51 protein-coding genes (2 of these 51 cut by a window edge) are annotated in these 55,026 nt (G+C 72.3%); 27 read left to right on the top strand and 24 right to left on the bottom strand.

Annotated elements, in window-relative coordinates; genetic code table 11:
• Positions 1 to 1,053: the 5' portion of a hypothetical protein gene (locus tag Sri02f_RS21355; protein ID WP_109002917.1), read on the bottom strand. Its footprint begins 66 nt before the window's first position; only the first 1,053 of its 1,119 coding nucleotides appear in the window; its start codon is at positions 1,051 to 1,053; its stop codon lies beyond the left edge, outside the window.
• A 141-nt stretch (positions 1,054 to 1,194) separates the two neighbouring features.
• Between Sri02f_RS21355 and Sri02f_RS21350 the strand changes: the two genes are divergently transcribed.
• On the top strand, positions 1,195 to 2,349 hold the full coding sequence (locus Sri02f_RS21350) for a cystathionine gamma-synthase (protein WP_109002916.1): 1,155 nt from the start codon (positions 1,195 to 1,197) through the stop codon (positions 2,347 to 2,349).
• 56 nt (positions 2,350 to 2,405) lie between these two features.
• On the opposite strand, the gene Sri02f_RS21345 is transcribed toward Sri02f_RS21350, so the two are convergent.
• The 3 genes from Sri02f_RS21345 to Sri02f_RS21335 all read right to left on the bottom strand — a co-directional run bounded on the left by Sri02f_RS21345 (position 2,406) and on the right by Sri02f_RS21335 (position 3,889).
• Positions 2,406 to 2,654: a hypothetical protein gene (locus Sri02f_RS21345; protein WP_109002915.1), complete on the bottom strand. Its 249-nt coding sequence runs from the start codon at positions 2,652 to 2,654 to the stop codon at positions 2,406 to 2,408.
• Positions 2,651 to 3,247 (bottom strand): sigma factor-like helix-turn-helix DNA-binding protein, encoded by a 597-nt coding sequence (locus tag Sri02f_RS21340; RefSeq protein ID WP_109002914.1) that lies wholly within the window; start codon positions 3,245 to 3,247, stop codon positions 2,651 to 2,653. The genes Sri02f_RS21345 and Sri02f_RS21340 overlap by 4 nt, the downstream gene beginning before the upstream one ends.
• A 132-nt stretch (positions 3,248 to 3,379) precedes the next feature.
• Positions 3,380 to 3,889 carry a MarR family winged helix-turn-helix transcriptional regulator gene (locus Sri02f_RS21335; protein WP_174855679.1) on the bottom strand — a complete coding sequence of 170 codons (510 nt, stop codon included), beginning with the start codon at positions 3,887 to 3,889 and terminating at the stop codon, positions 3,380 to 3,382.
• A 163-nt stretch (positions 3,890 to 4,052) separates the two neighbouring features.
• Here Sri02f_RS21335 and ilvA point away from each other — a divergent pair, with 163 nt between their 5' ends.
• The 3 genes from ilvA to Sri02f_RS21320 all read left to right on the top strand — a co-directional run bounded on the left by ilvA (position 4,053) and on the right by Sri02f_RS21320 (position 7,373).
• Positions 4,053 to 5,282 (top strand): threonine ammonia-lyase, encoded by a 1,230-nt coding sequence (ilvA, locus tag Sri02f_RS21330; protein WP_109002913.1) that lies wholly within the window; start codon positions 4,053 to 4,055, stop codon positions 5,280 to 5,282.
• 229 nt (positions 5,283 to 5,511) lie between these two features.
• Entirely contained in the window at positions 5,512 to 6,513 is a 1,002-nt protein-coding gene (locus Sri02f_RS21325) for an ATP-binding cassette domain-containing protein (protein WP_109002912.1), read from the top strand.
• On the top strand, positions 6,510 to 7,373 hold the full coding sequence (locus Sri02f_RS21320; protein WP_109002911.1) for an ABC transporter permease: 864 nt from the start codon (positions 6,510 to 6,512) through the stop codon (positions 7,371 to 7,373). Before Sri02f_RS21325 ends, Sri02f_RS21320 begins: the two co-directional genes overlap by 4 nt.
• 106 nt (positions 7,374 to 7,479) lie before the next feature.
• Here Sri02f_RS21320 and greA read toward each other — a convergent pair whose 3' ends face one another.
• Both greA and Sri02f_RS21310 read right to left on the bottom strand, forming a co-directional pair.
• Positions 7,480 to 7,980, bottom strand: coding sequence for a transcription elongation factor GreA (greA, locus tag Sri02f_RS21315; protein ID WP_109002910.1), 501 nt, complete (start codon positions 7,978 to 7,980; stop codon positions 7,480 to 7,482).
• A gap of 191 nt (positions 7,981 to 8,171) precedes the next feature.
• On the bottom strand, positions 8,172 to 8,573 hold the full coding sequence (locus Sri02f_RS21310; protein ID WP_069770918.1) for a DUF4307 domain-containing protein: 402 nt from the start codon (positions 8,571 to 8,573) through the stop codon (positions 8,172 to 8,174).
• A gap of 125 nt (positions 8,574 to 8,698) precedes the next feature.
• Here Sri02f_RS21310 and mca point away from each other — a divergent pair, with 125 nt between their 5' ends.
• On the top strand, positions 8,699 to 9,559 hold the full coding sequence (gene mca, locus Sri02f_RS21305) for a mycothiol conjugate amidase Mca (RefSeq protein WP_167467598.1): 861 nt from the start codon (positions 8,699 to 8,701) through the stop codon (positions 9,557 to 9,559).
• Positions 9,552 to 9,851: a hypothetical protein gene (locus Sri02f_RS21300; protein ID WP_109002908.1), complete on the top strand. Its 300-nt coding sequence runs from the start codon at positions 9,552 to 9,554 to the stop codon at positions 9,849 to 9,851. Before mca ends, Sri02f_RS21300 begins: the two co-directional genes overlap by 8 nt.
• 311 nt (positions 9,852 to 10,162) lie before the next feature.
• Here Sri02f_RS21300 and Sri02f_RS21295 read toward each other — a convergent pair whose 3' ends face one another.
• On the bottom strand, positions 10,163 to 13,399 hold the full coding sequence (locus Sri02f_RS21295) for a tetratricopeptide repeat protein (protein WP_109003195.1): 3,237 nt from the start codon (positions 13,397 to 13,399) through the stop codon (positions 10,163 to 10,165).
• 371 nt (positions 13,400 to 13,770) lie between these two features.
• Positions 13,771 to 14,337 (bottom strand): Uma2 family endonuclease, encoded by a 567-nt coding sequence (locus Sri02f_RS21290; protein WP_109002907.1) that lies wholly within the window; start codon positions 14,335 to 14,337, stop codon positions 13,771 to 13,773.
• A gap of 185 nt (positions 14,338 to 14,522) precedes the next feature.
• Between Sri02f_RS21290 and Sri02f_RS21285 the strand changes: the two genes are divergently transcribed.
• A complete protein-coding gene (locus Sri02f_RS21285; RefSeq protein ID WP_109002906.1) occupies positions 14,523 to 16,553 on the top strand; it encodes a thioredoxin domain-containing protein in 2,031 nt (676 codons plus the stop codon).
• On the opposite strand, the gene Sri02f_RS21280 is transcribed toward Sri02f_RS21285, so the two are convergent.
• The 4 genes from Sri02f_RS21280 to trhA all read right to left on the bottom strand — a co-directional run bounded on the left by Sri02f_RS21280 (position 16,543) and on the right by trhA (position 20,380).
• Positions 16,543 to 17,295, bottom strand: a complete 753-nt coding sequence (locus Sri02f_RS21280; protein ID WP_109002905.1) for a Mut7-C RNAse domain-containing protein — start codon at positions 17,293 to 17,295, stop codon at positions 16,543 to 16,545. The two genes, Sri02f_RS21285 and Sri02f_RS21280, sit on opposite strands and share 11 nt — an antisense overlap.
• A 33-nt stretch (positions 17,296 to 17,328) precedes the next feature.
• Positions 17,329 to 17,958 carry a TetR/AcrR family transcriptional regulator gene (locus Sri02f_RS21275; protein ID WP_445009690.1) on the bottom strand — a complete coding sequence of 210 codons (630 nt, stop codon included), beginning with the start codon at positions 17,956 to 17,958 and terminating at the stop codon, positions 17,329 to 17,331.
• A gap of 5 nt (positions 17,959 to 17,963) precedes the next feature.
• Positions 17,964 to 19,550 (bottom strand): MFS transporter, encoded by a 1,587-nt coding sequence (locus Sri02f_RS21270; RefSeq protein WP_109002903.1) that lies wholly within the window; start codon positions 19,548 to 19,550, stop codon positions 17,964 to 17,966.
• 116 nt (positions 19,551 to 19,666) lie between these two features.
• The gene (trhA, locus tag Sri02f_RS21265) at positions 19,667 to 20,380 is read right to left on the bottom strand and encodes a PAQR family membrane homeostasis protein TrhA (RefSeq protein ID WP_109002902.1); all 714 of its coding nucleotides are present in this window, start codon (positions 20,378 to 20,380) and stop codon (positions 19,667 to 19,669) included.
• Positions 20,381 to 20,697: 317 nt separating this feature from the next.
• Between trhA and Sri02f_RS21260 the strand changes: the two genes are divergently transcribed.
• Positions 20,698 to 22,521 (top strand): phosphoenolpyruvate carboxykinase (GTP), encoded by a 1,824-nt coding sequence (locus tag Sri02f_RS21260; RefSeq protein WP_109002901.1) that lies wholly within the window; start codon positions 20,698 to 20,700, stop codon positions 22,519 to 22,521.
• A 204-nt stretch (positions 22,522 to 22,725) separates the two neighbouring features.
• Here the strand turns inward: Sri02f_RS21260 and Sri02f_RS21255 are convergent, their stop codons facing one another.
• The 6 genes from Sri02f_RS21255 to Sri02f_RS21230 all read right to left on the bottom strand — a co-directional run bounded on the left by Sri02f_RS21255 (position 22,726) and on the right by Sri02f_RS21230 (position 29,206).
• Positions 22,726 to 23,328, bottom strand: coding sequence for a hypothetical protein (locus tag Sri02f_RS21255; RefSeq protein ID WP_109002900.1), 603 nt, complete (start codon positions 23,326 to 23,328; stop codon positions 22,726 to 22,728).
• Positions 23,315 to 24,868, bottom strand: a complete 1,554-nt coding sequence (locus Sri02f_RS21250; protein ID WP_109002899.1) for a vWA domain-containing protein — start codon at positions 24,866 to 24,868, stop codon at positions 23,315 to 23,317. The genes Sri02f_RS21255 and Sri02f_RS21250 overlap by 14 nt, the downstream gene beginning before the upstream one ends.
• Positions 24,865 to 26,046 carry a toxic anion resistance protein gene (locus Sri02f_RS21245; RefSeq protein ID WP_109002898.1) on the bottom strand — a complete coding sequence of 394 codons (1,182 nt, stop codon included), beginning with the start codon at positions 26,044 to 26,046 and terminating at the stop codon, positions 24,865 to 24,867. Before Sri02f_RS21245 ends, Sri02f_RS21250 begins: the two co-directional genes overlap by 4 nt.
• Positions 26,047 to 26,060: 14 nt before the next feature.
• Positions 26,061 to 27,125 (bottom strand): SAM-dependent methyltransferase, encoded by a 1,065-nt coding sequence (locus Sri02f_RS21240; protein WP_109002897.1) that lies wholly within the window; start codon positions 27,123 to 27,125, stop codon positions 26,061 to 26,063.
• Between the two features lie 338 nt (positions 27,126 to 27,463).
• A complete protein-coding gene (locus Sri02f_RS21235) occupies positions 27,464 to 27,904 on the bottom strand; it encodes an SCO4983 family protein (protein ID WP_109002896.1) in 441 nt (146 codons plus the stop codon).
• A gap of 90 nt (positions 27,905 to 27,994) precedes the next feature.
• Positions 27,995 to 29,206, bottom strand: a complete 1,212-nt coding sequence (locus Sri02f_RS21230) for a pyridoxal phosphate-dependent aminotransferase (protein ID WP_109002895.1) — start codon at positions 29,204 to 29,206, stop codon at positions 27,995 to 27,997.
• 136 nt (positions 29,207 to 29,342) lie between these two features.
• On the opposite strand from Sri02f_RS21230, the gene Sri02f_RS41300 reads away from it, so the two are divergent.
• A complete protein-coding gene (locus tag Sri02f_RS41300) occupies positions 29,343 to 30,014 on the top strand; it encodes a hypothetical protein (RefSeq protein WP_159106758.1) in 672 nt (223 codons plus the stop codon).
• Positions 30,015 to 30,175: 161 nt separating this feature from the next.
• A complete protein-coding gene (locus Sri02f_RS21220) occupies positions 30,176 to 31,078 on the top strand; it encodes a S1 family peptidase (RefSeq protein ID WP_109002893.1) in 903 nt (300 codons plus the stop codon).
• Between the two features lie 22 nt (positions 31,079 to 31,100).
• Here the strand turns inward: Sri02f_RS21220 and Sri02f_RS21215 are convergent, their stop codons facing one another.
• Positions 31,101 to 32,726: an N-acyl-D-amino-acid deacylase family protein gene (locus tag Sri02f_RS21215; protein ID WP_109002892.1), complete on the bottom strand. Its 1,626-nt coding sequence runs from the start codon at positions 32,724 to 32,726 to the stop codon at positions 31,101 to 31,103.
• Between the two features lie 22 nt (positions 32,727 to 32,748).
• Positions 32,749 to 34,023, bottom strand: coding sequence for an amino acid deaminase (locus Sri02f_RS21210; protein ID WP_109002891.1), 1,275 nt, complete (start codon positions 34,021 to 34,023; stop codon positions 32,749 to 32,751).
• A gap of 178 nt (positions 34,024 to 34,201) precedes the next feature.
• On the opposite strand from Sri02f_RS21210, the gene Sri02f_RS21205 reads away from it, so the two are divergent.
• The 5 genes from Sri02f_RS21205 (at position 34,202) to Sri02f_RS21185 (ending at position 38,816) form a co-directional block, all read left to right on the top strand.
• Entirely contained in the window at positions 34,202 to 35,242 is a 1,041-nt protein-coding gene (locus Sri02f_RS21205; RefSeq protein ID WP_167467588.1) for a sugar kinase, read from the top strand.
• Positions 35,239 to 36,006 (top strand): IclR family transcriptional regulator, encoded by a 768-nt coding sequence (locus tag Sri02f_RS21200; RefSeq protein WP_109002889.1) that lies wholly within the window; start codon positions 35,239 to 35,241, stop codon positions 36,004 to 36,006. Before Sri02f_RS21205 ends, Sri02f_RS21200 begins: the two co-directional genes overlap by 4 nt.
• A 7-nt stretch (positions 36,007 to 36,013) precedes the next feature.
• A complete protein-coding gene (locus Sri02f_RS21195; RefSeq protein ID WP_109002888.1) occupies positions 36,014 to 36,424 on the top strand; it encodes a RidA family protein in 411 nt (136 codons plus the stop codon).
• Positions 36,425 to 36,588: 164 nt separating this feature from the next.
• Entirely contained in the window at positions 36,589 to 38,067 is a 1,479-nt protein-coding gene (locus tag Sri02f_RS21190; RefSeq protein ID WP_109002887.1) for a GntP family permease, read from the top strand.
• An 86-nt stretch (positions 38,068 to 38,153) separates the two neighbouring features.
• A complete protein-coding gene (locus Sri02f_RS21185) occupies positions 38,154 to 38,816 on the top strand; it encodes a hypothetical protein (protein ID WP_109002886.1) in 663 nt (220 codons plus the stop codon).
• Here Sri02f_RS21185 and Sri02f_RS21180 read toward each other — a convergent pair whose 3' ends face one another.
• The 3 genes from Sri02f_RS21180 to Sri02f_RS21170 all read right to left on the bottom strand — a co-directional run bounded on the left by Sri02f_RS21180 (position 38,817) and on the right by Sri02f_RS21170 (position 42,378).
• On the bottom strand, positions 38,817 to 40,187 hold the full coding sequence (locus Sri02f_RS21180; RefSeq protein WP_109002885.1) for a M14 family metallopeptidase: 1,371 nt from the start codon (positions 40,185 to 40,187) through the stop codon (positions 38,817 to 38,819).
• A 330-nt stretch (positions 40,188 to 40,517) separates the two neighbouring features.
• Positions 40,518 to 41,798 (bottom strand): hypothetical protein, encoded by a 1,281-nt coding sequence (locus tag Sri02f_RS21175; protein ID WP_109002884.1) that lies wholly within the window; start codon positions 41,796 to 41,798, stop codon positions 40,518 to 40,520.
• A gap of 67 nt (positions 41,799 to 41,865) precedes the next feature.
• Positions 41,866 to 42,378: a SigE family RNA polymerase sigma factor gene (locus tag Sri02f_RS21170; protein ID WP_109002883.1), complete on the bottom strand. Its 513-nt coding sequence runs from the start codon at positions 42,376 to 42,378 to the stop codon at positions 41,866 to 41,868.
• 137 nt (positions 42,379 to 42,515) lie between these two features.
• Between Sri02f_RS21170 and Sri02f_RS21165 the strand changes: the two genes are divergently transcribed.
• Positions 42,516 to 42,935 (top strand): hypothetical protein, encoded by a 420-nt coding sequence (locus Sri02f_RS21165; RefSeq protein ID WP_109002882.1) that lies wholly within the window; start codon positions 42,516 to 42,518, stop codon positions 42,933 to 42,935.
• A gap of 748 nt (positions 42,936 to 43,683) precedes the next feature.
• Here Sri02f_RS21165 and Sri02f_RS21155 read toward each other — a convergent pair.
• Positions 43,684 to 45,387 carry a chitinase gene (locus Sri02f_RS21155; protein WP_109002881.1) on the bottom strand — a complete coding sequence of 568 codons (1,704 nt, stop codon included), beginning with the start codon at positions 45,385 to 45,387 and terminating at the stop codon, positions 43,684 to 43,686.
• A gap of 250 nt (positions 45,388 to 45,637) precedes the next feature.
• Here Sri02f_RS21155 and Sri02f_RS21150 point away from each other — a divergent pair, with 250 nt between their 5' ends.
• From Sri02f_RS21150 to Sri02f_RS21100, 11 genes are all read left to right on the top strand, one after another.
• A complete protein-coding gene (locus Sri02f_RS21150) occupies positions 45,638 to 46,525 on the top strand; it encodes a hypothetical protein (RefSeq protein WP_245970711.1) in 888 nt (295 codons plus the stop codon).
• Between the two features lie 65 nt (positions 46,526 to 46,590).
• Entirely contained in the window at positions 46,591 to 47,298 is a 708-nt protein-coding gene (gene cpaB, locus Sri02f_RS21145) for a Flp pilus assembly protein CpaB (RefSeq protein ID WP_109002879.1), read from the top strand.
• 13 nt (positions 47,299 to 47,311) lie between these two features.
• Complete coding sequence (locus Sri02f_RS21140) at positions 47,312 to 48,568, top strand: CpaE/TadZ family protein (protein ID WP_109002878.1); 1,257 nt, start codon at positions 47,312 to 47,314, stop codon at positions 48,566 to 48,568.
• A 106-nt stretch (positions 48,569 to 48,674) separates the two neighbouring features.
• Positions 48,675 to 49,004 carry a pilus assembly protein gene (locus Sri02f_RS21135; RefSeq protein ID WP_245970738.1) on the top strand — a complete coding sequence of 110 codons (330 nt, stop codon included), beginning with the start codon at positions 48,675 to 48,677 and terminating at the stop codon, positions 49,002 to 49,004.
• Position 49,005: 1 nt separating this feature from the next.
• Entirely contained in the window at positions 49,006 to 49,404 is a 399-nt protein-coding gene (locus tag Sri02f_RS21130; protein ID WP_109002876.1) for a TadE/TadG family type IV pilus assembly protein, read from the top strand.
• A gap of 16 nt (positions 49,405 to 49,420) precedes the next feature.
• Positions 49,421 to 50,755 carry a TadA family conjugal transfer-associated ATPase gene (locus tag Sri02f_RS21125; RefSeq protein WP_109002875.1) on the top strand — a complete coding sequence of 445 codons (1,335 nt, stop codon included), beginning with the start codon at positions 49,421 to 49,423 and terminating at the stop codon, positions 50,753 to 50,755.
• Positions 50,756 to 50,760: 5 nt separating this feature from the next.
• Positions 50,761 to 51,705, top strand: a complete 945-nt coding sequence (locus tag Sri02f_RS21120) for a type II secretion system F family protein (protein WP_109002874.1) — start codon at positions 50,761 to 50,763, stop codon at positions 51,703 to 51,705.
• A gap of 24 nt (positions 51,706 to 51,729) precedes the next feature.
• Positions 51,730 to 52,617, top strand: coding sequence for a DUF5936 domain-containing protein (locus tag Sri02f_RS21115; protein WP_109002873.1), 888 nt, complete (start codon positions 51,730 to 51,732; stop codon positions 52,615 to 52,617).
• A 19-nt stretch (positions 52,618 to 52,636) separates the two neighbouring features.
• Positions 52,637 to 53,953 (top strand): sensor histidine kinase, encoded by a 1,317-nt coding sequence (locus tag Sri02f_RS21110; protein WP_373865111.1) that lies wholly within the window; start codon positions 52,637 to 52,639, stop codon positions 53,951 to 53,953.
• A gap of 32 nt (positions 53,954 to 53,985) precedes the next feature.
• A complete protein-coding gene (locus Sri02f_RS21105) occupies positions 53,986 to 54,792 on the top strand; it encodes a response regulator (protein ID WP_109002872.1) in 807 nt (268 codons plus the stop codon).
• 144 nt (positions 54,793 to 54,936) lie between these two features.
• On the top strand, positions 54,937 to 55,026 hold the start of the coding sequence (locus tag Sri02f_RS21100) for a Flp family type IVb pilin (protein ID WP_109002871.1). It continues 114 nt past the right edge of the window; the window shows 90 of its 204 coding nt (coding positions 1–90); its start codon is at positions 54,937 to 54,939; its stop codon lies beyond the right edge, outside the window.

The raw sequence follows: 55,026 nt of genomic DNA, 5'->3' as shown, positions 1-55,026 counted from the left end.
GACCGCGAACTCGCCGGCCGGGTCGGGGGAGAGGGTCCAGGGGAGGGCGCCGACGTGGCCGTCCACGTGGACGAGCTGGCTCATCGCCTCCGACCAGCGTTCGGAGCGCACCAGGAAGAGCACGAGCAGATGGCGGACGTGCGCCAGCATCGGGTCGTCGTGCCGGGCCGCCTGCACCGCGAACAGCGCGCCGTGCACCGCCTTGGTCACGACCTCGCTCTGGTAGAAGCTGCGGACCAGGTTCACCTCCGGGAGGTGCTCGAAGACCGCGAAGAGGGGCATCGCCGCGAGGAGGGAGCCCCGCGGGGCCCGCGCCGCCGCGGACTCCGCGAAGCCGTACGCCAGCTCGCGCGAGCCGTGCCACTTCTCGCACCAGTAGTGCAGCGCCGCCAGATGCGCCCCCATGTGCGCCGGGTCGCGGTCCAGGACGTTCAGCCAGAGCTGCTCGAACTCCGCCTGCGAGTACCGCAGACCGCGGGCCACCGACAGCTCGACGATGTACGGGACCGGGTCGTCGGGGGACAGCAGCGCCGCCTGGCCGCAGGCCTCCCTCGCCTCCTCCATGATGATCCGGAAGTCGTCCGTGCCCGGCGTCGACGTCCGCCAGGCCTGCTGCACCAGGAACTCGGCGTGCACCGCCGCGCCGCCCGCGTCCTTGGGCGCCTCGGTGCGCCACACCCGCAGCCACTGCGCTCCCGGGGCCTCGCCGACCCCGCCCGGCCGCTGCTGCAGCTCCAGCGCCGCCGCGCCCGCGAAGGCCTGCACGCGCTGCCAGCGCAGCTCGCCCCGCGTCTCGGTGCCGGCCAGCAGCTGCTGCGCGGCCCGGTAGTCCTGCGTGTGCTGCACCACGTCCAGGACGTCGAGCAGATCCTGGTCGGGGCCGGGCATGCGGATGTCCAGCTCCTCGGTGCGCACGAAACCGTAGGTCGCCGGGTCCGCCGCGTCCGGGTGGTCCGCCGGCACCAGCCCGACGACACCGCGCCGGCGCCGTACGAGCGACAGCGCCACGTAGCCGATCAAGACCAGCGCGACCAGGCCCCACAGAATCTCCATGACACAAGCGAACCAGACCACGCCGACAATTGGCCAACCCGCCCCCCGGCCCTGTGGAAAACCTTCGTCCCGGCCGGGCTCACGCCGTCCGCCGGTCGGCCGGCCCGCGTCGGGGCCGCGAGCGGACTACCCTCGGTGCCCATGAGCGACAGGCACATCAGTCAGCATTTCGAGACCCTCGCGATTCACGCGGGCAACACCGCCGATCCCCTCACGGGCGCGGTCGTCCCACCGATCTACCAGGTCTCGACCTACAAGCAGGACGGCGTCGGAGGCCTGCGCGGCGGCTACGAGTACAGCCGCAGCGCCAACCCGACCAGGACCGCCCTGGAGGAGAACCTCGCGGCCCTGGAGGGCGGCAGCCGGGGTCTCGCGTTCGCTTCCGGACTGGCGGCCGAGGACTGCCTGTTGCGTACGCTGCTCAGCCCCGGCGACCACGTGGTCATCCCCAACGACGCCTACGGCGGCACGTTCCGCCTCTTCGCGAAGGTCGTCGCCCGGTGGGGCGTGGAGTGGTCGGTCGCCGACACCAGCGACCCGGCCGCCGTGCGCGCCGCGATCACCCCCAAGACCAAGGCCGTGTGGGTGGAGACCCCCTCCAACCCGCTGCTCGGCATCACCGACATCGCCGCCCTCGCCCAGGTCGCCCGTGACGCGGGCGCGAAGCTCGTCGTCGACAACACCTTCGCCACGCCGTACCTGCAGCAGCCGCTGTCGCTCGGCGCGGACGTCGTCGTGCACTCCCTGACCAAGTACATGGGCGGTCACTCGGACGTCGTCGGCGGCGCGCTGATCACCGGCGACGCCGAACTGGGCGAGGAGCTGGCGTACCACCAGAACGCGATGGGCGCGGTCGCCGGGCCCTTCGACTCCTGGCTCGTGCTGCGAGGCGCCAAGACGCTGTCGGTGCGCATGGACCGCCACAGCGAGAACGCCGGCAAGGTCGCCGACATGCTGACCCGGCACGCGCGCGTGACGCACGTGCTGTACCCCGGTCTGCCGGAGCACCCCGGGCACGAGGTCGCGGCCAAGCAGATGCGGGCCTTCGGCGGGATGATCTCCTTCCGGGTCGCCGGCGGCGAGGAAGCGGCCGTCGAGGTCTGCAACCGGGCCAAGGTGTTCACCCTCGGCGAGTCCCTGGGCGGCGTCGAGTCCCTCATCGAGCACCCGGGGCGCATGACGCACGCGTCCGTGGCCGGTTCCGCCCTGGAGGTGCCCGCCGACCTCGTCCGTCTGTCCGTGGGCATCGAGAACGTCGACGACCTTCTCCAGGACCTGCAGCAGGCCCTCGGCTGAGCCCCACGGCCGGACGGCTGAGCCTCACGGCCGGACGCGTTGCCGGGCCCGGGGGCTCACCAGTTCGTGAGCGGTGGAGTCGTCGTCGACGGCGGCTCCACCCAGGGCTGCACCCGCACCGCCCAGACCACGAACGCCACGGTCGCCGCGCACAGCAGCAGCCACGCAAGCCGCCGGGCGATCCGGCGGCGGCGCACCATGCGGCTGCCCCGGCGCACGACGTCCGGATGGAGCTCCGCCGGCACGGGCGGCGGCGTCCGCTCCATGACCCGGCGGACGGCGGCCTCCCGCTCGGCGCGGTTCACGAGGCGGCCGCCTTCGCCCGGCGCGCCGCGGGCGGCTGCGCGCGGGGCGGGCGCAGCAGGTTCGTCGTCGCCCGGTCGCAGAGCGCGCGAACACGATCCGCCGGCAGGCCGAGCAGGGCCGCCGCCTGTTCCTCGGCGACGCCCTCGTACAGCCGCAGGACCAGCACGAGACGTTCCTGCGGGGTGAGGCACGCCAGCACGCCGACGGCCGCCGGGCGCCGCCGGGGGCGGCCCGTCGGCCGGCCCTGGGCCGGGCCACGGCCGAGCGGCAGGACGCGGCCGAGCGCACGGGCGCGGCCGAGCGGAAGGGCGTCGTACAGGCGCCACACGTACTCGTGCCAGGCGCCGTGGGCGAAGCGGATGGCCAGCTGCTCGCGGGCGCGGTTGTAGGGGTCCTCGCCGCGCAGCCGGTCCCAGCACGCGTACGTGCGCGCGAGGGCGAGCGTCAGCAGGTGACGCGCGCGTGGGTTGTCCGCGGGGGACTCGGCCGTGAGCAGCGTGGCGGCGTGCAGCAGCCGGCCGCCCGCACCGGCGACGAACGCCTCGAACTCCCTGGCCCGGCGGGTCTCCTGGGCCGCACGACTGTCTCGCACACCGAGCCTCCCGCCTGACGGCGTCCCCCTGGGCGGCCATATGCCCCGGTCTCATATGAGGCCCGGGGCGGGCTTTCGGTCAAGGGTCGCGCACCCCCGTCGGAAAGTCGCCCCCCGCGCGCGTGCCCGGGGTCAGGAGGCGGTCTGCGAGGGCTCCGCGCCCGGAAGGCCCTGAGCGGACATCCGCGAGGACAGGGCGGTGTTGAAGCGGGTGAGGAGCGCGCAGAACGTCTCGCGCTCCTCCGGCGCCCAGTCGTCCGTCAGCTCGGCCATCAACTGCCGCCGCGAGGAACGGACTTCCTCCAGCCGCGCCTGTCCGCGCGGGGACAGTTGAAGGACCACGGCCCGCCCGTCCTCGGGGTGCGAGGTCCGCTTGACCAGGCCGGTGTCGACGAGCGGAGCCACCTGGCGGGTGACCGTGGAGGAGTCGATGCCCATGCTCGCCGCGAGCGCCTTGACGCCCATGGGGCCTTCGTTGTCGAGGCGGTTGAGCAGCAGGTACGCGGCGCGGTCCATGGAGTTGCGCACCTGCCCGACGCCGCCCAGCCGGGTCTGCTCGGCTCGGCGGGCGAACACCGCGACCTCGTGCTGCAACGTGTCGAGAAGACCGGTGTCACCGACTGTCGTCATGTCCATCGACATTTCAGGTGTTGTGGGCATGGCCGGGGGCTCACTTCATGAAGGGGCTGCTGGAATGGGGGACAGAGTACGCGGCCGGAAGGCGGGTCGTACCGGCGCTGAGCAAACCGATCTCGGAGGTTGGTCACAGCGGCCGTTCCCGCCTGTGAACTGCGATGCTGGAGTCATGAGCTACGGCACGGCTGACTCCTTTCGCCCCGTCACCCTCGACGACGTGCGCGGCGCCCGGAAGATGCTGGCGGGCGTGGCACGGGCGACCGCGATGGAGGGCAGCAGGCACCTGACCCAGCTGGTCGGGGCGCCGGTGCACTTCAAGTGCGAGAACCTCCAGCGGACGGGGTCGTTCAAGCTGCGCGGGGCGTACGTGCGCATCGCCGGGCTGCTGCCGGAGGAGCGGGCGGCCGGGGTGGTCGCGGCGAGCGCGGGCAACCACGCCCAGGGCGTGGCGCTGGCGTCGTCCCTGCTGGGCGTGCGTTCCACCGTGTTCATGCCGAAGGGCGCGCCGCTGCCGAAGATCAGCGCCACCCGCGAGTACGGCGCCGAGGTGCGCCTGCACGGCCAGGTGGTCGACGAGACGCTCGCCGCGGCCCAGGAGTACGCGGCCGAGACCGGCGCGGTGTTCATCCACCCCTTCGACCATCCCGACGTCATCGCGGGGCAGGGCACGGTCGGTCTGGAGATCCTGGAGCAGTGCCCGCAGGTGCGCACGATCGTCGTCGGGATCGGCGGCGGCGGTCTGGCGGCGGGCATCGCGGTCGCGGTGAAGGCGCTGCGGCCGGACGTGCGGATCGTCGGCGTGCAGGCGGCGGGAGCCGCGGCCTATCCGCCCTCGCTGGCGGCGGGCCGGCCGGTGGCGCTCGACCACCCGGCGACGATGGCCGACGGCATCAAGGTCGGCCGTCCGGGCGAGGTGCCGTTCGCCATCGTCGGCGATCTGGTGGACGAGGTCCGCACGGTCACGGAGGACGAGCTGGCCGCGGCGCTTCTGCTGTGCCTGGAGCGGGCCAAGCTGGTCGTCGAGCCGGCCGGGGCGAGCCCGGTGGCCGCGCTGCTCAGCACGCCCGACGCCTTCGAGGGCCCGGTCGTCGCGGTGCTGTCCGGGGGCAACGTGGACCCGGTGCTGATGGAACGCGTTCTGCGGCACGGCATGGCCGCGCAGGGCCGCTACCTGGCCGTACGCCTGCGGCTGACGGACCGGCCGGGCGCTCTCGCCTCGCTCCTCGGGACGTTGTCGGCGGTCGACGCCAACGTCCTGGACGTCAGCCACCTGCGAACCGATCCGCGGCTCGGGCTGACGGAGGCGGAGGTCGAACTGCACCTCGAGACGAAGGGGCCGGCGCACTGCGCCGAGGTCGGCCGGGCGCTGCGCGACGCCGGGTACACCGTCATCGACTGAGGCCGTGGTGCGCCGCGGTGCGCCGTGGTCCGCCGTGGCGGGCCGTGGTGACGCCGTGGCGGAGTGGGGCATCGCGTTCTTGGGATCACCCGTTCGGGTAAATCCATTGTGAGACGCGATACATCGCGTTATGGTGTGTCTCGTTCTCCTCGGCCGATTCCCCTATCAGGCGGAACGAAAAGTGCAAACCTAGGATTTCCGAAGAATCCCCGACGAGGTGGAGACTCATATGCCAGGCGCCATCTACGCCGAAGGCCTGGTGAAGACCTTCGGTGACGTAAAGGCTCTGGACGGCGTCGACCTGGACGTGCCGCAGGGCACGGTCCTGGGTCTGCTCGGGCCGAACGGCGCGGGCAAGACCACCGCGGTCCGCTGTCTGACGACCCTGCTGCGCCCCGACCGGGGCCGGGCCGTGGTCGCCGGCTTCGACGTGCTCAGGCATCCCAACGAGGTGCGCCGCTCGATCGGGCTCTCCGGCCAGTTCGCCGCGGTCGACGAATACCTCACCGGCCGCGAGAACCTCCAGATGGTCGGCCGGCTCTACCAGATGAGAGCCGGCGCGGCGAAGGCCCGGGCCGTCGAGCTGCTCGACCAGTTCGACCTGGCGGACGCCGCCGACCGCACCGCCAAGACCTACTCCGGAGGCATGCGCCGCCGCCTCGACCTGGCCGCGGCGCTGGTGGTCTCACCGCCCGTGATGTTCATGGACGAGCCGACGACCGGCCTCGACCCGCGCAACCGCCAACTGCTGTGGGAGGTGATCAAGCGTCTGGTCTCCGGCGGCACGACACTCCTGCTGACCACGCAGTACCTCGAAGAGGCCGACCATCTGGCGCACGACATCGCGGTCGTCGACCACGGCCGGGTCATCGCCCGCGGCACCTCCGACGAGCTCAAGGCCCGCACCGGCGGCGAGCGGGTGGAGGTCGTGGTCCACGAGCGCGACCACATCGCCGTGGCCCGGGAGGTGCTGTCCGGCTTCGGCAAGGGCGAGACCACCGTCGAGCAGCACACCCGCAGGCTGACCGTCCCGGTGACCGGCGGCGCCAAGCTGCTCGCCGAGGTCATCCGCGAGCTCGACGCCCGCGGCATCGAGATCGACGACATAGGCCTGCGCCGCCCCACCCTCGACGACGTCTTCCTCTCCCTGACGGGACACGTTGCGGAGGCGGAGGCTCAGGCGGGGGAGAGCGAAGACAAGGGACAGAGCGAGAAGGAGACCGTCGGATGAGTGCCGTCACCGACGCCGCAGGCGGCGCGGCGCCCCAGCCCGCCCACCCGATCGGGCAGCCGATCCGGGACTCCATGGTCGTTGCGAAACGCAACTTGATCCGTATGGCCCGGATTCCGGAAGTGGTCATTTTCGGGCTCATTCAGCCCATCATGTTCGTCGTGCTCTTCACCTACGTGTTCGGCGGTTCCATGCAGATCGGCGGCAGCACCAGCGCCACCGACTACAAGAACTTCCTCATGGCGGGCATCTTCGCGCAGACCGTCACCTTCGCCACGGCGGGCTCGAGCGCGGGCATCGCCGACGACATGCACAAGGGCCTCATCGACCGCTTCCGCTCCCTGCCCATGGCGCGCGGCGCGGTGCTCACCGGCCGCACCCTCGCCGACCTCGTCCAGACGGCGCTCACCCTGCTGGTCCTCGCGATCGTCGCGCTCCTGGTCGGCTGGCGGGTCGGCTCGGACGGCGGGACCGACGCCGGCCGGGTGCTGGGAGCCTTCGGGCTGCTGCTCCTGCTCGGCTACGCGTTCACCTGGATCGGCGCCCTGATCGGCCTGAGCGTCCGCACGCCCGAGGCGGCCACCTCCGGCGGGCTGATCTGGCTCTTCCCGGTGACCTTCATCTCCAACGCGTTCGTGGACACCAGCAACATGACGCCCTGGCTGCGGCACGTCGCCGAGTGGAACCCCTTCAGCGCCACCGTCCAGGCCTGCAGAGTGCTGTTCGCCAACCCGGGTCAGTCGCAGTCCGACGCCTGGCCGATGCAGCACCCGGTCTGGGCCTCGCTGATCTACTCGGTGCTGATCATCGTGCTCTTCCGGACGCTGGCGGTACGCAAGTACCGCTCCGCGACGGCGTGAGAAGGCGCCCCGCACGACGAAACCCCCGGCGGCACGAGGCGCCGGGGGCTCGTCGGGAAGGCCCGGAGCGGGAAAGGTCCAGGCAGGTCCGGGCAGGAGTGCCGGCTCAGCCGTCGTAGGGCACGGCCTTGAGGATGCGCACGGAGGCCTTCTTGCCGTTCGGCAGCTCGTACTCCGCGTCCTCGCCGACCTTGTGACCGATCACGCCGGTGCCCAGCGGGGACTGCGGCGAGTAGGTCTCGATGTCGGAGCTCGCGTACTCGCGCGAGGCGAGCAGGAAGGTCGTGGTGTCGTCCTCGTCGCCGTCGAAGGCGATCGTCACGACCATGCCGGGCGCCACCGCACCGTCCGCGGAGGCCGGAGCCTCGCCGACCTTGGCGTTCTCGAGAAGCTGGGTCAGCTGGCGCACACGGAGCTCCTGCTTGCCCTGCTCCTCCTTGGCCGCGTGGTACCCGCCGTTCTCACGCAGGTCCCCCTCCTCGCGCGCGGCGGCGATCTTCTGGGCGATCTCCGTGCGCGCAGGACCAGTAAGGTACTCAAGCTCGACCTTGAGCTTGTTGTACGCCTCCTGGGTCAGCCAGGTGACGGACTCGCTGGTCTGGGTCACAGGTGCTCCTCGTCGGTACTGGGAATACAAAGCATCGCCCTGCCCAGAAGCATGTTCCTCAGGTGATGGGCGAAACCACGAGCCTAACAATTCAGCGGCCGTAGGGGGAGGACATAAGCCACCAGAATTACGTCGGCGCTGGTCAGCGTGGACGTATTGAGGGCGACACCGGTCGCGGGAACGGCCCGGAGTCAGTCCGCGTGGCAGCCGAGCAGCTCCGCCGTCGTGCCCTTCGCCGTCGTGCGCAGCGTGACCACCTTGTCGATGCGCGAGTCCGCACCGGAGAAGCGGAAGTCCGCCCGGCCCACCTCGGCGCCCTCCGCGGACTGCGAGCGCACCGTGCAGTAACCGCTCGTGCCGGAGTCCTTGCGGACCTCGAGGTGAACCTCCACGGCGTCGTCCGAGGTCGCCTTGAACGCGATCACCTCGGCGCTGATCTTGTTCTGGCCGACGTAGTGATAGGCGAAGTAACCCATCAGTGCCAGGAGCAGCGCGCCCAGGACGGCACCGGCGATCTTGAGCTTGTGGTCGGCGCGCTCGTCCGAGGAACGGCCGTAGCGGCCCTCGGGCAGTCGCGTGCTCGCCGTGCTCATGATCGTCCTCTCGGCGCGGAATTTTTCGTCCCCCGGTTCGGTCACTATAGAAGCCTGCGATCGCGCCGGGTCACTCCGGGCGCCGACTTACCGAGGATTGAGTCTTGACTGACCAGCTGCGACTGATGGCCGTCCACGCCCACCCCGACGACGAGTCGAGCAAGGGCGCGGCGACCATGGCGAAGTACGTGTCCGAGGGGGTGGACGTGCTGGTCGTGACCTGCACGGGCGGGGAGCGCGGCTCCATCCTCAATCCCAAGCTGCAGGGCGACAAGTACATCGAGGAGCACATCCACGAGGTACGCAAGAAGGAGATGGACGAGGCCAGGGAGATCCTCGGCGTCAAGCAGGAATGGCTCGGCTTCGTCGACTCCGGGCTGCCCGAGGGCGACCCGCTGCCGCCGCTGCCCGAGGGCTGCTTCGCCCTGGAGGACGTCGACCGGGCGGCCGGCGAACTGGTGAAGCAGATCCGCTCCTTCCGTCCCCAGGTGATCACCACCTACGACGAGAACGGCGGCTACCCTCACCCCGACCACATCATGACCCACAAGATCTCGATGGTGGCCTTCGAGGGCGCGGACGACACCGAGAAGTACCCCGAGGGCGAGTTCGGGCCCGCGTACCGGCCGCTGAAGCTGTACTACAACCAGGGCTTCAACCGTCCCCGCACCGAGGCGCTGCACCACGCGCTGATCGAGCGCGGCATGGAGTCGCCCTACGGCGAGTGGCTCAAGCGCTGGGCGGAGTTCGGTCAGCGCGAGCGCACGCTCACCACGCACATCCCGTGCGCCGACTTCTTCGAGATCCGCGACAAGGCGTTGATCGCCCACGCCACGCAGATCGACCCGGACGGCGGCTGGTTCCGCGTTCCGATGGACGTCCAGCGGGAGGTCTGGCCGACCGAGGAGTACGAGCTCGCGAAGTCCCGCGTCGATACCTCCCTCCCCGAGGACGACCTCTTTGCGGGCATCCGCGACAATGCCTGACATGAGCGCAAGCGTGAGCCTGGCAATGACGCATCTCGTCCCCCTCGCCAAGGAGGTCGACGAGAACAAGGTCACCCCCGGCGTCCTCGGCTTCATCGTCTTCGCGGCGATGGCGGTGGCGGTGTGGGGCCTGATGAGGTCCATGAGCAAGCACATGGGCAAGGTCGACTTCAAGGAGCCTGCGGACCCGGCGGCCCCGGAGAACGGCACGGCGGCGAACACCACCGCGACCGCGGCGCCGGGCCCGAAGGCCGGCGGCAGGACGACGGGCAAGCCCTCGTCGGCAAGCTGAGGCCCGAAGGCGACAGCGCCGGCCGCGGCGCGGGCGGCGGACTGACGAGGAGCTGACGAAAAGCGGACGAGGAGCGCGTGACCAGGTGTGCGGGCCGCTCGCCGCGCCCCTGCTCACGTCCGGGCCGCCCGGCCGCCCGGGATTTCCGGGCTGCGGGCCGCCGCCCGCCGCTCGCCGCCCGCTCCCAGGCCGGTCTCACTCCGGGACCGGCCCTCGCCCCGAGCCCGTCCGTCCCTCGGTCCACGCTCACCTGAGGTCCGTCCGCCCCCGGTCCGCGCTCACCTCGGGTCCGTCCGTCCCCCGGTCCGCGCTCACCTCGGGTCCGTCTCAGGTGTGGCCGTGGGGTCCGGGGCGGCGTTGACCTCCACGCCCATCACCTCGCGGGCGGGTCTGCCCGGGACCAGGCCGAGGCGCCAGGCCTGCCAGCCCGATTCCAGGCGCACGCCTCGTTCCAGCAGCAGGCCGTAGGCCTCCAGGCACTCGGTCAGCCCGGAGTCGCGCAGCGGGTGGTCCGCCCGGACCAGCTCGGCCAGCTCCTCCTGGGCCACCGCAGTGCCGACCTCGACGCCGCCCGGCGCCGCGTACGGCAGCAGGGTGCAGCGCAGGAAGCGCGCCCAGTCCTCGCCGCGCCGGTCGCCGTAGGACGCGAACAGCCCCGCCGCCTCCTCGCACAGGGCCAGCGCGGCCTGCGGGCGCGTGTTGCCCGCGTCGACGATCGCGAGCTCCAGGCAGGTCCAGGCCTCGCCGTGGGCGACGCCGATGCGCTGGAAGTCGGCGCGCGCGTCGACCAGGAGCTGACGGGCGAACCCGGAGTTGCGCAGCGAGCCGGTCTGCGCCGCGCGCTGGTCGCGGGTGACCCGGGCCGAGTGATGGCGGGCGCAGGCCAGACCGTAGACGTCCCGCATCCGGGAGAACAGGGAGCGGGAGCGTTCCAGCTCGCGGACGGCGCGGTCGAGGTCGCCCGTCTCCTCCAGGGCCAGGCCCAGGTAGTACACCGTCCAGGCCTCGCCGCGCGCGTCCTCGTTGTCCCGGTGCCGGGCCGCCGCCCGGCGCAGGTCCTCCACCGCCGGACCGGGCTCCCCGGCGATCAGCCGGGCCCGGGCCAGCTGGGTGAGGGCCCAGGCCTCGCCCCGTGCGTCACGGGTGCGGCCGTACAGGTCGAGGGCCCGTCGCAGGTCGCTCTGCGCCCGCGCCACGTCGCCGCGGCGCAGGTGCAGCTGTCCCAGCTGGAAGTGGGCCCAGGCCTCGCCGTGCACGGAGCCGCCCTCACGGTGCAGGACCAGCGAGCGCGTGAGGAGATCCAGCGCCTCGGCCAGACGCGCCCGGTCGCGCTCCACCGCCGCCAGCGCGTGCATCGTCCAGGCACGGTCCGTGGCCAGCTCGGGTCCGGCCTGCAGGTCCATCGCCTCCCGCAGCTTCGCCGCCGCCTGCGTGAGCTGCCCCTGGTGGTGCAGGGTGATGCCCAGCGAGCACAGGGCGCGCGCCGCGCCCGCGTCGTGGTGGGCCTGGAGGTAGAGGTCGACGACCGAGCTGAGCGTCGTGCGGGCCTTGTCCAGCTCGCCCAGCTGACGCGCCGCGATGCCGGTGCGCCACTGCACGGACCGCACCAGCAGGTCCTGGCCGACCGACTGGGCCAGTTCGCTGATCTCGCCGAGCCGGTAGAGGTCGCCGCGCAGCAGGCAGTAGTCGCACAGCGCGCCCAGCAGACTCATCACGGCGTTCTGGTCGACGCCCTCGGCGTGCCGCAGCGTCGCCGTGATGAAGCTCGACTCGTCGTCCAGCCAGCGCAGCGCCTCGTCCAGGGAGGTGAAGCCGTGCGGGGTGAACCGGTCCGAGCGGGTCGACACGTTCCCGTCGACCAGGCGCAGCACCGAGTCGGCGAGTTCGGCGTAGCTGACGATCAGACGCTCCTGGGCCGCCGCGCGCTCGCTCTGCGGCTCCTCGTCCTCAAGACGGGCCTGGGCGAAGACGCGGACCAGGTCGTGCAGGCGGTAGCGGTCGCGGCGGACGTGGTCGACGAGTCCGGCGTCGGCGAGGGCCGTGAGGTGGCGGGCCGCCTCCGCGCGGTCGGTGGCGAGCAGCGCGGCGGCGGCCGCCGCGCCGAGGGAGGCCCGCCCGGCCAGCGCCAGCCGGCGCAGGAGCCTGCGGGTCGCGTCCGGCTGGTCGGTGTAGCGCAGCCACAGCGCGCGCTCGACCGGCTGCACCGGACCGTAGGCGCCGAGGTCCGCCGCCAGCGCGCGCGGCGACCGCGGGCCCAGCGAGGAGCCCGCGACGCGCAGCGCCAGCGGCAGACCGCCGCACAACCGGGTGATCCGGTCGGCGGACTCGGCGTCGTAGGGACCGGAGACGTCCTGGGCCGCCGCGCCCAGCAGCTCCTCCGCGCCCGCCGCCTCCAGGGGCCGCACCGCGAGCTCGTGCACCCAGGGCGACAGTTCGGCGGGCAGCGCGAGCGGGGAGCGGGCGGTGACCAGGACGAGGCTCTCGGAGCGTTCCGGGACGAGCGCGCGGACCTGCTCGGGGTCCGAGGCGTCGTCCAGGATCACGGTGACCGGGAGTCCGGTCAGGTGCTGGTGGTAGAGCTCGCCGAGCCGCTTGACCTGCTGCTCCGCCGAGGAGCGCTCACGGAAGAGGAGCTGCTCGCGGGGCGCGCCGAGACGGTTCAGCAGATGCAGCAGGGCGTCCCGGGTGGGCAGCGGCGTCTCCTGCGCGCTGTCGCCGCGCAGGTCCACCACGCACGCGCCGCGGAACTGGTCGCGCAGATCGTGTGCGGCCCGCACCGCGAGCGTGGTGCGGCCGCTGCCGGGGTCGCCGTGCAGCACGACCACGGTGGGCCGGGTCTCGGTACTGGCGCGCGACGCCTGCACCCACTGCCGGATCTGCGCCAGCTCCCTCCGGCGTCCGGCGAACGGGCCGGCGAGCTCGGGCAGTTGGGCGAACGACTGCTCCAGCACGGTGCGTCCGCGGGCGGCCGCGCTCTTGTCCGTGCCGCGCAGCCGCGGTCCGGGGACCTTCTTCGAGCCGGTCGTCGCCCTCAGCACCCGCTGCTGGTCCAGGAAGGGCCGGATGCCGCGCACCTCCAGCGCCGTGAGCCACTGCAGCCGCAACTGTTCGGCGCCGCCGGGCTGTCCCGCCTCACCGGCCCGGTGGTGCGCGGCCGGCAGATGCGACCCGGCCACCTTGACGACGGTCGCGGCGGCGCCGACGACCCCGACGGTCACCCCGGCTCCCAGAGCCGTGCCCGCTCCCGTGCCCAGCGCGAGGTCCGCGACCGCGGCCGTCACGGCGGCGACGCCCGCCACCAGCAGGGGAGTTCGGCCGCCCTCGCGTGCGTAGCGCTGCCCGAAACTGACGCGCCGGGCCTGCGTCTCGTCCAGGGCGCGCGCGTACGCCTCGTACTCCTCGGCGGCGGTCCGCGCCATGTCGTCCAGCGCGCCGCGCGCCCGCGTCATCAGCGCCTGCCGGTCGGCGCGTCCGCCGGAGCGACGCACCTCCTCCTCCACGGCCCGCGCCAACAGCCGCTCGGCGTCCGCCCTATGACCGTCCCGCATGTACCGTCCCCCTCCGGCGGTCACCGCTTTCCTTGGTCAAGTGTGCTGCGGTCGGCCGCGCGGCGCGAGGGGGCGAAGGCCCCCGCTCGCGGGACGACCCCACCACCGAACCACCGGGCCGCGCACCGAACCACCGGGCCGCGGCCGCCGAGGAAGCGCGGCGGCGGAACGTGCCCGTTGTGCCGTCGGTCGGTTGTTCCGCCTGCCACTGGCGCCAGTGAACCTGCGCGTTCAGGTAGCTTTGGCGGCGCGGTCACGAGAGACGGTATGGACACGTTCCGTAAGGGCTGTTGTCTGCTTCGCTACGTAAAGACCGATGGCTCAGGGGCTTTCGGCGAAGGCCCCCCGGTAGCGCCGGGCCCAGTCGCTCCCTACGTGATCCCAAGATCGACCGTGATAGGGAAAGGCGCGGCGGCCTTCACTGTGCCGGTGAACAACTCGCCGTTCCTGTAAGCCTTGGTGGCGGGATCGAGAACGTAGGTGTAGACGATCGGGACCCCGGTGGCGGCCTGCTCGACCCGCCAGTAGAAGGGGACGCCGGCCTTGGCGTACTGGTCCACCTTCACGATCCGGTCCGTGGTCTCCGAACCGGGCGACACGACCTCGACGACCAGGAGTACGTGCTCGGGCCGGGTGGGCGTGAGGTCGATGGTCTCCGCCCGGTAGACGATGACGTCAGGGCGGCGGTTCGTGAGCGGAACGTCCTGCAGACGGACGTCGAAGTCCGTGTCGGCGTTCCAGTCCGGGCCCGCGGCCGCGTCCAGGGCATTGGCCAGGATCCGCGCCAGCCGGTTGTGCCGCTTGGAGGCGCTCGGACTCACGACGACCATCCCGTCCACGATCTCGATGCCGGCGCACTGCTCCTCGGACCAGGAGTCGTACTGCTCCGCGCTGATCTGCGTATGCATCCACTCGGGCGCCACCATCTCGGCGGTCATGGTGTACCTCCTTCGAGGAGCCTCGACAGGTCCGGCGCTGCCGCGTCCAGCCTACTGTTCCGAGCCGACTCGGAGAGGGAAGGGGCCGTCCACCACGTGATGGCCCACCAGTGCGATTCGGCCGAGCGAAGTGGGCTCGTAAGCGTTTCGTCGGTCGCGCGAGGCGCTGTGAGAGGCTGGGCCGTATGAACCGGTTGGCTGGTATGACCTCGCCTTATCTGCTTCAGCACGCTGACAATCCGGTCGACTGGTGGCCGTGGGGGCCCGAGGCGTTCGAGGAGGCGAAACGGCGCGGTGTACCCGTCCTGCTGTCGGTTGGATACTCTGCGTGTCACTGGTGCCATGTGATGGCGCACGAGTCCTTCGAGGACCAGGAGACCGCCGACCGTCTCAACGAGCACTTCGTCAGCGTGAAGGTCGACCGGGAGGAGCGCCCCGACGTCGACGCCGTCTACATGGAAGCCGTGCAGGCGGCCACCGGGCAGGGCGGCTGGCCCATGACCGTGTTCCTGACGCCCGACGCCGAGCCCTTCTACTTCGGCACGTACTTCCCGCCCGAGCCCCGGCACGGCATGCCCTCCTTCAAGCAGGTGCTGGAAGGTGTCCGGCAGGCATGGACGGACCGGCGGGACGAGGTCGCCGAGGTCGCCGGGAAGATCGTCCGGGATCTGGCGGGGCGGGAGATCTCCTACGGCGACAGCCTGGCCCCCGGTGAGCAGGAGCTGTCGCAGGCGCTGCTCGGGCTGACCCGGGAGTACGACCCGCAGCGCGGCGGGTTCGGCGGGGCGCCGAAGTTCCCGCCGTCCATGGTGATCGAGTTCCTGCTGCGCCACCACGCGCGCACCGGGGCCGAGGGCGCTCTGCAGATGGCCCGGGACACGTGTGAACGGATGGCCCGCGGCGGGATCTACGACCAGCTCGGCGGAGGGTTCGCCCGGTACTCCGTGGACCGTGACTGGATCGTGCCGCACTTCGAGAAGATGCTCTACGACAACGCGCTGCTGTGCCGGGTCTACGCGCACCTGTGGCGTGCGACGGGCTCGGAGCTCGCCCGGCGGGTCGCCCTGGAGACCGCCGACTTCATGGTGCGGGAACTGCGCACCGAGCAGGGCGGGTTCGCCTCCGCGCTCGACGCCGACAGCGACGACGGCACGGGCCGGCACGTCGAGGGCGCGTACTACGCATGGACGCCCGGGCAGTTGAAGGACGTGCTGGGCGAGGAGGACGCAGAGCTCGCCGCCCGCCACTTCGGGGTGACCGAGGAGGGCACCTTCGAGCACGGCTCCTCGGTTCTGCAACTTCCTCAGCAGGACGGCCTGTTCGACGCCGAGAGGATCGAGTCGATCAGGAGCCGGCTGCTCCGGGCCCGGGCCGAACGCCCCGCCCCCGGCCGGGACGACAAGGTCGTCGCCGCCTGGAACGGACTGGCGATCGCCGCGCTGGCCGAGACGGGCGCCTACTTCGACCGGCCGGATCTCGTCGACGCGGCCCTCGCCGCCGCCGACCTCCTGGTGCGGCTGCATCTCGACGACCAGGCCCGCATCGCCCGCACCAGCAAGGACGGGCAGGTCGGGGCCAACGCGGGTGTCCTGGAGGACTACGCCGACGTCGCCGAGGGGTTCCTCGCGCTGGCCTCCGTCACCGGGGAGGGCGTCTGGCTGGAGTTCGCCGGGTTCCTGCTCGACCACGTCCTGACCCGGTTCGTGGACGCCGAGTCCGGCTCCCTGTACGACACGGCCGCGGACGCCGAGCAGCTCATCCGGCGTCCGCAGGACCCGACCGACAACGCCGTGCCCTCCGGGTGGACGGCCGCGGCCGGAGCCTTGCTCGGCTATGCGGCGCACACCGGCTCGGAGCCCCATCGTTCGGCTGCCGAACGGGCGTTGGGCGTGGTGAAGGCGCTCGGGCCGCGCGTCCCCCGGTTCATCGGCTGGGGACTGGCCGCGGCCGAGGCGCTGCTCGACGGCCCGCGCGAGGTCGCGGTCGTCGGCGCGGGTCCGGACGACGGGGCCGCGAAGGAGCTGCACCGTACGGCGCTTCTGGGCACCGCGCCCGGCGCCGTCGTCGCGTTCGGCGCGGCGGGCAGCGACGAGTTCCCGCTGCTCGCCGACCGGCCGCTGGTCGACGGCGAGCCGGCCGCCTATGTGTGCCGCGGCTTCACCTGCGACGCCCCGACCACCGACCCGGTGCGACTGCGCGAGGCGCTCAGCGGCTGACGGGCCCCGGCTCCGGCCGGCTCGCGAACTCCGTCAGGGCGCGTTCCACGATGGCGACCAGCTGCTCGTGGTGCGCGCCCTTCCAGTAGGCGCGGCCGCAGGAGCGGCACTGGGCGAAGACGTCGTAGGACTGCTGGGTGCCTTGGCGCAGCTGGTCGGCGACCTCGTCCTTGGTGGCCTGCCGCAGCAGGCCGTTGCAGGCGGTGCACCTGGTCCAGGGGAGCAGCTCGGGGGCGAACCGGTCCAGGACGTCCCGGAGTTGTTCCTCGGGGGCGGTGCTGTAGACGTAGGCGCCGGCCCACAGTTCGCGGCGGCGCAGCAGACCCCGGTCGCGGCTGAGCATGACCCGTTGTTCGGCTGCCGAGAGGGCGGCGAGGGCCGGGTCGCCGATGTCGGTGGACTCGTAGGCCGCGTCCACGCCGAGCAGGCGCAGCCGGCGGGCGAGGGTGCCGAGGTGGACGTCGAGGAGGAAGCGCAGCGGGGCGCCCGGGACCCGCTGGGGGCGGGCGACCGGGCGCACGCTCACCGACTCGCCGTCGGCCGGGATGTGCGAGACGGGCGTCTCCCGGCCGTCGACGAGCAGGGCGCCGACCTCGGTGAGGGGCACGCCGAGCGACTCGACGACATGGCCGAGGGTGGAGACGCCGTCGACGGCGAGGTCGGTGGCGCCGGCGCGCCGGGCGTGCGGGACGAACAGGGCCAGCTCGGGCGCGACTTCGACGCGGATCCGGTGTGCGTTCACCTGGTCAGGATGGCACGGGGGCGCCGCCGGGGCTCAGCTCTTTTCCCGGCCCAGGCCGTGTTCCATGACGTCCAGGGCGCGGTCGAGGAGAGCGGCCAAGTCGCCCTGGTGACCCTTCTCCGCCCAGTACAGGGAGGTCTCCATCAGGCCTCCGATCAGCGACATCGCGTGGACGCGGACCTCCAGGCAGTCCGGGTCGCGGCCGGTGCGCTCGGCGATCGCGACGCACAGCATCCGGCCGGTGACCGACATGCTCTCCATCATCCGCGAGCGCACGGCCGGGACGTCCACCAGCAGCCGGGTGCGCAGCCTGGCCACCTCGAGGTCGTCCTCGACGCCGACGCGGGCGGCCGCCAGCATCACGTGGCGGATGGAGTCCGTCCACGCCTCGTCCTTCGGGCGGGCCCGCAGTTCCTCCAGGAAGACCGAGTCGTACTCGTCCGTGAGGACGATGTCCTCCTTGGTCGGGAAGTAGCGGAAGACGGTCGACGGCGACACCTCGGCGCGTTCGGCGATCTGGTCGATCGTCGTGGCGTCGTAGCCCTGTTCCTCGACCAGCGCGTAGGTCGCGGCGCGGATGGCCTCGCGGGTCTTGATCTTCTTGCGCTCGCGCAGACCCGGTCGGGGGTGGTCGGCGGGAGGGCTGATGCGTGCGGCCGTCATGGAACTCATTGTCGGGCATCGGCCTTCGCGTCCACCATGCCGGGAGCGGAGTCCTCCGATCCGGCGGCCCGGGCGGGCCGCCCGGGCCGGGCGCCGGGCAGGAAGGCGGCCGCCAGCAGCGCGGAGACCAGGGCGGCGATCCCGCACACCAGCATGACGACGTCCATGCCGTGGACGTAGGCGTCGTTCGCGGAGGCGGCGAGTCCGGCCGCGTGGGCCTTCTCGGCGATCACCTGGGCGGCGACCACCGAGCCTTCGGCGGTGTCGGCGGCGCCGGCGGGCAGCCCGGTGACGTCGAGCCGGTCGCGGAAGGCGCTCGCGAGCAGGCTGCCGAGCAGGGCGATGCCGACGGCGCCGCCGACCTGGCGCAGGGTCATCAGCAGGCCGGAGCCGCTGCCGGCGCGGTCGGCGGGCAGGGCGCCCAGGGCGCCCGACATCGCGGGCACGACCGAGAAGCCGAAGCCGAAGCCGACGACCGACAGCCACAGCGCGGTGAAGCCGTAACCGGAGTCGACGGTGGTGCGGCTGCCCAGCAGCGCGGCGAAGGCCAGCACCACCAGCCCCGCGCTCACCACGCCGCGCGATCCGAACCGGGCCACGACGGGCTGGGCGGCCCGCGCGGCGATCATCAGCCCGCCCATCATCGGCAGCAGCCGCACCCCGGTGCCGAGGGCGTCGTGGCCGAGGACGACCTGGAGGTAGGGCGGCAGCACGAAGAGCAGCCCGGACAGGACGAACATCACCAGGGTCGCGGCGAGCGTGTTGAACAGGAAGCCGCGGTGGGCGAGCAGCGTCATGTCCAGCATGGGCCGTTGCACCCGCCGTTCGCGCAGGACCAGCGTGGTGATCAGGACCGCCGCCGCCGCGATCACGGCCAGTACCAGCGGGTCGCCCCAGCCGCGGGTGGGGGCCTCGATGATCGCGTAGACGAGGGCGCCGAGCCCGGCCGCGGTGAGCGCGGCGGAGACGAGGTCCACCCGCGGGGAGGCGGGGTCGCGGGTCTCGGGCAGCAGGAACACGCAGGCGGCGATGCCGAGCGCGGCCATGGGCAGGTTGATCAGGAAGACCGAGCCCCACCAGAAGTGGTTGAGCAGCCAGCCGCCGATGATCGGTCCGAGCGGCAGGCCGAGTGTGGAGCCCGCGGAGACGATGCCGACGGCCTTGGTCCGCTCCCCGGGCGCGAACAGCGAGGGCAGCACGGACAGTGCGAGGGGGGTGATCAGGGCGGCTCCCACGCCCATCACCGCGCGGGCGGCGATCACGGCGTCGACGTTCCCGGCCAGCGCGCCGACCAGTGAGCCCGCGAAGAAGATCCCGAGGCCGGTGATCAGCATCCGGCGTCGGCCGAACCGGTCGCCGAGGAGGCCGGCCGGAAGCATCAGGGCCGCGAAGACGACGACGTACGCGTCCGCCATCCACTGCTGGCGCCCCGTGCTCGCGCCGAGCTGCTCGGCCATCGTCGGCAGAGCCACGTTCAGGATCGTCGTGTCGAAGCCGAGCGTGAGCATGCTGGCGACGAGGGCGCCGAGGGCCCACCAGCGGCGGGGGTCGGGTTCCACCGCGTCTGAGTTCGCGTTCGTGAGAGTGGCCATGAAATGACAGTAGCTATCAAAAGGATGTCGGTGTCAATATTTCGGGTTTCCCGGCGCACGAAAAACGGCCACGGCTCAAGAGCCGTGGCCGAGAAGGCGGGGAGGGCGCCGCCGCGTCATCCGTGCCGGTACGCCACCAGGGAGATGCCCACGTAGTGCACGACGAACGCGGCGAGCGTCAGGGAGTGGAACACCTCGTGGAAGCCGAACCAGCGCGGGGAGGGGTTGGGGCGCTTGATGCCGTAGATCACGCCGCCCGCGCTGTAGAGGAGTCCGCCGACGATCACCAGGATCATCACCGCGACGCCGCCGGTGCGCATGAAGTCCGGCAGGAAGAAGACGGCGGCCCAGCCCATCGCGATGTAGCAGGGGGTGTAGAGCCAGCGCGGGGCGCCGACCCAGAAGACGCGGAAGGCGATCCCGGCGAGCGCCGCCGCCCAGATGCCCCACAGCAGCCAGCGCCCGGTGGAGCTCGGCAGGAGCAGCAGGGCGAGCGGGGTGTAGGTGCCCGCGATGATCAGGAAGATGTTCGCGTGGTCGAGTCTGCGCAGGACGCGGTCCATGCGCGGGCTCCAGTCGCCCCGGTGGTACAGGGCGCTGACGCCGAACAGCAGGCAGGCGGTGAGGGCGTAGACGCCGCAGGCGATGCGGCCACGGGTGGAGTCGGCGAGGGCGGTGAGCACGAGACCCGCGATGAGGGCGGCCGGAAACATTCCGAGATGCAGCCAGCCGCGGAGCTTGGGCTTGACCGGATGCGGCAGGGAGAGCGGCACGGGACCGCGGCCGGCGGCCGGCGTCTCCGTGGGCGCGTCGGGAACGGGCGCAGTCATGCGCTCAATCGTACCTACGCGCCCGTAGGTCGAGGCTCGTCGCGGTCGGATGACTGCCGGGAGTGGCGGGCGTCTCGGGGGGAGTTCGGTCAATGGACGATCGGCTGAACGTCAAGTGGACGCAAAGTGGCGGCTCTACACGTGGCCATCCTCACTCCGCTCACCTGTGAGGCCCTCTGGACATATGGGCGGTACCATCGGATGATCAAATGAGTGCGGTCGACACCGGATGAGCGCCCAAGGTCAACACCGAGAAGCATCCGGGTCGCAGCCCCCACGGGGCCTCCAACAAAAAATCCCTCTTTTTAGGAGCAATCGTGGCGCGCGACATCGCGGCTCCCCCCGTCATCCCCACCGACCACCAGGAACTCGTCTCCTGGGTGAACGAGATCGCCGAACTGACGCAGCCGGACAACGTGGTCTGGTGTGACGGATCCGAGGCCGAGTACGAGCGCCTGTGCGGGGAGCTCGTCGAGAAGGGCACGTTCAAGAGGCTCGACCCGGTCAAGCGCCCCAACTCCTACTACGCGGCCTCCGATCCCACCGACGTCGCGCGGGTCGAGGACCGCACCTTCATCTGCTCCGAGAAGGAGGAGGACGCGGGCCCGACCAACCACTGGAAGGCCCCCGCCGAGATGCGGGAGATCTTCGCCGGCGAGAAGGGCCTGTTCCGCGGCTCGATGCGCGGCCGCACCATGTACGTCGTGCCCTTCTGCATGGGCCCGCTCGGCTCGGACCTCTCCGCGATCGGCGTCGAGATCACCGACTCCGCCTACGTCGCCGTGTCCATGCGCACCATGACCCGCATGGGACAGCCGGTGCTGGACGAACTGGGCTCCGACGGGTTCTTCGTGCGTGCCGTGCACACGCTCGGAGCGCCGCTGGCCGAGGGCGAGGCCGACGTCCCGTGGCCGTGCAACTCCACCAAGTACATCTCGCACTTCCCCGAGAGCCGCGAGATCTGGTCCTACGGCTCGGGCTACGGCGGCAACGCCCTGCTCGGCAAGAAGTGCTACGCCCTGCGCATCGCGTCCGTCATGGCCCGTGACGAGGGCTGGCTCGCCGAGCACATGCTCATCCTCAAGCTCACCCCGCCCACCGGCGAGTCCAAGTACGTGGCCGCGGCCTTCCCGAGCGCCTGCGGCAAGACCAACCTGGCCATGCTGGAGCCGACGATCTCCGGCTGGACCGTCGAGACCATCGGCGACGACATCGCCTGGATGCGCTTCGGTGAGGACGGCCGGCTGTACGCCATCAACCCCGAGGCCGGCTTCTTCGGCGTCGCGCCCGGCACCGGCGAGCACACCAACGCCAACGCGATGAAGACGCTGTGGGGCAACTCGGTCTTCACCAACGTCGCTCTCACCGACGACAACGACGTCTGGTGGGAGGGCATGACGGAGGAGACCCCCGCCCACCTCACGGACTGGAAGGGCAACGACTGGACCCCCGAGTCCGGCGTCCCGGCCGCGCATCCCAACGCCCGCTTCACCACCCCGGCCGCGCAGTGCCCGATCATCGCGCCCGAGTGGGAGAGCCCCCGGGGCGTGCCGATCTCCGCGATCCTCTTCGGCGGCCGTCGCGCGAGCGCGGTCCCGCTGGTGACGGAGTCCTTCGACTGGAACCACGGCGTCTTCCTCGGCGCCAACGTGGCCAGCGAGAAGACCGCCGCCGCCGAGGGCAAGGTCGGCGAGCTGCGCCGCGACCCCTTCGCCATGCTGCCGTTCTGCGGCTACAACATGGGCGACTACATGGGTCACTGGGTCGACGTCGCCAAGGGCAGGGACCAGGCGAAGCTGCCCAAGATCTACTACGTCAACTGGTTCCGCAAGAACGACGAGGGCAAGTTCGTCTGGCCCGGCTTCGGTGAGAACAGCCGCGTCCTGAAGTGGATCGTGGAGCGCCTGGACGGCCGCGCCGAGGGCGTCGAGACCCCGATCGGCGTCCTGCCGACGAAGGAGGCCCTCGACACCAAGGGCCTCGACCTCGCCGACGAGGACCTCGACTACCTCCTCACCGTCGACAAGGAGATCTGGCGCGAGGAGGCCGCCCTGGTCCCCGAGCACCTCGACACCTTCGGCGACCACACCCCGAAGGAACTGTGGGACGAGTACCGCGCGCTGGTGGAGCGCCTGGGCTGACGCCCGCACCGAAAGACTCCGCGGCCGGCATCGGGGGTACCTCCCACGCCTTTGGGGCAGTGGGGGAGAGCCCTGACCAGTGATCGTCACGGCCGGCCGCGGTGCTGACCGGCGAGCCGCGTACAACGGCGTACGCGGCCATGGGCCTGTCGTCGTCCCCCCGTCCGCCCCGACGGGAGGACGACGACAGGCCCTCGCCCGTCCCTACCGGTTCCTGTCCTCCAGATAGCGGGTGTGCGTCTCCTGCCGCCGCGCCTCGATCTCCCGCAGCCCGGCCGTCAGCCGCTCGGCCTCCTCCTGCAGGAGCGTCAACTGCCGTTCCAGATGCCGCTCCGGCGGCTCCTGCCCGGGGGTCATCCGCGTCCACCAGCGCGCCCGGACGAAACTGTCGACGGCCTCGGGCAGATCCTGGCGGACGGTCCGGGACAGGGCGTGGACGCCGTCCGGGTCCTGGGCCAGGAGCTCGCCGACCCAGCCGGGTTCCAGCAGCGCCGCCAGCAGAGCGGTGAGCTCGGTGAGACGTCCGGCGGCGGCCGGGGGCAGTTCGACCTCCGCGAGATAGCCGCCGAGCCGCTCGAAGTCCTGGCGCACCTCGTCCAGTTGGGCCGACGGATCGGGGAAGGCGGGCAGCGGCGGCCGCTCCGGCGGGGCGACCAGCGCGCCCACGCCGTACAGACCGACGACGACCGCCGGCCACAGCGGCCCGGCGACCCCCGCGAACGTCAGCGCCAGACCCGCCAGCCCGCAGGCGCTCCCCGCGATGTTCTTACGGGACTCCAGGTACCCGACGAACCTACTGGTAGCCACGGATCTCCTCGAAGGCGCCGTCCAGCGAGCCCGTCCGGGCGTCGAAGAGCCGGCCGCCGGTCAACTCGGCGATGTGCTGGAGCTCCGAGCGGTCGGAGTCGCCGAAGAGGACGGTGAAGACGGGGATGTCCCGCCGCTCGCCGGTGAGCCCCCGGTAGAACGCGTCGAAGTCACCGGCGTCGTCGCCCTCGGTGTTCTCGCCGTCCGTCATCAGCACGATGGAGGTGAAGGCGTCCCGGCCGGCGCCCAGGTGGCCGTAGGCCTTCTCCAGCGAGGTGTAGACCGCGGTCCCGCCCTCGGCCCTGAGCTTCCCGCTGTCCGTGCGGATCGCGGCGAGCCCGGTCTGCGGGTCGGCCGGGCTGACGACATGGGTGGCGACGCTCTTCACGTCCGACCCGAACGGCATCAGCGTCACCTCCTCGCGGTCGCGGAAGTCGCCGGTGAGGTCGGTGAGGGCCTTCTTCAGACGGCTCAGCCGGTCGCCCTGCATCGAGCCGGAGGTGTCGAGGACGTACACGGTCCGCGAGGGCCGGCGCAGCTTGTTCTCGTAGGCGTCGAGCAGCCGGTCGGCGACGGAACGGGTGCCGGGGAAGGGCAGTTCACGGCGGCGCGCCGTGTCCAGGCCGGCCGCCGGCGGCACGGAGGCCACGACCGGGCGGCGGTGCGTCCGAGCGGTGATCAGCCGCTGCACGGCCTCCGTGCGCAGGGCGTCGGCGACCCGCTTGACGTCCGCGCGGGTCGCCGCGTCGGTCGCGGCGAGGGAGGAGAGCGGGTAGTCGGCGGTGACGACGCCGTCCGTCGGGCGGATCACCGTCAGCCCCGGGATGCCCTTCAGCACCGACTCGTAGTTGAGCAGCGCGTCGACGTCGCCGCGCCGGCTGTACGCGCTCGCCAGCCAGCCCGACGAACCCGACGTCAGCTGCTGCCCCTTGAAGAACTCCTTCAGCCTCGGGGTCGCCTTCGCGACGTCGGCGTCCGTCAGCGCCGACTGGGCGCCCGAGAGCGCGGAGGCGACCGAGATCAGCGTCGCGAAACCGGAGTTCGAGCGGGCCGGGTCCGTCATGCCGTAGGTGAGCCTGCCGTCCTGGACCGCCTGCTCGACCTGCGCCCAGGTCACCTGCCCGGCCTTCCAGCCGAGGGCGTCCAGCGCGGCGCTCCGCACGCCGAGGGCCACCGGGCTGGACATGATCGGCGTCTCCGAGACGATCTTCTTCGCCGCGTCGGGACGCAGCCGCAGATAGTCGTCGGAGGACAGCCACACGGCGTCGTACCTCCCGTCCGTGCCGCCCTTCGCCAGCAGGTTCACGGCGTCCAGGGTGCCCGTGTAGGTGGGCCGGACCGTGACGCCGGTGTCCTTGCGGACCTGTTCCAGCACGGGCGCCATGTCGCTCAGCTCGCTGGAGGCGAGGATGCGGAGCGTGCCGGGTTGGGGGGCGGCGGGGTCGTCGGCGGGGTCGTCCTTCGCCGAGCAGGCGGTCAGCAGGAGGGCGAGGGCCGTCAGCGCGAGAAGGCTCCGGCGGCGCCGGGGGGCGTCTTTCATGCGAGTCCGCCTTCCATGGCGCCCCGTGAGCGGCTGCGGTCCAGGTAGGAGCCGGCCTGCTGGAGTTCGGCCGTCAGGTTCTCCACCGTGACCGCCATCGCCTCGGTCGCCTGCACCTTGTAGGTGTCGATGGCGTCGAGGGTGCGGTAGATCTGCTGGAAGGCGGCCCGCAGGGTCTCCGCCCCGACGGCCGGGTCGGCGGCGATGCGCTGGATCTCCCCGCTCTGCGTCGCGAGCATCTCCGCGTTGCCCCGGATGAGATCCTCGGTGGTTCCGCGCAGGGCGTTGACCTGCTCGATCACCTTCTTCTGGTGGTCGAGCGCGGAGGCCAGCATGACCGAGATGCGCAGTGCGGAGACCGTGGTCGTGGCGGCCCGGTCGACGCCCTTGATCAGCTCCTCGTTGTTGCGGCGTACGACGTCCATGGCGAGGTACCCCTGGGCGCACACCGCGAGCTGGGTGAGCAGGTCCTGGTGCTTCTGCCGGACCGGGAAGAGGACGTCGGCCCGCAGACCGTCGGCCCGCTCCGGGTCGCCGGCCTCGGCGCCGGCGATCTGCTGCTCCACGGCCGCGTCCAGGGCGTCGGTCAGCACCACGTACTCCTGGAGCTTGCCCATCGTCTCCCAGAGCCGCTCGCGCTCGGTCTGCAACGCGGCGTTGTCGCGCCGCAGTTCGTCCTGGCCGCCGCGCAGCGAGCCCACGATCCGGTTCAGCGTGCCCTGCGCGGACGCGTACTTGGCGACGTGGTCGCGCAGCTTGTTCCCGCCGGGCAGCCGGGACAGCAATCTGCGCCCCTTGGCAGCCGACAGATCGCGCGGGTCCAGGTCCTCGACCACCCGCCGCAGTTCCACGAGCGAGCCCGCGACCTTCGACTGGGCGTCACCGCCCTTGTCCGGCAGGCTCCTGACGGTCCGCTCCAGCATGCGGTTGGACTGTGCGGCGGCCGTGCGCATCTCACCGGCGCCCAGCGCGGTGATCTCGCCGACCTTGCCCGCGAACTCGGGCGAGCGGGCGTCGAGCGCGGCGAGCCCCTCGACGTACGCGGCGGCCTTGGCGGCCATGCCCGCACGGACGGACTCCTCGACCGGGACGAGTCCGCCCGCCTTCTCGCGCGGCACGGCGGCGACGGCCTCGGGCGGGGTGAGCGTGAACGTGGAGCCGGAGATGTCGTCGGACATGTGGTGTTCTCCCCCTATCCGCGCGCCCGTCGCGCCAGCTCGTGCAGCACCGCGGAGGTGGGCACGGGCGCCTGGCGGACGCCGGTCAGTTGCTGCTTCAGGTAGGTGGTGGCCGAGGCGAACTCGGCGGTGACGCCCTGCGGACGGAACCCGTGCCGGATCTCCAGCCTGCGCAACGCCGGGTCCGTGGACAGGAGCCGGGCGACCGCGCCGCCGTCCTCGGTGAGCGGCACGGCGGTGTGGTCGCTGTCGACGGTGGTGTCCGGGTAGAGCACCACGAGGTCGTCCGGCTGCTGACCGTTCGCCAGGAGCGAGGCGACCTGCGACTCGTAGACAAGGACGAGCGGGTTGCCGGCGCCGCTGACGAAGTCCCGGAAGGCCGCGTCGGTGCTGGACTGCTGGGCGCCCTGGACGCTGACCAGCTTGTGCAGCAGGGGCGCCGTCCGCTCGATCTCGGCGTGGCTCGCGACGACCTTGCCGCCGTTCGCCACGTAGGACGCGGCGGCCAGGTACAGGGCACCCGAGCTGGAGGTCCCGGGGTCGGTGCTGGACAGGTAGAGCGTGCCCGTCAACTCCCCGTACCTCGCCGCGCCTTTGAGCTGCTGCCAGGTCCGGTCGGCGCGGGCCGCGTCGAGATAGGCGGTCATCTTCAGCGTGCCGCGGTGCTCGGCGTCCAGGGTGGCCAGGCCGCCCGCCGCGAGCACGCCGGCGGCGTTCTTGTGCGCCACGACGACCAGCGGCGAGTAGAAGGGGCGGGGGAGGGTCCCCCGCACCCCGTACTTCGCGGCGAGTTCGGTGGCGGGCGCCTGGCTGGAGGGGAAGGCGAGGTCGTAGCCCTTGAGGTCCAGCCCCTCCATGGCCCAGGACCCGGAGGTCTCGGCCCTGACGGCGTAGCCCTTGGCGGCGAGGGCCTTCACCACGTCCGGGTCGGCGAAGAACTCCGCCTTCTCCGACCCGATCACCATCCGCACGGTCTTCGTTGCCGTGCCCTTGTCCCCTTCGCTGCGGCCCGCGACGACGGCGACCACCACACCCGTCATCAACAGCACCGCGAGGACGATTCCTGCGATTCGTCTCACAGGGGGAGCGTGCTCGCGGAACCCCGCGTTCCTGGGTGGAACGGGTGAACGGAGGGTGAAGGGGGTGCCCCGGAACTCAACGGGAGCCGGAGCTTCCCCTTGCGTCCCGAGGGCGGGTCACTCCACGCGGTCGCCGGCCTTCCCGTAGCGCCGGAAGTCGCCGGTCTCCACGGTCCAGGGGCCGAAGGGGACCTTGTCCCCGTAGACGTCGGCGATCGCGCGCCTCTTCGCCTACTCCAGGCCCATCTCCACAGGGTATGGAGGAAAATGGCGCCCGGTCCGCGCGTCGCTGCGGGTGCACGCGGACCGGGGCCGTCGAGGGACCCCTGAGGAGGGGGTCAGCCGGTGGCGCTCAGTTCGCCGGTCTCGACCAGCGCGGCGGCGTGCGCGTCCATGCGCTGGGCCGCCAGGATCGCCGCCGAGGTGTCCGCGCGGGAGGCGGCGACCAGGAGGGCGCGACCGGCCAGGGCGTGCGCCCGCTCGTGCACGGCCGCGAGGCGCGGCTTCGCCGGGTCGGCGGCGAGGGGCGAGCGGACCGGCGTCCGGCCTTGCCGCAGCCGGGTGACCTGCTGCGCGAGCCGTGCGGCCGCGGTGTCCAGGTCGGCGGAGGGCGAGGCCGCTCGCAGCTCGTCGGTGACGGCGAGCAGCGCCGCGAGGTGGCCTGCGAGCTGGATGTCCAGCTCCTCCTCGCGGGAACGGTGGGGGAAGTCCGCGGGCGTGTCGGCCATCGTGGTGTGGACAGACCCACGGGAAGAAGGGGTGCGGATCGGCTCGTACATGAGGATGGCCTCCTGTGCTGTCAGGAAACCATCCTAGCTTAGATCGCGTCTAAAGTAGCGACTCTCATGAAGTTGCGGTCGGAACGGGGTTTAAGGCTGGCCGTAGCCGTCCAGGAACCGGGCGATCCGGCCGACCGCGTCCCGCAGGTCCGTCGCCGAGGGGAGGGTGACGACCCGGAAGTGGTCCGGCTCCGGCCAGTTGAAGCCGGTGCCCTGGACGACCATGATCTTCTCGCGGCGCAGCAGGTCCAGGACCATCCGCCGGTCGTCCTTGATCTTGAAGACGGACGGGTCCAGGCGTGGGAAGAGGTACAGCGCCCCCTTCGGCCGCACGCACGTGACGCCCGGGATCTGCGTGAGCAGCTCGTACGCCGTGTCCAGCTGCTCCTTGAGCCGTCCGCCCGGCAGCACCAGGTCGTCGATCGTCTGGCGTCCGCTGAGCGCGGCCACCACCCCGTGCTGGCCCGGCATGTTCGCGCACAGGCGCATGTTCGCCAGGATCGTCAGACCCTCGATGTAGGAGTCGGCGTGGGCGCGGGGGCCGGAGATCGCCATCCAGCCGACCCGGTAGCCGGCCACCCGGTACGCCTTCGACATGCCGTTGAAGGTGAGGGTGAGCAGGTCCGGGGCGACCTTCGCGGTCGGGGTGTGGACGGCTCCGTCGTAGAGGATCTTGTCGTAGATCTCGTCCGAGCAGACCAGCAGGTTGTGGCGGCGGGCGATGTCGGTCAGCCCCCGCACCATCGCCTCGTCGTACACCGCGCCGGTCGGGTTGTTCGGGTTGATGATGACGATCGCCTTGGTGCGGTCGGTGACCTTGCGCTCGACGTCGGCGAGATCCGGCATCCAGTCCGACTGCTCGTCGCACCGGTAGTGCACGGCGGTGCCGCCGGAGAGGGACACGGCGGCGGTCCACAGCGGGTAGTCGGGGGCCGGGACGAGGACCTCGTCGCCGTCGTCCAGCAGGCCCTGCATCGCCATGACGATCAGCTCGGAGACGCCGTTGCCGATGAAGACGTGCTCGACGTCGGTCTCGATGCCGAGCGTCTGGTTGTGCATCACGACGGCCCTGCGCGCGGCGAGCAGGCCCTTGGCGTCGCCGTAGCCGTGCGCCGTGGAGACGTTGCGGAGGATGTCCTCCAGGATCTCCGGCGGGCAGTCGAAGCCGAAGGCGGCCGGGTTGCCGGTGTTCAGCTTGAGGATGCGGTGGCCGGCCGCTTCCAGGCGCATCGCCTCCTCGAGAACCGGCCCCCGGATCTCGTAACAGACGTTCGCGAGCTTGGTCGACTGGATCACCTGCATGTCTGGGAGCTTACGGCCCGGTAACGCTCCGTGGGGCGTGTTTTCCGCCACGCGAGACGGGTGATTTGGTGCGTTATCGCCGACGGCGTCGGCGGCGGCCGTCCCAGGCGTCACGCCTGTCCCTAGAATCCCGGTCATGTCCAGGCCAGGTGAAGATGACGCGCCCCGGGTGGGGCCGAACGTGTACCACCCGTACGCGGTGACGGACCCGGCCCCCTATGAGCGGTACGCCGACCCGGCGGCGGCCCACGGGTGGGAGAACGCGTACGACGAGACCCAGCGGCTTCCCCCGGTTCCGCCGGCCGGGGCGACGGGCGGACGCGCGGAACGCCGTCGCGCCGCGCGCCCGCCGGCCGGGTGGCGCGCGCGCCGGACGAGGATCCTCGCCGGGGCGGCGGGGCTCGTGTCCCTGGCCGTGCTGGCCGTCCTGGCGGTGGGCCTGTCCTGGTCGGGGTCGTCCGACGGGGGCGGGCGGGGCGGCCGGGGGGAGCGGGGCAGTACGCGGTCGGCGCCGGACGCAGTGGTGGGCGGGTCCGGCGCGCCGTCGCCCTCGCCGACCGGTTCCGCCGGGGCCGCGGCGTCCGCGGGGGCGGGCGGGTCGCCCTCCGCCGAGGAGTCGCCGTCGCCGGCGGTCACGACGGCCGAGAAGCGGCCGGCCGTCACTCCCTCCCCGGCCGTCACTCCTTCCCCGGCTGTCACTCCTTCCCCGGCTGTCACACGCGCCCCGGCGGGCGAGGCGTCCTCCGTTCCGCCGTCCCCGGTCGGGAAGGGCAAGGGCGGCCGGGGGCGGGGCAAGGGGGGCAGGTAGGCGGGTGCGGGCGCCCGTGCGGACGCCAAGCGGAAGGCTTCCCTCCGGCGGCTGAAAACCCACCCTTGTTCTCACCTCTCGGCGCACTAACAATGCGCATGACAAAAGCAGCGGGCGACCGGAAGATCTCCGGTCGCCCTGTCATAAGAGGGGACCCCCACATGAGAAAGCCTCTCGTCGCCGCGTTCTTCGCCCTGGCCGTCGCCGGAGCGGGCGCGGCGCCCGCGGTCGCCGCGCCGGTGAGCTCCCGGCCCGCGGCCTCCGCCGCGACCTCGGCTTCCGCCCTCCCGGCCAAGGCGGCCGGGACCAGGGCGGCCGCTCCCGCGCTGCGGGCCGTCAACCTCGCCGGCACCGTCGCGCTCAGCAACTGCTCCGGATCGGTCATCCGCTTCCCGAGCTCCCTGGACACCGACCCGGCGCTGGTGCTCTCCAACGGCCACTGCCTGTCGACCGGCTTCCCCGCGCCGGGCGAGGTGCTCGTCAACCAGGCGTCCAGCCGCACCTTCGGCCTGCTCAACTCCGCGGGCACCAGGGTCGCGACCCTGCGCGCGAGCAAGCTGGCCTACGGGACGATGACCGACACGGACGTCTCGATCTACCAGCTCACCAGCACCTACGCGTCGATCAAGAGCTCGTACGGGATCTCCGCGCTGACCGTGCAGGACACCCACCCGGTCGCCGGCACCGCCATCACGGTGGCGTCCGGCTACTGGAAGCGGCTCTACAGCTGCAACGTCGACGGGTTCGTCTACCGCCTCAAGGAGGGCGACTGGACCTGGAAGGACTCGGTCCGCTACACCTCCGCCTGCCAGACCATCGGCGGCACCTCCGGCTCGCCGGTGATCGACCAGTCCACCGGCAAGGTCGTCGCCGTCAACAACACCGGCAACGAGGACGGCGAGCGCTGCACGGAGAACAACCCGTGCGAGGTCGACGCGAACGGCAACGTCACCGTCCGCGAGGGCATCAACTACGCCGAGGAGACCTACCTGATCCCGGCCTGCTTCACCACCGGCAACCAGCTCAGCCTGAACAAGAGCGGGTGCACCCTGCCCAAGCCGTAACGCGGGACGGCGGGGCGTTCCGTCACATGGGACTGCGACGGACCGCCCGCCCCGCCAGCACGTCCGTCCGCCGGCCGTCCTCGATCACGAAGCGGCCGTCGACCAGGACGTACGGGATGCCGGTGGGCAGGGTGCGCGGGGACTCGTACGTCGAGCCCGCCGCCACCGTCCGCGGATCGAACAGCACCAGGTCGGCCCGGTACCCCTCGCGGACCAGACCCCGGTCGGGCAGCCGGAGGCGGGCCGCCGGGCGGCCGGTCAGCCGGGCCACGCACTCCTCCAGGGTGAGGATCCCCAGCTCCCGTGTGTAGTGGCCGAGATAGCGCGGAAAGGTGCCGTACGCGCGCGGGTGCGGCTTCGCGCCCGTCAGGACGCCGTCGGAGCCGCCGGTGTGGACGCGGTGGCGCATGATCGCGCGCACGTTCTCCTCGTGGCCGACGTGCTGAAGGATCGTCGGGCCGAGCCCGTCGTCGATCAGCAGACGGCGCGCCGTCGTCCACGGGGCCTCGCCGAGCCGGGCGGCCGACGCGCGGACCGTGCGGCCCACGAAGTCGCCCAGCGCCGGGTCGGTCACTCCCGAGATCTCGATCGTCTCCCAGTCCACCGGCACCCCGTGGCAGCCGTCCGCGCCGGTCACCTCCAGGTCGTGGCGGATCCGCTCGGCCGTAGCGTCGTCCGCCAGGCGGCGCAGGATCCCGGCCGGACCGCCCTCGCTCGCCCAGCTGGGCAGCAGGGCCGCCAGCGTGGTGCAGCCGGGGGTGTAGGGGTAGGTGTCGAGGCTGATGTCGGCGCCCGCGTCGAGCGCCTCGTCCAGCAGGGCCAGCAACTCGGGGGCCCGGCCCTCGTTCACGCCGAAGTTCATGGTGGCGTGTGCCAGATGGAGCGCGCAGCCCGCCTTCGCGGTCAGCTCCACCATCTCCGCGTACGCCTCCAGCGCGCCAGCGCCGTAACTGCGGTGGTGGGGGCAGTAGTAGCCGCCGTACCGCGCCACCACCCGGCACAGCGCGGTCAGTTCGGCGTTCTCGGCGTACATCCCGGGCGTGTACGTCAGCCCGGACGACAGGCCGACCGCGCCCTGCTCCAGTCCCTCCGCCACCAGCGCTCGCATCCGGTCCAGCTCCCGCGGCGTGGCCGGGCGGTCCTCCCAGCCGACGACGAGGGCGCGGACCGTGCCCTGGGGGACGAGGTAGGCCGCGTTGACGGCGATGCCCCGGCCCTCGAAGCCGCGGTCCAGCCGGTCCAGGTACTCGCCCACCGACCGCCAGTCGAAGTCGACGTCGTCGCCGGGGCCGTTCCAGCCGGTGATGGCCCGGCGCACCCCTTCGAGGGTGGACCCGTCCACCGGCGCGTACGACAGACCGTCCTGGCCGAGGACCTCGAGGGTCACGCCCTGGGCGGCCTTCGCGCTGTGATCGGGGTCGCGCAGCAGGGCCAGGTCGCTGTGGGCGTGCATGTCGATGAAGCCGGGGGACAGGACGAGCCCCTCCGCGTCCAGCTCCCGCACGGCCTTCGGGCGCTGACAGCCCGCGGCCGCCGCCTCCTTGACGATCGAGACGATCCTGCCCTCGTCGATCACCACGTCCGCGCGGTAGGAGTCCGCGCCGGTGCCGTCGACGACGTCGGCGTCCCGGATGACGAGGTCTTCCATGGTCGGCCTCCGCTCGGGCGGTTCAGAAGAACGTGCGGATGTAGTCGACGACCGTGCCGTCCGCCTCGGCGAGCGGGATCAGCGGCCACTTGTCGAAGGACGTGCAGGGGTGCGACAGGCCGAGGCCGATCCAGTCGCCGACCTCGACGTCCGCCTCGGCGGTGGTGCGCAGCCAGGCGTGCTGGTCGGAGAGCGCGGTCACCTCGACGCCGGTGGCGGGGCGCTGTGTGCCGTCGCGGCGGATCGTCTGCGCGACGGGCAGGTCGAGGTCGTAGGCCGCGTCGCGCTTGCCCGCGTTGACGAACGCCTGGTCGGGGGAGGGGCGCGAGACGACCTGGGCCCACAGCCGGAACGCGGGCTCCAGCGCGCCCTCCCCGGGCACCCGGTTGAAGGGCGTCAGCTTGCGGTAGTGGCCGTCGTCGTGCGAGACGTACGCGCCCGAGCGCAGCAACTTCAGCACGGGCAGGGAGAGTTCGCCGATCCCGGCGAAGACGTCGGCGACCGCGTCGAACCAGGCGCTGCCGCCGGCGCTGACGACGATCTCCTCGGCGTCCGTGAACCGGCCCGCCTCGTCGAAGCCGGCGGCGAGGCCGACCAGCCGCCGCAGCCAGGTGTGCACCCGCTCCGGGTCGGCCCCCGGGACCTCGCCCTCGTAGCCCGCCACCCCGACCAGCCGCAGGGTGGGCACGGCGGCCACCGCGTCGGCGACCGCCGCGCACTCCCGCTCCGTGCGCACGCCGGTGCGGGCGCCGTCGCCGGCGGCCAGTTCGACCACGACGTCGAGCGGGCGGCGCGCGCCGCGCAGCGCCGCGTCCATCAGCTCGACGCCGCGCACCGAGTCGACGTAGCAGACGAAGCGGAAGCCGTCGTCGGAGTCGAGCTCGGCGGAGATCCGGCGCAGCGCGGCCGGGTCCACCAGCTCGTTGGCGAGGAAGACCCGCTGGACGCCGTACGCGCGCGCCACCCACACCTGGTGCGGGACCGCCAGGGTGATGCCCCAGGCGCCGCGCTCGAGCTGCCGGCGGAAGAGCTGCGGGGCCATGGAGGTCTTGCCGTGCGGCGCGAAGGCGAGGCCGTGCCGGGCCGCGTACGTCTCCATGAGCGCGAGGTTGTGCTCCAGCCGCTCCGCGGACAGGGCCAGGACCGGGGTGGTGAATCCGCCGGTGAAGAGGTTGCGGCGCTGGGCGGCCAGCTCGCCGACGGTGAGGCCGTCGGCGTCCGGAGGGAGGCCCTTGAAGCGGTGGTCGACGCGTTCCTCGGCCAGCCCGGCGAGCGCCGCCAGTGCCTCGGTACTCATGGAACCTCCCTGATCAGGAGCGTTGCAACGTGCGCAACGCCCATTGCGTATGTCGCTCAGCGCTGTCTAACATCTCGGCCAACGCCGGGTCAACGGAGCCTCCCCCAGCCTTCGGCCGGGCGGACCCCACCCCCGTCTCGCTTCGCTCGCCCGCACCAGCACAGGAGCCACGACGATCGTGACCGCCACCGGATCCGGCAACGCCCCCGACGTCGTGGACGTCGTCGGGCTGGGCGAGTCCATGGTCGCGCTCCTGCCCTCCCGCCCCGGCCGCCTCGCCGACGTGCCCTCCTTCGAACGCGGCATCGGCGGCGCGGAGTCCAACGTGGCCTGCGCCCTGGCGGCGGCCGGACACCCGGCGCGCTGGGTCGGCCGGGTCGGCGCGGACGGCTTCGGCGACCACCTCGTCGAGACGATCGGCTCCTACGGCGTCGACGTCGGCTCCGTGCGCAGGGACCCGGAGCGCCCCACCGGCGTCTACTTCCGCACCGCCGCCGACCGGGCGGGCGACGACCACGAAGTCGCCTACTACCGTGCCGGGTCCGCGGCCTCCGCGATGGCCGCCGACACCGTCGACCTCGACGCCGTACGCGCCGGCCGGGTGCTGCACCTCACCGGGATCACCGCGGCCCTCTCCGCGGACTGCCTCGGCCTGCTGCGCGAACTCACCGCCCCCCGGCCCGGCCGGCCCCTCGTCTCCTTCGACGTCAACCACCGCCCCCGGCTGTGGACGGACGGCAACAGCCCCCGCGTCCTGCTCGAACTGGCCCGCGGGGCCGACCTGGTGTTCGTCGGCGAGGACGAGGCGGCCGACGTGTGGGGACTGGACGGCGTCGACGCCGTACGGGCCGCGCTGCCCGGCCCCGAGGTGCTCGTCGTCAAACAAGGGGCGCGCGGAGCCACCGTCTTCGAACGGGAACGCGTCCTGCACGTCCCCGCCCCGCGGGTCGACGTCGTCGCCGCCGTCGGCGCCGGGGACGCCTTCGCCGCCGGATTCCTCTCCGCCACCCTGCGCGGGCTGCCCCTGCGCGACCGGCTCCGGCACGGGCACCTCATGGCGGCCGCAGCCCTCACGGTCCCCGGCGACCTCGCCACGCCCCCGTCCCGCGGCCACGCCGACCGGCTCGCCGCCCTCGACGACACCGCGTGGGGGAGACTGCGACTCGGCCCGGGCTGGACGCAAGGCCCGGCCGCACCGGAGGAGGCACGCACCCCATGAGCCAGACCGTCGACCGCGCCCTCAGCATCCTGCCGCTGCTCGCCGAAGGCCCCGCCGACCTCGGACAGGTCGCCGACCGCCTCGGCGTCCACAAGTCGACGGCCCTGAGGCTGCTGCGCACCCTCCACGAACACGGCCTCGTCTACCGCCAGTCCGACCAGCGCTACCGCCTCGGCGCCCGCCTCTTCGCCCTCGCCCAGGAGGCGATGGAGAACCTCGACGTCCGCGAGATCGCCCACCCCCACCTCGCCCGCCTCAACGAGGCCTGCGGCCACACCGTCCACCTCGCCGTCCACGAGGAGGGCGAGGTCCTGTACATCGACAAGGTGGAGAGCCGCTACCCGGTGCGCATGTACTCGCGGATCGGCCGGCCCGTCGCCATCACGGTCGCCGCCGTCGCCAAGCTGCTCCTCGCCGACCTGCCCGAGCCCGAGCGGCGGGCCGTCGCCGAGAAGCTCGACTATCCCCTGTACACGGCCCGCTCGACGCCCAACGCCCCCGCGTTCCTGCGGGAACTGGAGAAGGTGCGCGAACAGGGCTGGGCCACCGACCTCGGCGGCCACGAGGAGTCCATCAACTGCGTCGCCGCGCCGATCCGGGGCGCCGACGGCCGGGTGGTCGCCGCGATGTCGGTCTCCGCGCCGAACGTCGTCGTCACCGCCGACGAACTCCTCACCCTGCTCCCGCTGGTGCGCCGCGCGGCGGACGCCGTCAGCGGCGAGTACTCCGGCAGAAACCCGATCACGCAAGCCGCGAAGGAATGAACGCCGCATGACCGACAAGACCGCGCTCACCCCCAGCACGCACACGACACCGCCCGCGAAGTTCTCGCACGGCGTGAGGAAGGGCAACATCCTGCAGGTGGCGGGCCAGGTCGGCTTCCTCCCCGCCGAGCCGGGCAAGCCCCCGGCCCCCGCCGGGCCCACCCTGCGCGAACAGACCCTGCAGACCCTCGCCAACGTCAAGGCGATCCTGCGGGAGGGCGGGGCGGGCTGGGACGACGTGATGATGATCCGCGTCTACCTGACCGACACCGCGCACTTCGCCGAGTTCAACGAGCTCTACGACGCCTACTTCGAGGAGCAGGCCCTCACCGCCCCGCCCGCCGCCCGCACCACCGTCTACGTGGGCCTGCCGGCGGGCCTCCTGGTCGAGATCGACGCGCTCGCCGTCCTCGGCTGACGGCCGCCCGGCCGACGGCTGCCCGGCCGACACCCCTCTCCCGCTGACACCCGCCTCGCCCCGTACCCGGTACGGCCGCACGGCACGGCGCCCCCGCCGCAGGGGTGCGCCGTGCCGCGATCCCCCCTGCCCGAAAGCCCGATGCACCCGACCAGAGGACCCCCATGTCCCCCTCGTTCGCGGCGGCCGCACCCGCCGAGGCCCCGCCCCACACCGGCGGGCTGCTCCTGCTGATCGACGGCACCGCAGGCCTCCTGACGGTCGCCGCCCTCGGCATCGCCCTCCTCCTCTACCTGATCATCAAGGTCAGACTCCAGCCCTTCGTGGCCCTGCTGGCCGTCTCCATAGCCGTCGGCCTGCTGGCCGGCCTGTCCGTGACCGAGCTCTTCGGCACCGTCCAGCGCTCGGACGCCGTCTCCACCGTCGAGTCCGGCATGGGCGGCATCCTCGGCCATGTCGCGATCATCATCGGCCTGGGCACGATGCTCGGCGCGGTCCTCGAAGTCAGCGGCGGCGCCGAGGTGCTGGCGTCCCGGCTGCTCGGCCTGTTCGGCGAGCGGCGCGCGCCCCTCGCCATGGGACTCACCGGCCTGATCTTCGGCATCCCGGTCTTCTTCGACGTCGGCATCTTCGTGCTCGCCCCGATCGTCTACGCGGCCGCGCGGCGGGGCGGGAAGTCGATCCTGCTGTACTGCCTGCCGCTGCTCGCCGGTCTGTCGATGACGCACGCGTTCCTGCCGCCGCACCCCGGCCCCGTCGCGGCCGCCGGACTGCTCCACGTGGACCTCGGCTGGGTCATCCTCATGGGCGTCGTCTGCGGCGTCCCGGCGGTGCTCGCGGCCTGGGCGTACGCGGCGTGGGTCGGCCGCCGCATCTTCGTCGCCGTGCCGCAGGACATGGTCGAGGCGGCGGCGGAGGCGAAGCAGGCCGTCGTCGAGGAGCAGCGGGCGCAGGGCGTGGCGCCGCGCGAGGACCCGGTGCCGCTCGGCACGGTCGTCGGGATCATCGGGACGCCGCTGGTGCTGATCCTCGCCGCCACGTTCTCCTCGATCGCCCTGGACCCCTCCACGGGCCGCTCGGTGATCGAGTTCTTCGGCAGCCCGTTCGTGGCGCTGACCATCGCCCTGCTGCTCGCCTACTACCTGCTGGGCATCCGGCGCGGCTGGTCCCGCAAGTCGCTGGAGACGGTCTCGACGGCCTCGCTGAAGCCGGTCGGCAACATCCTGCTGGTCGTCGGCGCGGGCGGGGTCTTCGGCGCCGTCCTGAAGGCGAGCGGGGTGGCCCAGGCTCTCTCGGACACCTTCCACGACGTCGGCCTGCCGGTGATCGTGCTCTCCTACCTGATCTCGGTGGTGCTGCGAGTCGCCCAGGGCTCGGCGACGGTGGCCATCGTGACGACGGCGGGCATCGTGGCGCCGCTGCTCGCCGGGGGCGACCACTCGCAGGCCTTCGCGGCCCTCGTCATCACGGCCGTCTCGGCGGGCTCGATCTTCGCCAGCCACGTCAACGACGGCGGGTTCTGGATGGTGGCCAAGTACTTCGGCATCAGTGAGCGCGACACGCTCAGGACGTGGACCGTGCTGGAGACGGTGCTCTCCGTGGCCGGGTTCGCGATGGCGGCCGTATTGAGCCTCTTCGTCTAGGTCTCGCCGGGATCCGGTGCGCAACTCCCGTAACGAAGTAGGGGCTGGCTGTGTCCGGCACAGGATCTTCGACCATACTGCCCGCTGTGGAGCAGCGTATAGGTTCGAGCAGCCAGCCCCTGGAGGGCGCCGGGTTCGACCCGGCATTCATCCCCGGGCTCACGTCGCCCGCGACCGCGAAGCCGTCGGACGGTGCGCCGGCCGAGGACGAGGTCGTCGACACCGGGGAGGTGAACGCCGAGGACGCGAAGGCCGAGGACGCGAAGGGCGCGGAGCCCGCGGCCGGGGAGTCCGCCGTCGAGGGGGAGTCCGCCGAGGAGACGGAGTCCCCCGAGGAGGAGCCCGCCGACGGGCCCGTCTTCGAGGCCTCCGACCGCCGTGCCCGGTTCACCGCCGACGCCCGGGGCGTCCGCCTCCGTCTCGACGAGGAGGCGTGCGAGTTCCGCTGGGACGAGATCGCCGCGGTCGAGACGGAGTCGCCGCGGTTCGGCAAGCGGTTCACCATCACGGTGCACACGCCTGACCGCCGCTGGTACCCGATCGAGATCGAGGCGACGGCCCGGGCGCTCTTCCAGGAGTGGGAGGACCGGCTGGACGCGGTCCTCGACGCCTACTTCGAAGAAGGCGACGCCGAGGACGCGGAAGCCGGACAGCCCACGCCCGAAGACGCCGACGCCGACACCGGCGCCGACGGCACCGACGTCAAGGACGCCGAGGCGAAGGACGCCGACGTCAAGGACGCCGACTAGTCAGGCGCAGTACTGGCTCTGCTTCCCGATGGACCGGTACATGCAGTCCGCGTTCTCGAGGAGCTGCAGCACGGCGTCCCGGTTGCGGGAGGTCTCCCGCTCGATGACCTCGTCGGGCGGGTAGAACCCGCCTCCCGCACCGGACGTCGGATACATCTCGAAGGTGTACGAGAAGATCTTCTGCGTGCCCCAGAGATAGTCGTCGATCGACCCGTCCGTGATGTACAGGTCGCTCGACTGCTCGGCCGTGTACCCGTTGCTCGCGGCCATCTTCTGCCCGACGGCCTTGAACGCGGCGTTGTCGTCCGCGGTCATCCCCGTCCCCGTGTCGGAGTAGGTGTACCCGAACGGCCACAACACCAGCTCGCTGTACGTGTGGAAGTCGATCCCCGCGGTGATCTGCTGCTTGCCGCCCACCACCCGGCTGCGCACGAAGTCGGCGACCACCTTGACCTCGGGCGCGGACTCGGCGGACGCGCCCCGGTAGGTCTCGGAGGACGTGGACCCCGAAGAGCCGCCGCAGCAGCCCCACTTGAAGTTCCAGTTCCGGTTGAGGTCCGTGCCGACGTACGAGGAGCCGGAGTTGGGCTGGCGGTTCTTGCGCCAGGAGCGGTAGGAGCCGGTGGCGATGTCGTACTCGCCGCCGTCCGGGTTGAGGTCGGGGACGATCCAGATCTCACGGCCGTTGACCATGTTCGTCACCCGCGGGTCCGTGCCGTAGCCGGCGCCCAGCTCGCGGATCAGGTAGAGCGCCATCTCCACGGTGAGGTGCTCGCGGGCGTGCTGGTGGTGGGTGAACAGCACCTCCGGCTCGGCCTCGTCGACGCCCACGTTGTCGCTGATCTTGACGGCGATGATGTCCCGGCCCTGGTACGACCTGCCGATCACGCGCTTGCTCATGATGCCCGGATAGGCGGCGATGCGCTGGTCGATCTCCGCCGTCATCTCGGCGTAGTTGTGGTACTTCGCGTCGGCGGACGGGAAGTCGAAGAGCCGCGTCCCGCTCTGTGCGGCCCGGTCCGGCGCCGAGCCCAGCGCGGAGACCTCGTACCCCTGCGCGCGCAGCGCGCGGATCTGCTCCGCGCGGCCGGAGACCACCACGGTCTCCGCGTCGGCTTCGTCGACGCTCACGCCGGACGCGGCGATCGCGGTGCGCAGCTGCGGGGTGCTGTGCCGGACGTGGATCTCGTACTGCCGGACGTCGTCGGAGGACGCCGGGGTCTTCGGGGCGCCGCCCGCCGCCGCCTCGGTGACCGTGGCCGAGAGGGGGGCCGCGAGGGCGAGTGCCAGCAGGGCGGCGAGGGCGGCGGTCCGCCGGCCGCTGCGGGCGCTCGCGACGCCGGCGCCTGAACCGCGAATGCGAAGTCGCATGAACTCTCCTTGTGGGGAGTCGGGTCGTGGGGGCTGTGCGCTTGCCGTGTGCGGCGGTGCGGTGCCGCTCATCGTCAGTCCATGGCATGGACAGGTCAAGGGACGACGAAGCGCCGATGGCCGGAACCATGCGAAAAAACGGCGCACGACCGGCCGCGAAGTGTAATTGCGCCCGCATCCGGCGAAAGCGATCACACGCGCGAGCCGTTGAGTACGTGTCGTGCCTATGTCCGGTGATCGGCGAGCCGGGCACGGGCGGGGAGATCCCCGCCCTGCGCGCCGACGCCCGGTCCGGAGCCGGAAGGCCAGTCCATCCCCGTTCCTCCGCCCTCAGTCCTGGGCGCTCCGCCAGCGAGGGCTGAGCGCGATCGTCCGCAGCTGCCCGATCGTCAGGACGGGCTTCGCCCGGGTCGCGGCCCCGTCCTGCGCGGCGGCGTTGAAAGCGCTGATCACCACCCGCAGGCCGTCCTTGCGCAGGGTGTCGACGGTCCACATCACGACGCCCTCGCCGCCCTTCTCGCCCGGTCCCTTTTCCGTCGCGACGCGCGTCCCGTCCGGGAGGGTCTCGGCGCCGGAGCCGTACAGCTCGTCCGCCGAACCGGACATTCCGGGCTGCACGTTGACCTGGACCAGGCCTGCGCCCTTGCCGTCGTCGACGACGAAGCAGGCGTACCCGGTCTCCTGGCTGGCGTGCGTGACGCGTTCCAGGCCCTTGGGCAGCAGGAGGCTGAGCTTGCGCAGGATGAGCCGGCCGGTCATCTCCCCGGGCCGGGCGGGCGATCCGGCCGAACCCGGCGAGGAGGACAGGGGACCCTGCTTCCCCTCCCCGGGCATGGCGTCGATGATCCGCCGCCAGTCGGAGGCCGCGGCCAACGCCTTCAGCCGGGCGACCGTCAGCGGTGGTTCGGGCCGGGTCACCGGCTTGCCCTTCTCCGCCGCGGCGTTCCACTCCATGACGCTCACATGGTGCCCGGCCGGGGTGACCAGGTCCGCGCCCCACGCCTTGGTGTCCTCACGGCGGTCGGGATACTCGTAGCCCTGGTAGACGGTGATCGCCGACCTGTCGGGCAGGAGCTCCGTGACGCAGCTGTCGAAGGGGGACTGCGCGCCCTTCTCCGGGCAGGGCAGCACGGCGGCGGACGGATTGACCTCGCGGGCGGCGTCGGAGCGGATCCGCTCCAGGCCCACCGAGAGGGACCCCGCCCCCTTGCCGTCGTCGAACGCGCCCGCCGCGAGCGGAGGCAGGTCCCCGCCCGTGCCGCGCGCGTCCGAGGGGGTGAACTTCCCCTGCGGCAGCAGCTTTCGCAGGGTGCGGACCACGTCGTCGGCCGAGTAGGCCTTCGGCGCGGCGCTGCCGCCGGCCGCGAGCGAGGAGGGCTTCGCGGTGGACGCGCCGTTCCACGGCGTCAGCAGCGCCCCGCCCACCCCCACGAGCGCCAGACCGGCCGCACCGCCCGCCACGGCGGCCCTGCGCCGCAGCCGCAGCCGGAGCCCGCGCGCCCGGCCGGCGGCCACGAGCGCGCCGCCCGGGCTGCCGAAGGCGCCGCCGGCCTCGTGCAGGGCGGCGGTGAGCTGGTCCTCGAAGGGATCGCTGTGCTGGTCTACGGGCATGGTGAACCACCGTCTCTCGCGGGGGATGGATGGACGTCGTCAGCCGGGGCGTCGGGTGGCCGGCGGCTCAGGGTCTGGCGTACTCGCTCATGTCCTCGCCGAGCAGCTCCCGCAGCCGTCCGAGCGCCCGGGAGCAGCGCGTGCGCACCGCAGCCGAGCTCGCGTTCATCGCGGAGGCGGTCTCCTCGACGGAGCGGTCCTCCCAGTACCGCAGGACCACCACGGCCCGGTCCTTGGCGGGCAGCCGGCCCAGGGCCTGCAACAGCGTCAGCCGCAGCGACATGTCGGCGCCGGCGCGGTCGGCCACGTCGGGGAACGCCGCCACGGCCCGCTCGCGGCTGCTGCGCCGGCGCTGGTGGGCGAGGAAGGTGCGGGTGAGGACCGTCTGCGCGTATCCGGCCGGGTTGTCGACCCGGGACACGCGCCCCCAGCGCAGGTACAGCCTGCCGAGGGTCTCCTGCACGAGATCCTCGGCGAGGTGCGTGTCCCCGGCGGTGAGCAGACACGCCGAGCGGTACAGATGGCCGGAGCGCGCCGCCGCGAACTCGGCGTACTCGTCCGCGTGGGCGGACTGCCTCATGAATGTTCCCCCTGTGCTGCGCCTGCGCTTGTACCGGTCGGCGTGCTCTCCTCACCTCACTGATGCGGTGGGAGGCGGGAAATGTTTCACGGCGGACCGAAAGCGGGCCCACAGGGGGCGCCGGGTAGGTTTCGGCTGTGACAGACCAGCCGCCGCCACCGCCGTCCGTGCCCCCGGGCTTCGGCCCGCCCCCACCGCAGTACGCCCCGCAGGCGATCCCGCCCCAGCCCGTCCCGCCCCAGCCCGTCGCACCACAGGCCGGGCCGCCCCGGCCGGGACCGGAGTTCCTGGCGGTCGACAAGCACAACTCGGTCGTCGTCGACGCGTCGGGCGTCGCCTTCGAGATGTACGACATCACCGTCGACTTCCCGTGGCCCGAGATCCGCAGCGTGCACTACAAGGCGAGCCCCGGCGGCAAGGCGCTGATGGTGGCCGTCGTCCACCTGGACGGCAGGGTCTACGAATGCGTGGTGGCGGCGAAGCCGAGGGAGCGGCTGCAGGGCTGGTTCGCGCAACTGGCCTGGGTGCTGGGCCACTACCGGCCGTCGGGCTACTAGCCGATGGCGTCCGAGCGGTCGCGCGGTCCGGACGGAGGTGACGCCGGGCCCGCCCGTCACCAGGACCCGGGGGCCCCGCTCGCCTGCTTCACCGCCCGCGCGCTGGTGGTCTGCCCACGCTGCGGCGGCCGCGCCCTGGTGGCTCCCCGGCCGGGCGTCCCGGTGCCCCGGTACTGCACGGATCTTCTGTTCCAGCCGCGCCGGCTGGTGTGCGCCGGGTGCGGCGCGACGGCCGAGTGGGAACCGCGGACACGAGGATCCAGCCGGGTAGGCGCGGTGCCCGGCGGCACCGAGGACCCGTTCTTCCGGCGGCCGTTGTGGCTGCAGACCCGCTGCGCCGGCCGGATCCTGTGGGCGTACGACGAGGAGCACATGGAGGCGCTGGCGTCGTTCGTCGGGGCCCGGCTGCGCGAGCGGGGCGGATGGCGGTCGACGAGGGCGATGTGCGACCGGCTGCCGGCATGGATGAAGAGATCGGAGAACCGCGCCGAGATCCTGGCCGGCCTGGAGCGGCTGCGGGCGCCGGCGCGGCGGTCGTCCCCCGCCGGCCGCTCACAGCAAGGAATTTCTACGTGTGGGACGACGAGGAGAAAGGCCGCTCGTGCGTGCGCGAGCGGGCCACCCAGGAGCCGAAGTCGATGCTCCCCCTGCTCGCGACCGCCTCGTAGCATGCCCGCTCGTCCGAGCGGGCCGACGGAGAGGCAGTCCGATCACCTTCCCGCCGGCGCCGCGCCGGACTCTCGCCGCTCTACGGCAGCCCGTGCACGTGCGGGCCCACCGCCGACGACCAGGCGTTGCCCGCCGCCGCGTCCCAGTTCGTCGACCAGGTCATCGCGCCGCGCAGACCGGGATAGGTCTTCGAGGGTTTGAAGGAGCCGCAGTTCGTGCCCTTCGCCAGGCAGTCCAGGGCGTCGTCCACCACGGACGGGGAGACGTAGCCGCTGCCGGCGCCGCGGGTGGAGGCCGGCACGCCGAGGCCCACCTGGGACGGCGCCAGGCCCCCTTCCAGCTGGATGCAGGCGAGCGCCGTCAGGAAGTCCACCGAGCCCTGGCTGTACACCTTGCCGTCGCAGCCCAGCATGGAACCGCTGTTGTAGTACTGCATGTTGACGACCGTGAGGATGTCCTTCACGTTCAGCGCGGTCCGGAAGTAGCCGTTCGACGTCGACTGCATGTCGATCGTCTGCGGGGCCATGGTCAGGATCAGCCCGGACCCCGCCTTCGCGGACAGGGAGCGCAGCGCCTGGGACATGTACGTCGGGTCGAGGCCGTTCTCGAGGTCGATGTCGACGCCGTCGAAGCCGTACGTCTGCATCAGCGCGTACACCGAGTTCGCGAAGTTCGCCGCGGACGCCGCGTCGTTGACCGACACCGTGCCGTTCTGGCCGCCGATGGAGATGACGACCTTCTTGCCGGCCGCCTGCTTGGCCTTGATGTCCGCCTTGAACCGGTCGACCGTGTAGCCGCCGAGGCCGGCCGAGTCCAGCGTGAAGGACACCGCGCCCGGCGTCGACGTGGCGTCCGCGAAGGCGACCGCGATGATGTCGTAGGCCGAGGGGACGTCGGAGATCTTCTGGACGGTGGCGCCGTTGTCGAAGTTCTGCCAGTAGCCCGTCACGGCGTGCTTGGGCAGGGCTCCTCCGCCGGTGTCCCCGCCCGTCGCGGCGGTCGTGCCCGTCACGGCGGCCGACTTCGCGGACTCGCCCGCCGCGTTGGCCGCCGTGACCTGGAAGGCGTACGCCGTCGAGGCGGTCAGGCCGGTCACGGTCGCGGAGGTCCCGGTCACCGTCGTCGCCTTCGTGCCGCCGCGGTAGACGGAGTAGGCCGTCGCGCCGGACACCGCGTTCCAGGAGAGCGACACCGACGACGACGTCGTGCCGGAGACGGCGAGGCCGCCCGGCGTGCCCGGCACGGTGGGGGCCGGGTCGCCGCCTCCGCCGCCGTCGGGGCCGAACACCGAGACGTCGTCGGCGTAGTAGGCCGCCTGGCCGTACCAGCCGTGCGTGTACACCGTGACCGAGGTCGTGGACGCTCCGGTGGTGAACGTCGTCGACAGCTGCTTCCACGCCGGCGAGTCCGGGGTCCAGGTCGAGACGTCCGTCGTGCCGGTGCCGGTGACGCCCAGGTAGGTGTAGCCGCCCTGGACCCAGGCGCTCAGCGTGTAGGAGGAGTGGGGCTTCACCGCCACCGTCTGGCTGCACCGGGCGTTGTCCTGCCCGGCGGGCGTCGCCCGGAGGGCGGACGCGCCGCCGTGCACGGGGGAGGGGACCGTCGTGCCGCTCGCCGCTGTGCAGGTCCAGTCGGCCAGGCCGGCTTCGAAGCCGGCGTTCCTGGCGTTGTTCAGGTCCGCGGCGGACGCCTGAGCCGCGCCCGTCAGGGACAGGACGAGGGCGGCGGCGACGGCGCCCGCGGCTCCCGGCCAGAGTCGTGTCACTCGCTTAAGTGGGGACATGACAACAAGTTGGTCCAGACCAATTCCGTTGTCAAGAGGCCCGCCCGTGGAGGCCCGGTGGAGGTGATCGCCGCGTAACCTGCCCCGGTTTGCTGCGAGTTGCGCAAAGAAGAGATGTCAGGCAGTAACGGAAAGCTGTTCTCCGGCCACAGGGGGCTGGATACAGTGCTGAGGTAGTCACGCAATGAAGTCACCCCGGTGCACCGGAGTAACGCCGGTGGACCGGACCGCGGGAATCGGGGAGCTGCGCGTGCCAACAGCCATTGCCGTGACCGGAGCCGACCTGGCGCTGGCGCCCCAGGACGAACGCACCCTGCCCGCCACCGTCCTCGCCGACCTGGACCGGCAGCCCCTGGAACAGGCCCTCGCCGCCGTGCAGACGCTCGTCGAACAGCACGGGCACGTGATCGTCCTGTACTCGAAGGCCGTGCCGGCCGCGCTGGAACAGCGACTGCACACCGTCCGCTCCCTCCTGGAGAGCGACCGCATCGCGCTCTTCCGCCCCGACCTCCCGCCGCTCGCGGTGGCCGTCCTGGCCCGCCAGCTGCGCCAGCTCGCCTCCTGCGACCTCGGCCCCGGCGTCATCGCCTCGGCCGGCCGGCTGCTCACCCACTACCTGCACGCCGGAGCCCTCCTCGGCTCGGTCGCCCGCCTCGACCGCGTCCCCGGCGTCGGTCTGAAGTCGCACGCCCGCTCCTGGGTCCCGGGCAGCCAGTTCGGCGTGCTCGCCCATCCCCAGCCGCAGCTGGTGCGCGCGACGCCCGAGACCACGCTGCCCGGACCCGAGTTCGGCACCTGGCTGCTGGTCGCGCGCGGCCAGCTGCAGTCCGACTGGGTCACCGATGTCCTCGCCCCCGCCTGGAAGGCCCAGGGGCTGCGGGAGACGACGCTGCCCGCCGAGTCCGCCGACTGGTGGGGCACCGGCAAGGCGATCGAGTTCTGCGCCTACCTGCCCGACCTGTCGGTCCTCTACCAACTGGTCGCCTCGGTCCGGCAGAGCGTGTGCCACTGGTGCGGCATCGACGTCATCGGCGACCGCTGCGTCTTCTGCTCCGCCACCCCGCCCTCCGCCGCCGAACTCACCGCCCGGCCCGCCGGCGCGGCCCCCGCCGCCCGTGCGCTCACCTCGGGCGGCTGATCCCGCATGACCCGCCCGCCCGTTCCCGCCCGCCCGACCCGACCCCCGACGAGGTTGTACGGCTCATGAACTCCCGTCAGCGCCGCGGCGTGATTCTCCTGCTCCTGTCGGTGGTGTGCGCCCTCGGCGCGTTCGCCGGCGTCCTCTCCGTCATGGACGACGTGAAGTCCAAGGTCGGCCCCGAGGTCACCGCGTACGAACTGCGCGCCGACGTGGCGCCGTACACCACCCTGACCGCGGACCAGTTCAAGAAGATCGAGATGCCGGAGCGCTGGCTGTCCGAGAACGCCGTCACCGACCTGGCCGCCCTCCGCGGCAAGATCGCCGTGACGACTCTCAGGAAGGGCTCGCTGCTGCAGAGCGACATGATCGTCGACCAGCCCGCCCTGCAGCCGGGGCAGCAGGAGGTCGCCATCATGGTGGACGCGGCCACCGGAGTGGCCGGCAAGATCACCCCGGGGTCGTCGGTCAACGTCTACGCCACCTTCGAGGGCGCGAAGGAGAGCGACCCCGACCAGTCGAAGATCATCGTCACCGGCGCCCGCGTCCTCGACGTCGGGGAGATCAAGGCCCTGGAGCCGGACGCGAACGACCGGAACCGCACGGCCACCGACGCCGTCCCCATCACCTTCGCGCTGTCCACCCTCGACGCCCAGCGCATCACGTACGCGGAGTCGTTCGCCAAGCGCGTCCGCCTCGCCCTTGTCGCACCCGGCGGCAGCGCCACGGTCCCCGACAAGGACCGTACGTACGAACTCGCCACGGACAAGTGAGAGGCCGCCGCCCATGCCCACGAGGATCCTCCCGGCCGTCGGCGACGCGGACGCGGTCCGTTCCCTCACCACCCTGCTCAGCCAGCTCCCGGACGCCGAACCGGTCACCCCGGTCGGCGACTCCACCCAGCTCGTGGACACCCTCGCCCGGCTCGCCGCCGAGTCCGTCGACGAGCTGCCCGAGGTCGTCGTCGTCCACGAACGCATCGGCCCGGTACCGGCGCTGGAGCTGGTGCGCGAGGTCGCGCTGCGCTTCCCGGCGGTCGGCGTCATCCTCGTCACCACCGACGCGGGACCGGGCCTGTTCGCCGCCGCCATGGACTCCGGCGCCCGCGGCCTGGTCACCCTGCCGCTGAGCTACGAGGACCTCGCCAACCGCGTCCAGGCCGTCGCCCAGTGGTCGGTCGGCGTACGACGCCACCTCGGCCACGGCGGCGACGTGTTCACCGGCGTCGGCGGCACCGTCGTCACCGTCAGCGGCGCCAAGGGAGGCGTCGGCGCGACCCTCACGGCCGTCCAGCTCGCCCTCGCCGCACAGGCCTCCGGCCGCCCCACCGCCCTGGTCGACCTCGACCTGCAGGCCGGCGACATCGCCTCCTACCTGGACGTCCAGTTCCGCCGCTCGGTCGTCGACCTCGCCGCCATCGCCGACATCTCGCCCCGCATCCTCGCCGAGGCCGTCTTCCGCCACGACACCGGCGTCGCCCTGCTGCTCGCCCCCGGCGAGGGCGAGCGCGGCGAGGAGGTCACCGACCGGGCCGCCCGCCAGATCCTCACCGCCCTGCGCTCGCGTTACGAGGTCGTGATCGTCGACTGCGGCGCCCAGCTCAGCGGCGCGGGCGCGGTCGCCGTCGAACTGGCCGACCGCGCCCTGCTGGTGACCACCCCCGACGTGGTCGCCGTCCGCGGCGCCAAACGCACCGTCCGCATGTGGGACCGGCTCCAGATCCGCAAGGCCGAGGAGACGACCGTGGTCGTCAACCGCCACACCCGAGGCACCGAGATCCAGCCCTCGCTCATCCAGAAGATCACCGGCACGGCCGTCGCCGCGACCACGGTCCCCGCCAACTTCAAGGAACTCCAGGCCGCGGTCGACGCCGGCCGCGTCCACGCCCTCGACGGCAGGGGCGCCGTCCGCCAGGCGCTGTGGGCGCTCGCCGGCGAACTGGGGCTGGTCAAGGGGCCGGAGACGGCCCTCGTGCGCAGGGGCGGCGGACGCGGACGCGGCCCGGACCGGGGCCCGGCGGGGTTCCGGCGGCGGAGGGAGTGAGATGAGCGCACGGCAGGCAGGGGTGCGCGCCAGGGTGTTCGCGAGGAGCCTCGCGAGGGCCTCCCGTGCGCGCGACCGGGGCCAGGTCACCGTCGAGTTCCTCGGCATGACCCCGCTGATCATCGTGACCCTGGTCGTGGTGTGGCAGTTAGTGCTCCTGGGATACACGTACACGCTCGCGGGGAATGCCGCCGACGAGGCGGTGCGGGCGGGGACGGCGGCCGCACCGGGGGAGCGGGGCGCGGTGTGTCAGGAGGCGGGGACCGAGAAGCTGTCCGACGCGTGGCGGGCGGACGCCGAGGTGAGCTGCGGCGGCAGCGGCTTCGTGACGGCCGACGTCACCCTGCACGTGCCCGTCCTCTTCCCCGGCGCCCTCGACCTGCCGTTCACCGTGCACGCCCACGCGGGCGCGGTCGAGGAAGAGGACGGCCACTGATATGGCGTACCGGAGGCGAGGAAGCGGGCGCGGGCCGGGCGCGCGGCCGGGGCCCGGACGCGGCCCCGGGCGCGACCGGGGGCAGGCGGCCATCGAGTACCTGGGGTTCCTGCCCGTGCTGCTCGCCGTGGCGCTGGCGGCCGTACAGCTCGGCCTGGTCGCCTACGGCGCGCAGCAGGCGGGGACGGCGGCCCGTACGGGGGCTCGCAGCGCGTCCCTGCACGGGGACTACGCGGGGGACTGCGCGCGGGCGGTCAGCAGCTGGCTGCACGCCGGTTGCGCGCCCGCGTACTCCGGCGACGAGGTCCGGGTCACCTCCACCGTCACCATCCCGTCCGTCATCCCCGGAGTCGGGGACTTCGAGGCCCACCGGACGGCCACGATGCCGGTCGACCACTGAGGGAAGGGCATCCGACATGAGCCTGCGGGCGCGCATCACCTCCCCCGAGGAGAACGGACGGGGCGAGGACGGTCATCTGGTCGCCTCCTACCGGACCAAGCTGCTGGAGGAGATCGACCTCGCCGAGATGAGTTCGCTGGCCGCCGCCGAGCGCCGGGCCCGCCTGGAACGGGTGCTGGGGCACATCATCAGCCGCGAGGGCCCGGTGCTGTCCACGGCGGAACGGTCCCAGCTGATCCGCCGGGTCGTCGACGAGGCGCTCGGCCTCGGCATTCTGGAGCCGCTGTTGGAGGACGCGTCGATCACCGAGATCATGGTGAACGGACCGGACGCGATCTTCGTCGAGCGCGGCGGCCGGGTGGAACAACTCCCCCTGCGCTTCGCGTCGAACGACCAGCTGATGCAGACGATCGAACGCATCGTCTCTACCGTCAACCGGCGGGTGGACGAGACGAACCCGATGGTCGACGCCCGCCTCCCCTCGGGCGAGCGCGTCAACGTGATCATCCCGCCGCTCTCGCTCACCGGCCCCATCCTGACCATCCGCCGCTTCCCCCGCTCCTTCACCCTGCACGAGCTGGTCGGGTTCGGCTCGCTGGACGAGCAGATGCTGTACCTGCTCGCCGGGCTGGTGCAGGCGAAGTTCAACGTGATCGTCTCGGGCGCGACGGGCACCGGCAAGACGACCCTGCTGAACGCGCTCTCCGGTCTGATCCCGGACGGCGAACGCATCATCACCATCGAGGACTCGGCCGAGCTCCAGCTCCAGCAGTCCCACGTGATCCGGCTGGAGTCCCGCCCGCCGAACGTGGAGGGCAACGGCCGCATCACCATCCGCGACCTGGTCCGCAACTCGCTGCGGATGCGCCCGGACCGGATCGTGGTCGGCGAGGTCCGCGGCGGCGAGTCGCTCGACATGCTCCAGGCGATGTCGACGGGCCACGACGGCTCCCTGGCCACCGTCCACGCCAACAGCGCGGAGGACGCCCTGATGCGGCTGCAGACCCTCGCCTCGATGTCGGAGGTCGAGATCCCCTTCGTCGCCCTCCACGACCAGATCAACAGCGCCGTGGACGTCGTCGTCCAGCTCACCCGGTTCGCCGACGGCGCGCGCCGCGTCACCGAGATCGCCCTGCTCGACAGCCACGGCGGGGAACCGTACCGGCTGGCCACGATCGCCCGCTTCAACGCCCGGCCGATGACCGCCGACGGCCGCGTCCACGGCGCCTTCGAGTACTTCCCGCTCCCGCGCCGCACCGCGGACCGCCTGTACATGGCGAGCCAGCCGATCCCGCAGGCGTTCGGAGTGGCGCGAGCGGCACACGAACTGACGACAAGGGAAACCCGGTGACGCCCATGGACCTCGACACCCTGACCGCCCTCACCACCGGCGTGGCCCTCCTGACCTGCGTCCTGGCCGTCGCGGGCCTGCACGCCTACGGGCGCGGCCGGGCGCAGCGGGCGGAACTGGTCGAACGCCTCTCCCACACCGGCCAGGTCTCCGGCACCGGCCGCCGGCGCCGCTTCCGCGGCCTGGACCGGCGGCTGCGCCGCACGAAGGCGGGCCGCAAGCTGGAGCTGAGGCTCGCGGCGACCGGCCTCGACGTGACGCCGGGCGAGTTCTTCGCCTGCATGCTGGCGGCGGTGGCCGGACTGTGGCTGATCGGACAGGCCACCCTGGCCCCCTTCTTCGGCCCGCTGGCCGGGCTCCTCGGCGTCTGGGCCGCCTGGCAGTTCCTCAACTGGCAGCGCCAGAAACGCATCGAGAAGTTCATCAACCAACTCCCCGAACTCGCGCGCATCCTGGCCAACGCCACCCACGCCGGACTCGCGCTGCGCACCGCGGTCGGCATGGCGGCGGAGGAGCTGGAAGCGCCGGCCGGAGAGGAACTGGCCAAGGTGGCGAACCAGTTGGCGGTGGGCCACTCCATGGACGACGCCCTGGGCGAACTCGCCGACCGTCTCCCCTCCCGCGAACTCGTCGTCCTCGTCACCACCCTGGTCCTCTCCAACCGCGCGGGCGGCCAGGTCGTGGGCGCCCTGCGCAACCTGACGGAGACGCTGGAGGAACGCAAGGAGACCCGGCGCGAGGTGCGCACCCAGCTGTCGCAGGTCAACACGACCGCCTACGCCGTGCCGGTGCTGGGAGTGGGCTCCCTCTTCCTGATGAACGGGGTCAAGGACGGCGCCCTGGAACGCATGACCGGCTCGCCGCTCGGCCAGGGCGCCGTCATCATCGCCTTCGCGCTGTACGCGGTCGGCTTCGTCCTCATCCGCCGCATGTCCCGGATCGACGTCTGAGCCGCAGGGAAGGGAGCACGAACCATGGAACTGTTGCTCGCGACCGTCATGGGCCTGAGCGTCTGGGGCGTCTTCGTCGGCGTGCGCATGTACCGGGCGGACGCCAAGCTCCCTCCGGACCTTGCGCTGGCCCTGGAGGTCGGCGCCACCCGCACCGGCGCGGTCGACTCCCTCGTCGACCGGATGGGCATGCGGTACGCCCCCGCCGTGCTGCGCCTCATGGGCCCCAAGCAGGTGGCCAGGTACCGGCGGAAGATAGACCTGGCGGGCAACCCGGGCGGCCTGACCCTCGACCGGTACGCGGCCCGGCGCGCGGTGTACGGCGCGCTGGGCGGGTTCGGCGGGCTGGTCTTCCTCCTGCAGGGCAGGATCGTCCTGGCTCTCGTCCTGTTCGCGTTCGCCGCGTTCTGGACCGAGGTCGGCATCTGGGCGGCGATCCGCGTCCGCAAGGACGTCATCGAGCGGACGCTGCCCGACTTCCTCGACGTCCTCGCCGTCGTGGTCAGCGCGGGGCTGGGCTTCCGGCAGGCGCTCGGCCGGGTCGCGTCGAGATACGAGGGACCCTGGGCGGACGAGATCCGCATCACCCTGCGTCAGATGGACCTCGGCGTGAGCCGCCGCGAGGCCTTCGCCGAGCTGCGCCGCCGCAACGACTCCGAGCAGGTCGCCATGTTCGTCACGGCGCTGCAGCAGGGCGAGGAGCTCGGCGCGCCGATCGTGGACACCCTGGTCTCGATCGCCAGGGACATGCGCCGCACGGACGCCCAGAACGCCCGTCGCAAGGCGGCCCGCGCGGTGCCCCGGGCCACCCTGATGATCACCACGTTCATGGTCCCGGCCACCATGCTCCTGCTCGGCGCCGGCCTCCTGCTCGGCTCGGGCACCGACTTCAGCCCCCTCACGGGCGACTAGGCGAGCGGGGAAGAGGGCGATGGCGGCGATCACACGGACGGCGGTCGCACGGGCGGCGGCCGTACGGGCGGCGGTCAACCGGTCCGGGGACTCCGGGACGCCGGGACTGGACGACATCTCCCTCCAGGTGAACGCCCTGCAGGCGATGTGCCGGCAGGTCTTCGGGTTCCGGCTCGCGATGATCGCCGTCGCCGCGCCCCCGGCGCTCCTCAACGCCGCGCCCGGCATGGGCGTCCGGCTGGTGGGCGCGGCCGTGGTCGTCACCTTCATGGGCTCGTACGTCCTCTTCCGCGACTGGGAACGCTTCGGCCCGCTGCTGCTGCGCCACCCCACGCTCCTGGCCGTCGACACCCTGTTCGGCGCGCTGCTGCTGATCTCCGCGGGCCCGGACACGACCCTCGCCTACGTCAGCGTCTGCACCCCGCTGCTCGCCGGCATCGTGTACGGCTGGCGGGGCGCCGCCTGCTTCGCCTCCCTGCAGTCGCTGATCCTGCTGCTGGTCTACGCGGCTTTGCGGGCCGGGCCGGGCACCGGCGTCGCGGAGCGGCTGCTGCTGCCCGGCCTCTGCGTCATCACCGGCGCGCTGGGCTCCACCCTGCGCCGGCTCATGCTGCGGTTCGGCTCGGCGACCCAGGCGCTGACCACCGTCCGCGCGCGTCTCGCCGTCACCGAGGCGGTCGCCGCGGAACGCGCCCGGCTGGCCCGGGAGATGCACGACTCCGTGGCCAAGACGCTGCAGGGGGTGGCCCTCGCGGCGGACGCCCTGGCCCGGTCGGCGGGCTCGCCGGACATGGACCCGGCGCGGGTGCGGCAGGACGCCGACCTGGTGGCCCGCGCCGCCCGCCGCGCGGCCGCCGAGTCCCGCGAGCTCCTCACCGAACTGCGCCGGGACGCACCGGACGCCGGGCAGGAGATCGACGTCCTGCCCGAACTCGCGGCGCGTACGCGGGCTTTCGCCGACCGCACCGGTCTGGCCGCGAGCTACCACGCCACGGGCGACCGCGCGACGCTGCCGGTCCCGCCCACGGTGGCCCGCCATCTGCTGACCATCGCCTCGGAGGCCATGGACAACGTCCAGCGCCACGCGGATCCCACGCGGGTCGACGTCCACGCGGGCGTCCACGGCGACCGCCTGTGCATCAGCGTGTGCGACGACGGGCGCGGCCTGCCCGACGGCGCCACACTCGAACAGCTGCGCCGCGACGGCCACTTCGGCCTGGTCGGCATGGTGGAGCGGGCCGCCGCCATCGGCGCCCGCATCCACATCGGCCGCGGCGCGCACCCCGGGGGCACCGAAGTCCGCCTGGAGCTCCCTCTCACCGGGTCCCGCCCGTGAACGACACCCCCCACCCGAACGGAAGCCATGCCATGCCGGACCGACCGCCGCCCCCGGGCGCCGTGCACCCCCTGTTCCCCCCGCCGCCCCGACCCGCCCCCGTACGGGTGATCGTGGCCGACGACAACCCGGTCGTCCGTGCGGGTCTGACGGCCCTGCTCCGCGACCGGGACGACATCGCCGTCGTCGCGGAGGCGGCGGACGGCCGCGAGGCCTGCGAGGCCGCCCTCCGGCACCGGCCCGACGTCGTCCTGCTGGACGTCCGCATGCCCGGCGTCGACGGCCTCTCGGCCCTGCCCCACCTGGCCCGGATCGCCCACGTGCTGGTGCTGACGTACAGCCACGAGGCGGAAGTCCTCCAGCGAGCCCTGCGGGGTGGGGCGGGGGGCTGCCTGGTGCACGGGGAGTTCACCGTGGAGGAACTGGCGTCGGCGGTGCGGGACGTGACGGTGGGCCGGGCCCACTTCACCCCGACGGCGGCGACAGCGGTCCTGGCGCATATCCAGCAAAGTGCTACTGCACACGACGAACCGGACTCTGTTCCCCTGTTTTCTCTGACTTCAGGCGAATCGCTTTCGCAGTTGCAATCACTCATGAGAGTATCGGAAGCGGAGGGTGGAGCGAGGCACACGCTCAGCGGGAGGGAGGCGGAGATCATGGATCTCATCGCGTCGGGCATGAACAACCGGGAGATCGCCGCCACCTGCTTCATCAGCGAGAAGACGGTCAAGAACCACATCAACCGCATCTTCGCCAAGCTGCACAGCAGCAGCCGCTCCGAGGCCGCGGCCAAGTGGCTGGGGACGACCGCGGGGGCCTCCCGGCGAGGGGTGGGGTGAGACGGGCTATGGCGAGTCGGGATTGGGCCCGGCATTGGGCCCTGAGGCCCTTAGCCGGAACGGGCGTTCAGGCCTACGCTCAGGAGGCCGACAGCGGCACCGGCGCCGAGCGAGCCGGTCACGCGACACCCGGAGGGGAACAGCATGACCAACTGGAACTGGATCCACACCACCGTCGCGTACGTCCAGGCCCGCGCCGCCCGCAGCGACAAGGGCCAGACGGCGGTGGAGTAC

The organism is Streptomyces rishiriensis (genome assembly GCF_003112535.1).
GTDB lineage: Bacteria > Actinomycetota > Actinomycetes > Streptomycetales > Streptomycetaceae > Streptomyces > Streptomyces rishiriensis.
The sequence above is the reverse complement of the archived record's forward strand: the minus strand, read 5'-3'. Positions and strand labels throughout refer to the sequence as shown.

What these genes read in the sequence shown, in the direction of transcription:
- Sri02f_RS21350 (WP_109002916.1), top strand. Translation starts at nt 1,195, where the DNA reads ATGAGCGACAGGCACATCAGTCAGCATTTCGAGACCCTCGCGATTCAC.
- Sri02f_RS21335 (WP_174855679.1), bottom strand. Translation starts at nt 3,889, where the DNA reads ATGTCGATGGACATGACGACAGTCGGTGACACCGGTCTTCTCGACACG.
- ilvA (WP_109002913.1), top strand. Translation starts at nt 4,053, where the DNA reads ATGAGCTACGGCACGGCTGACTCCTTTCGCCCCGTCACCCTCGACGAC.
- Sri02f_RS21325 (WP_109002912.1), top strand. Translation starts at nt 5,512, where the DNA reads ATGCCAGGCGCCATCTACGCCGAAGGCCTGGTGAAGACCTTCGGTGAC.
- Sri02f_RS21320 (WP_109002911.1), top strand. Translation starts at nt 6,510, where the DNA reads ATGAGTGCCGTCACCGACGCCGCAGGCGGCGCGGCGCCCCAGCCCGCC.
- Sri02f_RS21310 (WP_069770918.1), bottom strand. Translation starts at nt 8,573, where the DNA reads ATGAGCACGGCGAGCACGCGACTGCCCGAGGGCCGCTACGGCCGTTCC.
- mca (WP_167467598.1), top strand. Translation starts at nt 8,699, where the DNA reads ATGGCCGTCCACGCCCACCCCGACGACGAGTCGAGCAAGGGCGCGGCG.
- Sri02f_RS21300 (WP_109002908.1), top strand. Translation starts at nt 9,552, where the DNA reads ATGCCTGACATGAGCGCAAGCGTGAGCCTGGCAATGACGCATCTCGTC.
- Sri02f_RS21295 (WP_109003195.1), bottom strand. Translation starts at nt 13,399, where the DNA reads ATGCGGGACGGTCATAGGGCGGACGCCGAGCGGCTGTTGGCGCGGGCC.
- Sri02f_RS21290 (WP_109002907.1), bottom strand. Translation starts at nt 14,337, where the DNA reads ATGACCGCCGAGATGGTGGCGCCCGAGTGGATGCATACGCAGATCAGC.
- Sri02f_RS21285 (WP_109002906.1), top strand. Translation starts at nt 14,523, where the DNA reads ATGAACCGGTTGGCTGGTATGACCTCGCCTTATCTGCTTCAGCACGCT.
- Sri02f_RS21275 (WP_445009690.1), bottom strand. Translation starts at nt 17,958, where the DNA reads ATGACGGCCGCACGCATCAGCCCTCCCGCCGACCACCCCCGACCGGGT.
- Sri02f_RS21270 (WP_109002903.1), bottom strand. Translation starts at nt 19,550, where the DNA reads ATGGCCACTCTCACGAACGCGAACTCAGACGCGGTGGAACCCGACCCC.
- trhA (WP_109002902.1), bottom strand. Translation starts at nt 20,380, where the DNA reads ATGACTGCGCCCGTTCCCGACGCGCCCACGGAGACGCCGGCCGCCGGC.
- Sri02f_RS21250 (WP_109002899.1), bottom strand. Translation starts at nt 24,868, where the DNA reads ATGAAAGACGCCCCCCGGCGCCGCCGGAGCCTTCTCGCGCTGACGGCC.
- Sri02f_RS21245 (WP_109002898.1), bottom strand. Translation starts at nt 26,046, where the DNA reads ATGTCCGACGACATCTCCGGCTCCACGTTCACGCTCACCCCGCCCGAG.
- Sri02f_RS21235 (WP_109002896.1), bottom strand. Translation starts at nt 27,904, where the DNA reads ATGTACGAGCCGATCCGCACCCCTTCTTCCCGTGGGTCTGTCCACACC.
- Sri02f_RS21230 (WP_109002895.1), bottom strand. Translation starts at nt 29,206, where the DNA reads ATGCAGGTGATCCAGTCGACCAAGCTCGCGAACGTCTGTTACGAGATC.
- Sri02f_RS41300 (WP_159106758.1), top strand. Translation starts at nt 29,343, where the DNA reads ATGTCCAGGCCAGGTGAAGATGACGCGCCCCGGGTGGGGCCGAACGTG.
- Sri02f_RS21220 (WP_109002893.1), top strand. Translation starts at nt 30,176, where the DNA reads ATGAGAAAGCCTCTCGTCGCCGCGTTCTTCGCCCTGGCCGTCGCCGGA.
- Sri02f_RS21215 (WP_109002892.1), bottom strand. Translation starts at nt 32,726, where the DNA reads ATGGAAGACCTCGTCATCCGGGACGCCGACGTCGTCGACGGCACCGGC.
- Sri02f_RS21210 (WP_109002891.1), bottom strand. Translation starts at nt 34,023, where the DNA reads ATGAGTACCGAGGCACTGGCGGCGCTCGCCGGGCTGGCCGAGGAACGC.
- Sri02f_RS21200 (WP_109002889.1), top strand. Translation starts at nt 35,239, where the DNA reads ATGAGCCAGACCGTCGACCGCGCCCTCAGCATCCTGCCGCTGCTCGCC.
- Sri02f_RS21195 (WP_109002888.1), top strand. Translation starts at nt 36,014, where the DNA reads ATGACCGACAAGACCGCGCTCACCCCCAGCACGCACACGACACCGCCC.
- Sri02f_RS21190 (WP_109002887.1), top strand. Translation starts at nt 36,589, where the DNA reads ATGTCCCCCTCGTTCGCGGCGGCCGCACCCGCCGAGGCCCCGCCCCAC.
- Sri02f_RS21180 (WP_109002885.1), bottom strand. Translation starts at nt 40,187, where the DNA reads ATGCGACTTCGCATTCGCGGTTCAGGCGCCGGCGTCGCGAGCGCCCGC.
- Sri02f_RS21175 (WP_109002884.1), bottom strand. Translation starts at nt 41,798, where the DNA reads ATGCCCGTAGACCAGCACAGCGATCCCTTCGAGGACCAGCTCACCGCC.
- Sri02f_RS21170 (WP_109002883.1), bottom strand. Translation starts at nt 42,378, where the DNA reads ATGAGGCAGTCCGCCCACGCGGACGAGTACGCCGAGTTCGCGGCGGCG.
- Sri02f_RS21155 (WP_109002881.1), bottom strand. Translation starts at nt 45,387, where the DNA reads ATGTCCCCACTTAAGCGAGTGACACGACTCTGGCCGGGAGCCGCGGGC.
- cpaB (WP_109002879.1), top strand. Translation starts at nt 46,591, where the DNA reads ATGAACTCCCGTCAGCGCCGCGGCGTGATTCTCCTGCTCCTGTCGGTG.
- Sri02f_RS21140 (WP_109002878.1), top strand. Translation starts at nt 47,312, where the DNA reads ATGCCCACGAGGATCCTCCCGGCCGTCGGCGACGCGGACGCGGTCCGT.
- Sri02f_RS21135 (WP_245970738.1), top strand. Translation starts at nt 48,675, where the DNA reads ATGACCCCGCTGATCATCGTGACCCTGGTCGTGGTGTGGCAGTTAGTG.
- Sri02f_RS21130 (WP_109002876.1), top strand. Translation starts at nt 49,006, where the DNA reads ATGGCGTACCGGAGGCGAGGAAGCGGGCGCGGGCCGGGCGCGCGGCCG.
- Sri02f_RS21125 (WP_109002875.1), top strand. Translation starts at nt 49,421, where the DNA reads ATGAGCCTGCGGGCGCGCATCACCTCCCCCGAGGAGAACGGACGGGGC.
- Sri02f_RS21120 (WP_109002874.1), top strand. Translation starts at nt 50,761, where the DNA reads ATGGACCTCGACACCCTGACCGCCCTCACCACCGGCGTGGCCCTCCTG.
- Sri02f_RS21115 (WP_109002873.1), top strand. Translation starts at nt 51,730, where the DNA reads ATGGAACTGTTGCTCGCGACCGTCATGGGCCTGAGCGTCTGGGGCGTC.
- Sri02f_RS21110 (WP_373865111.1), top strand. Translation starts at nt 52,637, where the DNA reads ATGGCGGCGATCACACGGACGGCGGTCGCACGGGCGGCGGCCGTACGG.
- Sri02f_RS21105 (WP_109002872.1), top strand. Translation starts at nt 53,986, where the DNA reads ATGCCGGACCGACCGCCGCCCCCGGGCGCCGTGCACCCCCTGTTCCCC.